This window comes from Streptomyces sp. NPDC059256, assembly GCF_042753785.1.
In the GTDB taxonomy this organism is placed as follows: Bacteria; Actinomycetota; Actinomycetes; order Streptomycetales; family Streptomycetaceae; genus Streptomyces.
Window position 1 is genome coordinate 289,580 of record NZ_JBHYZO010000003.1, and the last position, 57,671, is coordinate 347,250.

Annotated in this window: 45 protein-coding genes and 1 tRNA gene (1 of these 46 cut by a window edge); 20 read left to right on the top strand and 26 right to left on the bottom strand. The window is 68.2% G+C overall.

The window, feature by feature from the left end; translation table 11 throughout:
• Window positions 1-332 precede the first annotated feature (332 nt).
• The 4 genes from ACFXJL_RS09310 to ACFXJL_RS09325 all read right to left on the bottom strand — a co-directional run bounded on the left by ACFXJL_RS09310 (window position 333) and on the right by ACFXJL_RS09325 (window position 5,142).
• Window positions 333-1,427: a radical SAM protein gene (locus ACFXJL_RS09310; protein ID WP_358877539.1), complete on the bottom strand. Its 1,095-nt coding sequence runs from the start codon at window positions 1,425-1,427 to the stop codon at window positions 333-335.
• Between the two features lie 499 nt (window positions 1,428-1,926).
• The gene (locus tag ACFXJL_RS09315; protein WP_384632217.1) at window positions 1,927-2,775 is read right to left on the bottom strand and encodes a carbohydrate ABC transporter permease; all 849 of its coding nucleotides are present in this window, start codon (window positions 2,773-2,775) and stop codon (window positions 1,927-1,929) included.
• On the bottom strand, window positions 2,772-3,863 hold the full coding sequence (locus ACFXJL_RS09320; protein WP_384690719.1) for a carbohydrate ABC transporter permease: 1,092 nt from the start codon (window positions 3,861-3,863) through the stop codon (window positions 2,772-2,774). The genes ACFXJL_RS09315 and ACFXJL_RS09320 overlap by 4 nt, the downstream gene beginning before the upstream one ends.
• Window positions 3,853-5,142 carry an extracellular solute-binding protein gene (locus tag ACFXJL_RS09325; protein WP_329019107.1) on the bottom strand — a complete coding sequence of 430 codons (1,290 nt, stop codon included), beginning with the start codon at window positions 5,140-5,142 and terminating at the stop codon, window positions 3,853-3,855. Before ACFXJL_RS09325 ends, ACFXJL_RS09320 begins: the two co-directional genes overlap by 11 nt.
• 296 nt (window positions 5,143-5,438) lie before the next feature.
• Here ACFXJL_RS09325 and ACFXJL_RS09330 point away from each other — a divergent pair, with 296 nt between their 5' ends.
• Both ACFXJL_RS09330 and ACFXJL_RS09335 read left to right on the top strand, forming a co-directional pair.
• On the top strand, window positions 5,439-6,626 hold the full coding sequence (locus tag ACFXJL_RS09330) for a serine/threonine protein kinase (RefSeq protein WP_358877542.1): 1,188 nt from the start codon (window positions 5,439-5,441) through the stop codon (window positions 6,624-6,626).
• A gap of 322 nt (window positions 6,627-6,948) precedes the next feature.
• Window positions 6,949-7,692, top strand: coding sequence for an HAD family hydrolase (locus ACFXJL_RS09335; protein WP_384690722.1), 744 nt, complete (start codon window positions 6,949-6,951; stop codon window positions 7,690-7,692).
• On the opposite strand, the gene ACFXJL_RS09340 is transcribed toward ACFXJL_RS09335, so the two are convergent.
• Entirely contained in the window at window positions 7,640-9,085 is a 1,446-nt protein-coding gene (locus ACFXJL_RS09340) for a N,N-dimethylformamidase beta subunit family domain-containing protein (RefSeq protein ID WP_384690725.1), read from the bottom strand. The two genes, ACFXJL_RS09335 and ACFXJL_RS09340, sit on opposite strands and share 53 nt — an antisense overlap.
• A gap of 340 nt (window positions 9,086-9,425) precedes the next feature.
• Here ACFXJL_RS09340 and ACFXJL_RS09345 point away from each other — a divergent pair, with 340 nt between their 5' ends.
• Both ACFXJL_RS09345 and ACFXJL_RS09350 read left to right on the top strand, forming a co-directional pair.
• Window positions 9,426-10,271 carry a class I SAM-dependent methyltransferase gene (locus tag ACFXJL_RS09345; RefSeq protein WP_358877545.1) on the top strand — a complete coding sequence of 282 codons (846 nt, stop codon included), beginning with the start codon at window positions 9,426-9,428 and terminating at the stop codon, window positions 10,269-10,271.
• A 140-nt stretch (window positions 10,272-10,411) separates the two neighbouring features.
• Entirely contained in the window at window positions 10,412-11,185 is a 774-nt protein-coding gene (locus ACFXJL_RS09350; RefSeq protein ID WP_384632234.1) for an N-acetyltransferase, read from the top strand.
• Here the strand turns inward: ACFXJL_RS09350 and ACFXJL_RS09355 are convergent.
• Window positions 11,151-12,281, bottom strand: a complete 1,131-nt coding sequence (locus tag ACFXJL_RS09355) for a hypothetical protein (RefSeq protein ID WP_384690729.1) — start codon at window positions 12,279-12,281, stop codon at window positions 11,151-11,153. The two genes, ACFXJL_RS09350 and ACFXJL_RS09355, sit on opposite strands and share 35 nt — an antisense overlap.
• Window positions 12,282-12,562: 281 nt before the next feature.
• Complete coding sequence (locus ACFXJL_RS09360; RefSeq protein WP_384690732.1) at window positions 12,563-12,868, bottom strand: hypothetical protein; 306 nt, start codon at window positions 12,866-12,868, stop codon at window positions 12,563-12,565.
• A gap of 212 nt (window positions 12,869-13,080) precedes the next feature.
• Here ACFXJL_RS09360 and ACFXJL_RS09365 point away from each other — a divergent pair, with 212 nt between their 5' ends.
• Window positions 13,081-13,551 (top strand): DUF1772 domain-containing protein, encoded by a 471-nt coding sequence (locus ACFXJL_RS09365; protein WP_384690735.1) that lies wholly within the window; start codon window positions 13,081-13,083, stop codon window positions 13,549-13,551.
• Here the strand turns inward: ACFXJL_RS09365 and ACFXJL_RS09370 are convergent.
• Entirely contained in the window at window positions 13,540-14,361 is an 822-nt protein-coding gene (locus ACFXJL_RS09370) for a class I SAM-dependent methyltransferase family protein (protein ID WP_384690738.1), read from the bottom strand. The two genes, ACFXJL_RS09365 and ACFXJL_RS09370, sit on opposite strands and share 12 nt — an antisense overlap.
• Before the next feature lie 335 nt (window positions 14,362-14,696).
• A complete protein-coding gene (locus tag ACFXJL_RS09375) occupies window positions 14,697-15,344 on the bottom strand; it encodes a hypothetical protein (protein WP_384690741.1) in 648 nt (215 codons plus the stop codon).
• Between the two features lie 284 nt (window positions 15,345-15,628).
• Between ACFXJL_RS09375 and ACFXJL_RS09380 the strand changes: the two genes are divergently transcribed.
• The 6 genes from ACFXJL_RS09380 (at window position 15,629) to ACFXJL_RS09405 (ending at window position 22,142) form a co-directional block, all read left to right on the top strand.
• A complete protein-coding gene (locus tag ACFXJL_RS09380) occupies window positions 15,629-16,093 on the top strand; it encodes a hypothetical protein (RefSeq protein WP_358877552.1) in 465 nt (154 codons plus the stop codon).
• A 45-nt stretch (window positions 16,094-16,138) separates the two neighbouring features.
• Complete coding sequence (locus ACFXJL_RS09385; RefSeq protein WP_384632678.1) at window positions 16,139-17,602, top strand: sensor histidine kinase; 1,464 nt, start codon at window positions 16,139-16,141, stop codon at window positions 17,600-17,602.
• Window positions 17,505-18,164 carry a response regulator transcription factor gene (locus tag ACFXJL_RS09390; protein WP_329019078.1) on the top strand — a complete coding sequence of 220 codons (660 nt, stop codon included), beginning with the start codon at window positions 17,505-17,507 and terminating at the stop codon, window positions 18,162-18,164. Before ACFXJL_RS09385 ends, ACFXJL_RS09390 begins: the two co-directional genes overlap by 98 nt.
• A gap of 462 nt (window positions 18,165-18,626) precedes the next feature.
• Entirely contained in the window at window positions 18,627-19,229 is a 603-nt protein-coding gene (locus tag ACFXJL_RS09395) for a carbonic anhydrase (RefSeq protein WP_329019075.1), read from the top strand.
• Window positions 19,230-19,485: 256 nt separating this feature from the next.
• Window positions 19,486-21,627: a SulP family inorganic anion transporter gene (locus tag ACFXJL_RS09400; RefSeq protein WP_384632681.1), complete on the top strand. Its 2,142-nt coding sequence runs from the start codon at window positions 19,486-19,488 to the stop codon at window positions 21,625-21,627.
• Complete coding sequence (locus ACFXJL_RS09405; protein WP_329019066.1) at window positions 21,624-22,142, top strand: hypothetical protein; 519 nt, start codon at window positions 21,624-21,626, stop codon at window positions 22,140-22,142. Before ACFXJL_RS09400 ends, ACFXJL_RS09405 begins: the two co-directional genes overlap by 4 nt.
• Before the next feature lie 1,075 nt (window positions 22,143-23,217).
• On the opposite strand, the gene ACFXJL_RS09410 is transcribed toward ACFXJL_RS09405, so the two are convergent.
• Window positions 23,218-24,171: a polyphosphate polymerase domain-containing protein gene (locus tag ACFXJL_RS09410; RefSeq protein WP_384690746.1), complete on the bottom strand. Its 954-nt coding sequence runs from the start codon at window positions 24,169-24,171 to the stop codon at window positions 23,218-23,220.
• Window positions 24,168-24,818 (bottom strand): DUF4956 domain-containing protein, encoded by a 651-nt coding sequence (locus ACFXJL_RS09415; protein ID WP_358877555.1) that lies wholly within the window; start codon window positions 24,816-24,818, stop codon window positions 24,168-24,170. Before ACFXJL_RS09415 ends, ACFXJL_RS09410 begins: the two co-directional genes overlap by 4 nt.
• Before the next feature lie 862 nt (window positions 24,819-25,680).
• Here ACFXJL_RS09415 and ACFXJL_RS09420 point away from each other — a divergent pair.
• On the top strand, window positions 25,681-26,904 hold the full coding sequence (locus tag ACFXJL_RS09420) for a hypothetical protein (RefSeq protein ID WP_358877556.1): 1,224 nt from the start codon (window positions 25,681-25,683) through the stop codon (window positions 26,902-26,904).
• Between the two features lie 297 nt (window positions 26,905-27,201).
• Here the strand turns inward: ACFXJL_RS09420 and ACFXJL_RS09425 are convergent.
• Window positions 27,202-27,274, bottom strand: a tRNA-Arg gene (locus ACFXJL_RS09425).
• A gap of 309 nt (window positions 27,275-27,583) precedes the next feature.
• Here ACFXJL_RS09425 and ACFXJL_RS09430 point away from each other — a divergent pair.
• The 7 genes from ACFXJL_RS09430 to ACFXJL_RS09460 all read left to right on the top strand — a co-directional run bounded on the left by ACFXJL_RS09430 (window position 27,584) and on the right by ACFXJL_RS09460 (window position 37,727).
• Window positions 27,584-29,191, top strand: coding sequence for a dynamin family protein (locus ACFXJL_RS09430; RefSeq protein WP_384691354.1), 1,608 nt, complete (start codon window positions 27,584-27,586; stop codon window positions 29,189-29,191).
• Window positions 29,192-29,196: 5 nt separating this feature from the next.
• Complete coding sequence (locus tag ACFXJL_RS09435; protein ID WP_384690750.1) at window positions 29,197-31,140, top strand: GTPase; 1,944 nt, start codon at window positions 29,197-29,199, stop codon at window positions 31,138-31,140.
• A gap of 201 nt (window positions 31,141-31,341) precedes the next feature.
• Complete coding sequence (locus ACFXJL_RS09440; protein WP_384690753.1) at window positions 31,342-31,893, top strand: single-stranded DNA-binding protein; 552 nt, start codon at window positions 31,342-31,344, stop codon at window positions 31,891-31,893.
• 918 nt (window positions 31,894-32,811) lie between these two features.
• Window positions 32,812-34,344: a Cys-Gln thioester bond-forming surface protein gene (locus ACFXJL_RS09445; RefSeq protein WP_384690756.1), complete on the top strand. Its 1,533-nt coding sequence runs from the start codon at window positions 32,812-32,814 to the stop codon at window positions 34,342-34,344.
• Window positions 34,345-34,870: 526 nt separating this feature from the next.
• Complete coding sequence (gene ettA, locus ACFXJL_RS09450) at window positions 34,871-36,535, top strand: energy-dependent translational throttle protein EttA (protein WP_358880852.1); 1,665 nt, start codon at window positions 34,871-34,873, stop codon at window positions 36,533-36,535.
• Between the two features lie 11 nt (window positions 36,536-36,546).
• Window positions 36,547-37,053 (top strand): thioesterase family protein, encoded by a 507-nt coding sequence (locus ACFXJL_RS09455; protein WP_358880851.1) that lies wholly within the window; start codon window positions 36,547-36,549, stop codon window positions 37,051-37,053.
• Window positions 37,050-37,727, top strand: coding sequence for a hypothetical protein (locus tag ACFXJL_RS09460; RefSeq protein WP_358880850.1), 678 nt, complete (start codon window positions 37,050-37,052; stop codon window positions 37,725-37,727). Before ACFXJL_RS09455 ends, ACFXJL_RS09460 begins: the two co-directional genes overlap by 4 nt.
• A gap of 81 nt (window positions 37,728-37,808) precedes the next feature.
• Here ACFXJL_RS09460 and ACFXJL_RS09465 read toward each other — a convergent pair whose 3' ends face one another.
• Entirely contained in the window at window positions 37,809-38,213 is a 405-nt protein-coding gene (locus ACFXJL_RS09465; RefSeq protein ID WP_329019036.1) for a globin, read from the bottom strand.
• 228 nt (window positions 38,214-38,441) lie between these two features.
• Between ACFXJL_RS09465 and ACFXJL_RS09470 the strand changes: the two genes are divergently transcribed.
• On the top strand, window positions 38,442-39,431 hold the full coding sequence (locus tag ACFXJL_RS09470; RefSeq protein WP_384690760.1) for a methyltransferase domain-containing protein: 990 nt from the start codon (window positions 38,442-38,444) through the stop codon (window positions 39,429-39,431).
• Window positions 39,432-39,598: 167 nt separating this feature from the next.
• Here ACFXJL_RS09470 and ACFXJL_RS09475 read toward each other — a convergent pair whose 3' ends face one another.
• The 13 genes from ACFXJL_RS09475 to ACFXJL_RS09535 all read right to left on the bottom strand — a co-directional run.
• Window positions 39,599-40,789, bottom strand: a complete 1,191-nt coding sequence (locus tag ACFXJL_RS09475; RefSeq protein ID WP_358880848.1) for an FHA domain-containing protein — start codon at window positions 40,787-40,789, stop codon at window positions 39,599-39,601.
• A 91-nt stretch (window positions 40,790-40,880) separates the two neighbouring features.
• Complete coding sequence (locus ACFXJL_RS09480) at window positions 40,881-42,239, bottom strand: VWA domain-containing protein (protein ID WP_384690763.1); 1,359 nt, start codon at window positions 42,237-42,239, stop codon at window positions 40,881-40,883.
• Window positions 42,240-42,462: 223 nt separating this feature from the next.
• Complete coding sequence (locus tag ACFXJL_RS09485; RefSeq protein ID WP_384690766.1) at window positions 42,463-44,040, bottom strand: protein phosphatase 2C domain-containing protein; 1,578 nt, start codon at window positions 44,038-44,040, stop codon at window positions 42,463-42,465.
• A gap of 3 nt (window positions 44,041-44,043) precedes the next feature.
• Window positions 44,044-46,749, bottom strand: a complete 2,706-nt coding sequence (locus tag ACFXJL_RS09490) for a tetratricopeptide repeat protein (RefSeq protein WP_384690769.1) — start codon at window positions 46,747-46,749, stop codon at window positions 44,044-44,046.
• Window positions 46,750-46,768: 19 nt separating this feature from the next.
• On the bottom strand, window positions 46,769-48,106 hold the full coding sequence (locus ACFXJL_RS09495; protein WP_384632610.1) for a hypothetical protein: 1,338 nt from the start codon (window positions 48,104-48,106) through the stop codon (window positions 46,769-46,771).
• Window positions 48,107-48,339: 233 nt separating this feature from the next.
• Entirely contained in the window at window positions 48,340-49,296 is a 957-nt protein-coding gene (locus ACFXJL_RS09500; protein WP_358880863.1) for a glutamate ABC transporter substrate-binding protein, read from the bottom strand.
• Window positions 49,297-49,490: 194 nt separating this feature from the next.
• On the bottom strand, window positions 49,491-50,888 hold the full coding sequence (locus ACFXJL_RS09505; RefSeq protein WP_384632701.1) for a hypothetical protein: 1,398 nt from the start codon (window positions 50,886-50,888) through the stop codon (window positions 49,491-49,493).
• Window positions 50,889-51,472: 584 nt separating this feature from the next.
• On the bottom strand, window positions 51,473-52,480 hold the full coding sequence (locus tag ACFXJL_RS09510; RefSeq protein ID WP_384690772.1) for an N-acetylglucosamine kinase: 1,008 nt from the start codon (window positions 52,478-52,480) through the stop codon (window positions 51,473-51,475).
• A complete protein-coding gene (locus ACFXJL_RS09515) occupies window positions 52,471-53,736 on the bottom strand; it encodes a 6-phospho-beta-glucosidase (protein WP_384690775.1) in 1,266 nt (421 codons plus the stop codon). The genes ACFXJL_RS09510 and ACFXJL_RS09515 overlap by 10 nt, the downstream gene beginning before the upstream one ends.
• 7 nt (window positions 53,737-53,743) lie before the next feature.
• The gene (locus tag ACFXJL_RS09520; protein ID WP_384632616.1) at window positions 53,744-54,643 is read right to left on the bottom strand and encodes a carbohydrate ABC transporter permease; all 900 of its coding nucleotides are present in this window, start codon (window positions 54,641-54,643) and stop codon (window positions 53,744-53,746) included.
• 2 nt (window positions 54,644-54,645) lie between these two features.
• On the bottom strand, window positions 54,646-55,587 hold the full coding sequence (locus ACFXJL_RS09525) for a carbohydrate ABC transporter permease (protein WP_384632619.1): 942 nt from the start codon (window positions 55,585-55,587) through the stop codon (window positions 54,646-54,648).
• Between the two features lie 16 nt (window positions 55,588-55,603).
• Window positions 55,604-56,941: an ABC transporter substrate-binding protein gene (locus ACFXJL_RS09530; protein WP_358880839.1), complete on the bottom strand. Its 1,338-nt coding sequence runs from the start codon at window positions 56,939-56,941 to the stop codon at window positions 55,604-55,606.
• A gap of 178 nt (window positions 56,942-57,119) precedes the next feature.
• On the bottom strand, window positions 57,120-57,671 hold the 3' portion of the coding sequence (locus ACFXJL_RS09535; protein WP_358880838.1) for an ROK family transcriptional regulator. Its footprint extends 609 nt past the window's final position; only the last 552 of its 1,161 coding nucleotides appear in the window; its start codon lies beyond the right edge, outside the window; it ends in the stop codon at window positions 57,120-57,122.

A 57,671-nucleotide genomic window follows, 5' to 3' on the forward strand; every position in this document is an offset into this window, starting at 1 on the left:
TTGTGTGCGTCGCTTTATTTTGAACCCGAACCTGAACCCCCGGGGTCCGCGGCGGGGCCGGGGGGCGCCCCGCGGGCCGGGCCGCCCCCGGCGCCCTTCGGTGTGCGCGGGGCCCGCCCGCGCAGGTGGATCGCGCTTGCCTCCCCCGGCTCCTCTGCTCCTTCGTACCTCATGTACTGCCGGACCCTTGCCCGGCCCCGCACCCGTGCTGCCGGACCCGTGTCCCTTGAGCGACCCCGAGTGCCCCGGGGCGAGACCGCCCGCAACGCCCGACTGTCTTCGCTCAGCCGGATGAATGCACCGCCGCCTCGCCCCGCCCGTTCGAGGCCGACTCAGATGAAGGGGTCGTAGTCCGTCCCCAACTCCCTTCCTTCACCGCGCGCTATGCGCTCCATCTCCAGGTTGGAGAGGTGCCGTGCGCAGTGGAAGCGGCAGTCGCGTTCCGGGTCGATCATGCCGCGGTCGGACTTCTTCCAGATGTCGGCGAGGTCCTCGGTGACCGCGTCACCGATCCTGGCCATGGGATTGCCCCGGTGGTACGAGCACACGTAGACGCCCGACGGTGTGATGAGCGTCCGCAACTCGGCCACCTGGCAGCGGTGGTACTCCTTCGGCTGCACCGGCCCCACATGAGTGCGCAGGGCTGTCAGGGTCGAGGAGTTGATCAGTTGGAAGGTGTCGCTCTCCAGCCGGGCGGCCTTCTCCAACTGGCGGTCGACGGAGTCAAGGATGTCCTCCGGCACCTGGATGATGTGGTGGTCGTCGTCGAACATGGCCTTGGTCTCGAAGTAGTCACAACCGATGTCGTGGGCGAGTTCTGCGGCCTGGAGCACCTCGCCGTGGTTGCTGACCGTGGTGCCGTCCGACAGTCGTCGGGACATCACCAGGAACGAGTACCCGAGGGCCCCCTGTTTGGCTTCGGCGAGCAGCCGCATGTTCCCGACCACCTTGTCGAAGACGCTGCGCCCCTTGCGGTCCGGGCGGAAGATCCCGTACGTCTCCGGGGTGCCGGCGTCCATGGACACCCGTACCCAACTGGCGTACTCGGCCAGTTCATCGAGGTTCTGCGCGATCATGGTGCCGTTGGTGACCACGCCGATGGCCAGCCCGGCTTCGCCGAGGACCTTCAGCACATTTCGGGTGCCGCGATGGGCGAGCGGTTCGCCGCCGCCGATGAGGACCACGGCCCGCACCGAGAGGTCGACCAACTCCTGGGCGAGAGCCGCCAGCCGCTCCGGGGTGAAGCGGCCCTGGTTCAGTAACTTTCCGCTGATGCACTCGGGGCAGGCCAGATCGCAGAAGGTGGTCGGATCGAGGTCAACCACCAGAGGGGCGCTGGAGGAGCCTCCGGCGGCTGCTTCCACAACCCTCGGCCACCCCGAGGGTTGGTACAGCTTGGACACCAGGTCCAGGCGGTCTGACGTCACGATGAATCTCCTCGTGTTCGTGGAACGGTTGAACGGTGGTTCGATGGTGGGTGCCCTGCCGGTGGTCCCGGCGGGGCACGGGAGTCGAAGGGCGGCGGGTGGCGCGGAACGACCGGCCCCATCGAGTACGGGCATGGGACCGGAGCCGTGGGGCAGCCGTACCAGGGGAGGCGGTCGGGGATACGGCCGCGTTCCGGGGCGTGGCTCGCCTGCCATCGACCGGGTGATCGCACCCCGGCTCGGCGGCCGTTCACCGACCTCACCCACCTCGGCCCGGGCTCCGCACGACGTCGTCCGGCGCCCAACCGTGCCCATCTGCTCTCATTCAAGGGCGGGGCCCGAACCGGGACGGCGCCTTCGTGGGAAGGCCCGCCCCGGTCGATCGCACCCGGGGACACGGCGTGGGACAGGCCCGTCACGGTGGACGGCACCGAGCTCCACAACAGTGGTCACCGGTGGCTCGACGCCCCTGCCCACTCCACCGCCGCAGCGTGCCCGATCACCCCTTGATGGCGCCGACGGTCAACCCGGCGGCGATCTTGCGCTGCACGAACAGGAAGAAGACCACCACGGGCAGCGCAGTGAGCGTCGCCCCGGCCATCAGCCCGCCGTAGTCGGTGCCGAATCCGGTCTGGAAGGACACGAGCCAGATGCTGAGCGTCTGCTTCTCCGGGCTCGACAGCAGCACGTACACCAGGACGTACTCGTTCCACGCCTGGATCATGGCGAAGATCGAGGTGGCGACGAGGCCCGGCGCGAGCAGCGGCAGGATCACCCGCCGAAACGCACCGAGCCGCGTACACCCGTCGACCATCGCCGCCTCTTCCAACTCCACCGGAATGCCCGCGATGAACCCGCGCAGCAGCCAGACGGTGAACGGCAGCATGAAGACGAGGTACGTGAGGATCACACCGATCAGGGTGTCGGTCATCCCGGCGTCGTTGACCAGGAGGTAGACGGGAATGACCAGAGCCGCCAGCGGAATCATCTGGACGCCCAGGATCACCACGACGAACGCCTTGCGCCCGGCGAACCGGAACCTGGCCAGGGCAAAGGCGGCAAGGGTGCCGATCACCAGTGACACCAGGACCGTGCCCAGTCCGATGAGCACGCTGGAGCGGACGTTGGCCCAGAACGTCTCCGTCCCCATCGCCCGCGAGAAGTTGTCCAGGGTGAAGCCGTTGGGCCAGAACACGGGTGGGTTGCTGAGCACGTCGGTCGCCGGCCGGAACGCGGTCAGGACCATCCAGTAGACGGGGAAGCCCATCACCGCAGCCACCAACAACCCCAGGACGTTGTCCCGGCGCCTAGTGCGGCGTATCCCGGTTCTGCTCCGTGCGCGGCTCACTCGACCTCTCCCATGCGAAGCATCTGACGTAGGTAGACGACGGATCCGGCGAGGAGCAGCAGTACGGTCACCACGGCGATCGCCGCACCCGCGCTGTAGCGGTTGACCGCGAACGACTCGATGAAGGAATAGATGCCCAGCAGGTAGTACTCCCGCTCCGGCTGGCCGCCGCGCATCAGCCAGATCTGGTTGAAGACCCCGAAGTTCCAGATGGACATCAGGGTCGTGACCATGACGAAGGAGGGCTTGATGACGGGGAAGGTGATGTGCCGCAGCATCTGCGAGCCCTGCACCCCGTCGATCACCGCCGCCTCCTCCAACTCCTGCGGGATCTGCATGAGCGCCGCATGGAGGGTGATGGTGGCGAAGGGCACGGCTCCCCAGATCACCACGCCCGCGATGACGGCGAATCCCTGCCAGGGGTCGGTGAACCAGTTGTGCTTGCTGAAGTCCATCATCGGCAGTTGGCTCAGCAGCCAGTTGGCGACCCCGTAGTCCGCGTCGAACAGCCAGCGGAAGATGGAGGCGGCCACCATCACGGGCATGGCCCAGACCGCGATCAGCACCGAGGCGATGATCAGCCGGACCCAGGTGGACACCCGTCGCATCAGCAGGGCTACGGCGAGTGAGATTGCCATGGTGAGCGTGGTGCACACGACGGTGAAGGCGGCGGTCCTGGCGACGACCACCCAGAAGAAGCCGTCGCTGAGGATGTTGCGGAACTGCTCAAGTCCGACCCAGGGCGGCGACTCTCCGCTGAACAGTTCCTTGCGGGTCATGTCCTGGAACGACAGCAGGAGCATGTCCGCCAGCGGATAGCCGAGGACGACCACCAGGGACAGCAGCGCCGGCGCGATCAGCAGATAGGGCAGCAGTTGCGGACGTCTGCGGGGGACGCGCGTCCGACCTCCGTCCCCATTCCGGTCGGCGCTGCCGTTTTTGTTCGGTGTGTGTTCTTCGGGTCTTCGCTGCTGACCGGGCAGGTCCGGCCGATCGACCGGGGAGCTCGGGGTGTGCCTCTCGCCGTGCTGCCGCGCACCGTTCCCGGTCGGAGGGGGCGCGGCGGACGGAGTTGCATCAGCGCTCATTGATCACCGCGTTGATCCTGCGGTCCGCCTCCTTGGTGGCCTTCTCCACCGAGTCCTTGCCGGTGGCGATCCGCTCCAGCGTCTCGGGGAGGATGTTGGACTTCTCGACCGAGGTCCAACCCGGTGCCTGCGGGGTGATCCAACCGCGCTCGGCCGCCTTGGCCGCCGGTCCGTTGATGCCGTCAGCGGGCACGTCCTTCAGCTGGACCGTGTTGTTGGGCAGGGTGTTGGCGGCGATCAGCTGTCGCTGGGACTCCCGGTCGGTGAAGATCCGTATCCACTCCGCTGCCAGCTCCTGGTTGCGGGACTTGGCGGGGATGGCGAGGGTGGAGCCGCCGAGGAACGGCGGCAGTACCTCTCCCGACGGGCCGGGGAAGGTGAAGGTGGCGAGCTTGCCCTTCAGCGCCGGGTTGCCACCGGAGCGGCTGTCGGCTGAGGCTTGGGCCTCCCAGGTGTTGCCGTAGAAGACGCCGACCTTGCCCTGTCCGATGACGGCGGGCTGGTCGCCGTTGTCCTTGGACCGGTCTCCCACGTAGTAGGAGTCGATGAGCTTCTTCCACTGGGTCAGGCCCTGGATCGACTTGGGCGAGGACAGTGCGCCCTTCCAGGTGCCGTCGGTCTTCACGGCCATCTCGCCGCCGGCGTCCTTGAGGAAGGCCATCGCCGCCGACCAGTAGCGGCCGGGGAGGTAGAGGGCGGAGAAGTTGGGGTCCTTGCTGCCGTACTTCTGCTTCAACTTGTCCAGGGCCGAGATGAGTTCGGGGAATGTCTCCGGTGGGGCGGTGACTCCCGCCTGGCTGAAGTAGTCGGTGCGGTAGACGCCGATCCTGGCGCCCGCGTAGTACGGCACGCAGTAGGTCTTGCCTTCGGACTGACACGCCTCCGACAGCGCTTCGAGCCAGGTGTCGGACTGGTCGAACTTCTTGGCGTCAAGGGGGATGAAGGCGCCATTGAGGATGTAGTTGGCCGTTTCGCTGTTGCCCATCTCGACGACGTCGGGGGTGTCGCGTCCGGCGAGTACGGCGTCGAGCTTCTGGTTCTTGCTGGGCCACTGCTGGTACTGGATCTCGACGTCGACACCGGGGTGCTTCTTGTTGAAGCGCTCATTGGCCGACTTCACCATGCCGGGCCAACTCTCCCGGGCGTCGACGGCGAGCCAGACCGTGAGCTTGTCCCCGCCCGACGAGCCGTTCGAGTCGTCGGACGAACCGCAGGCCGCAGTCCCGAGTAACAGGAGAGTTCCCAGGTAAGCGGACCAGCGAAGCCTTCTCGGTGTCATGGTTTTCCTCCGTGGGGGGTGGCTTGCGACCGTCACTAACTACCCGGGAGAAACAGGCTTCTCCTCTTGCTCGTGTCTTTCGGCTCGAAGAGATCGGTTATCGGTCTGGTCCTCCGACGTGCGCAAACGTCATGATCCGTCGCTGATCTCGTGCAATGGCCGGAACTTTTGCTTCCGGTGGCCTATACCTTTGGCTCAAAGACTGCGCTGCGCAATCAAGTGCTTCTTGACGGTGATCCATTCGTGCCTCAGGTTTGCCTCTGCGTCTCCCGCGACCCCTATCGAAGGGTGAGTACGTGACCGAGCAGAGCGACTCCGCTACGGATCTCAACACCGGTTTGACCAGCACCGCCGACTCCAGACCCTTACGGGTCAACGCCTGGAACGGCTGGGACCCGCTGCGGCACGTCATCGTCGGACGGGCCGAAGGCACCGTGGTCCAGGCCCCCGAACACGCGGTGCGTCGGGACTACCCCGACGATGGATTCCCCCTGGGCACCTACGGCCCCATGCCGGCCGAAATGGTCGCCGAGGCGGACGAACAGCTCGACAACTTCGCCAAGCTCCTGTCGGACCGTGGCATCCGGGTGGACCGCCCCACCCCCATCGACTTCACCCAGCAGGTCTCCACCCCCGAGTGGAGCCATGACTCGATGTTCGGCTGCATGCCGCCGAGGGACCTCCTGCTGACCGTGGGCAACGAGGTCCTCGAAGCGACCATGTCGTACCGCAGCCGCTGGTTCGAGTACCTCTGCTACCGGCCGGTGCTCCAGAACCTGTTCGAAGGCGACAGCAACATGCGGTGGGAAGCGGCGCCCAAGCCGCGACTCACCGACGACTCCTTCAAGCCCGGATTCTGGGACGAGTTCAACGGGCAGAGCACCGAGGAGCAGTTGGCCCGGGTCCGCGACTACGACCTGGTGCTCACCGAGGCGGAACCCCTCTTCGACGCGGCCGATGTCGCCCGCTTCGGCAAGGACCTCTTCGTCCAGCTCTCCTTCGTCACCAACCGCAGCGGCTATGAGTGGCTCAAGCGCCACTTCCCCGACCACCGGGTCCATGCGGTGACCTCCACCAACACCCATCCGCTGCACATCGACTCCACATGGGTCCCGTTGCGGCCGGGCCTGGTCCTGCACTGCGGGGAGCGACTCGCTGACGCGGAGCTGATGGAGTTCTTCAAGCTCAACGACTGGGAGGTCATCGAGGCTGTCCAGCCGGCGAGTTGGGACCACCCGCCCAAGCTGTCGTTCTGTAGCCCATGGCTCGCAGCGAACATGCTCAACCTGGACCAGAACACGCTCTGTGTCGAAGAGAAGGAGGAACGCCTCTCCGAGCAGCTGTCCTCCTACGGATTCGAGATCGTGCCGGTCCCGTTCCGCGCGGTCGGTCCCTTCGGCGGTGGGCTGCACTGCTCCACGGTGGACATCGAGCGCGACGGCGCGTTGGAGGACTACTTCCCCCGCCGGTACGGACGGTTCTGACCCCTCGGCACCGACGGCACTGGCGGTACTGGTCTGTCCGTTGCGACAGGCTCGCGCCCGTTCCGCCCCGCGGATTCGGGCGCGGCGATGACACGGGATGACGCCCCTCCCCGGGCGCCGGGGCCATCGACCCGAACGGAGTCACATCCGATCGGGTACAGGCCGCCGTGATGGATGCGGCCGTAGGGAACCTTCCCCGCCCTGCCCCCCCTACGGCCGCATCCGGCCATGAGCGCCCCAGCCGCAGCAGCGGAGGCCACCACATCGGCAACATCGGGACCTCCAGACATCGGGACATCGGGACATCGAGACACGGAGAGAGATGACAGCGATCAGGGGAGTGGTCTTCGACTTCTACGGAACCCTGGTGCGGATGATCCCGCCGCTGCCGCCCGACCACCGCTCGATCTTCGCCCGTCGCGGGCTGGTGGAAGCGGGTCGTCGCTGGGGGGATCAATGGTCCGTGGGGCCGGGGGAGGGCGAGGAACACCGAGCCCACTCCGCCAGTGAACGGGCGTACACCGCCTGGGAGCGGGACCGGCTCAGAAGCCGGGCCCGGGCCTGTGGGGTGCCGGCTGATCAGTTGGAAGAACTGGTCGCCGAGGTCGACCGGGCGATGAAGGACCTTCATCTCGCCCTGTTCGACGATGTGCCGGGAGCGCTCGCCGAACTGCGCGACAGGGGAGTGCGGGTGGCTGTCTGCTCCAACTGGTACTGGCATCTGGACCGGTCCCTTGCGGACGTCGGCCTGTCGGATGTGATCGATGTGTCGGTCAGCTCCGCATGGGCCGGCGCCCGCAAGCCCCATCCACTGATCTATCGCACGGTGTTGGACCGGCTGGGGCTGACGCCCCAGGAGACCGTGTTCGTCGGCGATGTCTGGCGCCCGGATGTGGAGGGGCCGCTGGCGGCGGGGATGCGTGCGGTCCATCTATGGCGTGCCGATCGGGCGGTCGACGGACAAGCGCCACCACTCGTGCCGGGCGCCGCCCGGATCTCCGGACTCGCGGAGCTCAGCGATCTGCTGTGGTCCGCGTCCGCAACCGATCCAGTACGTTCCGGGTGACGCGCACCACCGCCGCGTCCGTCTCCCGTCCGCACACCACAGGCCAGTCGGTGGTACCGGCCGTGAACACCGTTCCGCCCGCTGTGTACACGCCCATCGTGGCGGCGCGCGGACTGGTGACTGCGGGTTCGCGTGCGACGCAGTTCCAATGGCCGAGCTTGAAGTGATGGAAATCGTCGTGCGTCGGATTCAGGAGATGGATGCCTAGAATGAGGAATGAATCCGGAGTGCCGTCCGAGCCATCGGCCCAGGCGATTCCTTCGGCATCGTAGGTGAATGCTGCGCCATCGCATTCATAGCCGATGAGTGGTGTTCCTGCGCCCAGATGGTCCTGAACTCCATCCGTGGATCCATCCCGTAGTCCGGTGCCCTCGTAGACCCAGTGGTCCGCGTGTTGTACGGAATACCCGGCGCGTGGCCGATCGCCCGGCCAAGTGCCGTCCGAGGTTGCCCACATCCCGCCGTTGCGAAAACTCACACCGGTCAGGGAATTCTCCGGCAGACCGACCCCGTTGGGTATCGGAGGCCACCATTGGTCGGTGGCCGGGAGATGTGGATAGCCCTCCCCCACCTGGTGATCCGTGTCAGATATGAATGCGCTGTTCTGGTCGACGGGGTGAATGCGCCACCAGCAGGTGTTTGCGCTGAAGAAGGCGACGTTCCCACGGGCGTTGATGAACTCCTCGACCTGGAGCCGCATGGCCTGGCTCCAGTACTCGTCATGGCCGACGCTGAGCAGGAGGTCGTATGCGGACAGCAGCTCCGGGTTCTCGTGCAGATCGAGGTCGGTGCAGTACTCCACCGGATAGCCGCTGCGTTCGAGCCAGGCGATGAAGGGGGCGTCCCAGTAGGCGAGGTCGATCACACCGCCCGGCCGATGCAGACTGATCTTGTGCCCACGGGGACCGCCGTCACTGCCGTCCAGGTAGACGGGGTTCTCATAGAGGCTGGCGGTCCGCTCCAGATCCCTGCGGTCCGACTTGTTGTACGCATGTCGGGTGAACGTCGACTTCTTGTAGAGGATGCGCGAGTGTTCGCCGGGCTTTCGCGGTCGGACGATGAAGAACTCCCGCTCGAAGCCCTCGATGGTCGAACCGTCGAGCAGTGGCGCGGAGTCCTCAGAACCGGGGCCGCCCTCGATGAACTGCACCAGATAGATCCCGGTCCGCCAGTCGGGCGGAATGGAGAATTCCGTGGCGGGCCAGCCCCAGTCCGTCGCAGGACACGCACCGGCCGGCGGACCTTGGGGATGCGGTGGAGCGGAATGCAGCGACCCCGGTTGCCACACCGATTCTCGTACCATCTCCAACTCTTGGCCGAGTCGATAGAAACGCACACGGTAGATGGGTGCGTCGGTGGAGACGTGGAGTGCAAGGAAATCGCCTGCCGTCACGCTTTCCCGGCCCACATAGCCCTCTATCACACCACTCCCAGGATTGATCGCAGAAAGACGGCGAGAAGTTCACGCCGTCGGTCGGACATGCTAGATAGGTGCACCCGGTCGCGACAATGGCCCGTCCTGAACCGGCCACTCGTGGCTGCGTTTTGGACACAAGGTCCGCTCATTGACTCTTTTCCCTTGAACCGGGGTAGTCCTGGCACTCGACACCCGCGCCGACAGCATCTGAATCGCACCAGGACAACACCCGGACAGCACGTGAAGGAATCCGGGTTCCATCACCCGGTGCACAACACATCGATAGCCCGCCCAAAGGGCGGCGAGGGGAATCCGAATGAGCAGTGAATTCCGTGTACGCGAACTGGTTCTGGGAATCCAGGGAATGGCGCTGCTACGGCATGCCATCGACGGCGACGAGGCGTTCCTCAAGCAGCGCGTGGACGACATACGACGCTTCGTCCTCAGCGACGAACAACTGCCCGGCAAGGGCGCGGACGTCGACGAACTCGACGCCGCCGACGGCTACGCCTCGTGGTCCGCCATCTACGACACCCTGCCCAGCTCCTACATCGAGGTGGAGGAGCCCATCGTCCACGAGATCCTCGACCGGCTCCCCGCCGGTGCCGCGCTCGACGCCGCGTGCGGCACCGGGCGGCAGACCCTCGCCCTGACGTCGCGCGGATTTCGCACCACGGGCGTCGACCAGTCACCGCAGATGCTGGACAAGGCCCGCGCGAACGCCCCCGAGGCCCAGTACCGGGTGGGACGGCTGGAGAGCCTGCCGCTGGACGATCAGTCCGTCGACGTCGCCGTCTGCTCCCTGGCGATGACCCACCTACCCGAACTGGACGCGAGCGTCGCGGAGCTGGCCCGCGTGGTCAAACCGGGCGGACGCATCATCATCACCGATATGCACCCCTTTGTGATCTCCCTCCAGGGCCAGTGCCTCTTCGTCCATGGATCCGAGCAACTCGCGTTCGTCCGCAATCACGTCCACTTCGCCAGCGACTATCTGAATGCCTTCGCCCGGGCCGGACTGACCGTGCGCGCCTGTCACGAACCCCTCTTCAACGGCCGCCTGGCACCCGGTGGGTACGAGGAGTACATCGCGGACGCCGCCCGCGCCGCCTGGGAGGGCATCCCGCTGATCATCGCCTGGGAGCTGTCCGTACCCGCCTGACCGGATGCCCCGGCCGCCCGTCCCCCGGCCGCCCGTCCCCCGGGGCCTGAGCTCCATGAGAGTGCCGCAACAGGCCCGCCGAAGACGACCGCCCGAGACGACCGCCCGCACGACCGCCGGAGAGAAGAGAGCAGATCAAAATGGCCATGGCCGTGGTGCGCTACTCGGAACGCCCCGCCCTGTGGGACCGCATTCCCGCGCAGTTCGCCGGAGTGGTGCCCGAGTACAACCTGCACGGAGACATCAACGGCGACTACTGGAATCGCCTGTTCGAGGACTTCCCGGACTACCAGTTCCTGCTGTACGACGAGGAGCAGGACGAGGTCCTGGGTGCCGGGCGCTCCCTTCCCCGCAGCTGGGACGGCACCCCCGAGGACCTCGGCCCCGGGCTCGACGACTCGATCGGACGGGCCTTCGCCGACCACGACGCCGGGCGGGCCCCCGGGGGCCTCTGCGCACTCGGCATCGAGGTCGCACAGCGGCACCAGGGCAAGGGGCTGTCGAAGGTGTTGCTCGACACCATGAGCGCCACGGCCCGCATCGCCGGCGTCGACACCGTCCTCGTGCCCATCCGACCCACCTGGAAGGACCGCTACCCGCTGGTGCCCATCGAGCGGTACGCCTCCTGGACCCGCGACGACGGCTCCCCCTTCGACCCCTGGATACGCACCCAGGTCAAGGCGGGAGGTGCCGTGACCGCTGCGTCCGCCCGCTCGTCCAGGATCACCGGCACCGTCGCCGAATGGGAGAGCTGGACGGGAATGGCCTTCCCCGAGGACGGGGACTACGTCTTCCCCGGCGGGCTGACCACCTTGTACGTCGATCACAGCAGTGATCTGGGCGCCTACTGGGAGCCGGCGGTGTGGATCACCCACCGGGTCACGACTTCCACAGACGCTCCCCGGCACGGATAGCGGTCCAGGCGAACTCGGTCATCAGCCGGGTCTGCTCCGGACCTGCCTCGGGACGGCGCTCCGGTGACAGACCAGCAGGCCCCACCGTCGAGACGGCGGCCTCCTTCAGCCGTCCGATCGCCTCCTCGTCCGGCGCCCCCATCGGTTCGGCCCCCTGCCGCAGGGCCTGCCGATGGGCGGCCCCGGCCGCCTGCCGGCCCAACATCAGACAGTGGATCCACAACTCCTCGGCGAAGTCGGGGCCAAACGACCGGGCGACCTCCGTCGCCAGCCCCAGGGGCATCTGTTCGGTCACCAGATCACGGACGCGTTCCTCGGTGAGCCGGGACGAAGCTCCTATCGCGGGCAGGGCGTCGCGCCAGCGGATGTGCCCCCGCCCGCCGTCGGCAGCGGTCTCCTGACCGGGCAGCCGGAGGTAGCCCTCGCCGTAGCGCATATAGGGGAGCCAATCGAGCTCCTCCAGCACCCATCCCCGCTGGAAGAGCCCGTCTGCGTCATCGGCACCGAGGGGGCAGACCGCCAGTCGGATGCCCTGCGCAGCATGGCCGTTGATGCTGCTGGTGCCGATGTGCTCCACCACATTGGGTACGGCGAGCAGTGCCATCCGCCCCTTGGTGCGGAAGAAGCCGGACAGGACTTCGTCGTCGTGGCGCTCGGCGCTGTCCCGGGCGAACTCGGTGAACTCAGCCGCCGTGTCCACCGGCAGACAGACCGCAAGGGAGGGGGTGAACTCCTCCGGGACGGCCCGTACCCAGGAAGCCCCCGCCAACGCGGCCAGTCGGGACGCCGAGCCATTGCGTGCATGCCAGTTGGTGTAGAAGACGAGTGCCTCGTCGGGGAAGCGCTGCACCGCTCGTCCCACCAGCGCCAACAGATCCTGTGGCGCCGACACATCGTCCTGCACCACGAGATGGTGCCCCGCTCCCGGTACCACGGCCGACCAGGCCACCAGCGCCGTACGCAGTGCGGACGGCGGATCGTGTGGTGCAGGGTCCAGGGCGAGTCCCCCCAACCCCAGGAGTCCGGCCAACTCACGGGCCTGTTCCTCCCGTACGGGGTGGGTCATGACGGCCGAGCTGATGGGTACCACGCTCACCACAGCGCTCCTAGGCATCCTGGACATCATGGCCGTGCCAGAGTCGCAGACCCTCCCACGATCGGCGGCGCCCCAGAGCAACATTGGCCTGATCTTGTGGGATCGTGACCAGCGGAAATGCCTAAGCCATGTCCACATGGTCCGGTCTGTCTGCCATGCCCTGGCACGCGGTGTCGCCGCGTCGTCGGCAGTCGCCGACACTCCGCATCGGCTCTCTCCTCCGCCCTGCGACGGCATGCGCCGAACCCCCGCTGCCGCGCTCCTCGGGTCGACGGCACGACCTAGAGGTGGTCCCTGGTGCTCCAGCGCGGTTTCGCCTGGCGGTGGGTGTCTGCCGTACATCGGACCGCGGGCTCCCGGCCGTCCGACTCCTGATCCCGGCTGTCCACGGGCGGTCGCGCCTCCCGTCCGGCCAGCCGCCGTGTCACCCCGTAGGCCGCGATGCTCAACCAACAGACCACCACCGCGACGTCCGCGTACAACCGTACGGCGAAGGGGGGCCGCGCCACCTGGTGGACCGCCAGCAAGGCCAGTGCCGTCAGCGCGATCGCGAGTGCGAGTAACAGATACAGCCAGACCCGTCCCATGGGGCAACCTCCGTGACGGCCCCCTCGCGACCCGTTGGATCGCAGGGTCCGGGGACCGTTCCTCTCCGGCTGTACCCAACGGCCGCCGCCGTACCCCACGGTGATCGCGTGATCACCTGACCGCCGGCGGAGAACTCCCGCCGCGCCGGCTGCGTTGTCCGCCCACCGCGTAGGGGCTGCGCGCCGGCCCGTGTCAGGTCATGATGTGCGCCATGGCTGCCGTTCTCCTCGCTCTCGCGATCATCTCCACGGGTCTGTACGCAGGCTTCATGCTGACCTTCCAGACCGGGATCATGCCGGCGTTCGCCCAACTCACCGACGAGCAGTTCCTGACGGCCATGCGCCGGATCAACGAGGTCGTGCCGCGTCCTCTCTTCCTGGCGACCTTCGTTTCCATCGTCCTCTTCCCATTGCTGTCCCTGTTCTTCCCCGTCGACGGCCGTACCGACTTCCAGCGCAACCTCCTGATCACCGGCCTGCTGTGCGCGGTCGCGAACCACGTGGTGACGGTGGTGGGGAACATTCCGCTGAACAATGCGCTGGAGGCCGCTGCGAAGGTCACCCACAGCGCTTCCGACGACCAGATACGCCTTGAGTTCGAACCCCGCTGGAACCAGTTCCACCTTCTGCGCACGATGCTGGCGATCGGGGCCTTCGTCCTGATGGTCAGCTCAGCCCTGTGACGACCGGTCCGCGACCCTCGCCCGGCCCGCGGTGGTGACCGTGAACAGTCCCACCTGCTCGCGCCTGCTGGTGACCGCGTCGAACCCCGCATCCCTGGCCCACTGCTCCGCCTTCTCCACCGGCCTGCACTTCATCTCCCACAGGACGCCATCGCGGTTGGGCAGTACCCGGGCGATGAACTCCAGTTGCGGATGGTGGGTCTGGGTGGTGAACACCAGCACCCCGCCGGGAGCGAGCAGGGAGCGCAGCCGTGCGATGGAGGCGGCGATGGCCTCGTCGTCCAGCAGTAGTTCGTACAGCCCGGAGATCACGATCACATCCGGCGCGCGGTCGGTCGGCCGTGGGTCCAGTGCGTCACCGTGGACGTACGAGATGCCCTGCAAGCCGTTCGACCGTGCCCGGTCCTCGCCCTGGGTGAGCCCCGCTCGATCCAGATCGCGGCACTCCACCCGCAGGTGTCCGGGCTCGTACTCCTCGACGAGGTCCTGGAGGTACCGCCCGGGCCCGGATGCCACGTCCAGCACGAACACCCCGTCGCCGCGTTCGGCGATCTCCTTGCGCAGCACGCCCTTCAGCAACTCGCGACGGGCGCGGATGGCCCGCCAGCCGATCGCGTTGAGGTAGTTGCGGTCGATGAGACGGCCGACTCCCCATGAACCCGATGCCTTGTTGACATAGACGTAGTCGAGCATCGAGCCGCTGTCGAAGCCGTGGCGGTAGCCGATCCTGATGCCTTCACTGAGCCGTCCCACGGTGTTCATCAGCAGTCGCATGGCGGCCCAACGCACGTTCCCCAGTCGCTTGTTCATGGCTCTAGCCTGCTGTTGGGGGCGTTCTCCGGACATCCGTTCGGCTACTCGGCTCCGGTCTGGGTGTCCCTGAGTACGGGGAGCGCAGACCGGAGCGGTGGTGCGGCGGTCATTCTCGCGTGAGGTCGTCGCCCCCGCTGGACCAGGCAATCTCAGGCGCGGGCGGGTAGGCGTGGTCCCTCAGGGTCCGTAGATCGTCTAGTGTCGTGTCCATGTCGACATCATGGGTTGGGCTCAGGGCGGGGGAGTCGCGCCGGACCGCCCCCTTCCGCCGGCGGCTCGCACCGCCACGTCCACCGGCCCGCAGGCGCCGACTCCGCGCCGTTGCGGCGCCCTTATGCCCCGCCGTCCGTGGGGGATTCGTCAGCGTCGATGTCGGAGCGCAGGGGAGCGATGCGCACCAGGATCACGTCGTAGTGGGAGTAGCTGTTGAGGTCGTCGGTGCGGTGCAGCTCCAACTGAACACCCGTGCAGTACCAGACCTCGCGGCGTTCGTCCATCTCGCCATCGAACGACTCGTCGGGCTCACCCAACTCGGCTCTCAGCAACGCCCCGATCCGGTCATACTCCCGATGGAAGTCCGCTCGGGTCGCCTCCGGGAAGCGTTCCCAGTCTGGACCGTAGTCCGCATCGAGGTCATCGCTCTCATCCGGTTCTGCGTCCTCCGGCTCTTCCCCGAACGCAGGCCAGAACAGCGCGCAGGGCAGCTGGACGAAGCCCGCGCCCCCCGCGGGCCCGTCGGGCGCCCCACCCAGTTCGAGTCGGCGTCCGCAGCCGTCGTCCGACGAATCCTCGCCAAAGAAGTGCGGCGCCGCCCCGCCACCGCCCCACTCGACGGCAGGCCCCGCCGCGCCGGCTTCGACGACCGCCCAGTTGTGGGCGACGAACGCGTCCTCCAAGGCCGCTCGCTCCCAGGGGAGATCGCTGAGGGCCACCATGCGCCGCACCTCGTCGGAACCACCCCGCAGTGATTTCAGAGACATGGATCGGACCGTATCCGACCGTACTGACACCGCTTGGGAGCGGCCGTTGAAGGGATCCGACGCCTCTGTTATTGATCTTTCCCAAGAACTGTTGAGTCTTTGACCGCGTGCCGCGCGTATCTGTCGTCGATCGGTCGTCGCACCCTCGTCGACCGGAGAGCGCAAGAGGGAGACAAAGGATGGCTTTCTGGTCTGCACGTGCAGCTGCACGCCCTGACCGGCCGAGACATGAGAATCCTCTCCTCTTTCATTCATCTGTTCGATCTAGGAAGCAGACTCTCCGCATGACACTCAGGAGAGCCAACATCGTGATAACGGCGGTCTGCGCACTGGCCGGTGCCGGGATGCTCGCCGGCAAGGTCTGGGCACAAGGACCCGAACCGTTGGATCTCGGACCCGCGATCGTTGTACAGCCCAGTGGGCTCCCCATGCCTGAGGCGACGGCGCGGAGCCAACCGCCGTCACCGATGACTCCTTCCTTACCCGAGAAGAAGCCCCCACCACCGACCAAGTCGGCACCTCTGCCTCAGACGTCCACACCGCAGCCCCAGTTCACCCCGCCTTCGCCCCAGCAGTCGGGAGGGCGCCCGGTGGAGATCGTCGATCCGCCCCGCAGCTCTGAGAGCGGCACCCCCCGGCCCGGAGGCCAGGAGGAGGAGGGCGACGACGACGAGGAGGAGGACGATGAGGACGGGGGCGGAGGCGGGAGCGGTTTCTCCGAGGACCGCGACGCTGAAGGAGACGACTAAGTGAGACGTCGTACAGCCAGCGCGCGATCGCGCATCGTCGGTTGGATGCTCCTCCTGGTGGGCGTGGCCATGGCCGCGCCCACCGTTGGCATCACGGTCGTCTGGCAGGCACAGCTGGACAACCAGGTCGATGCGCGGCTGCAACGGCGGGTCGACGACCTGCGGCAACACGCGACCAACGGGTCGTACAACAACAGCGCCGAGTTGGTGACCGAGTTCTTGAAGGTCACCCCGCCGGGCCGGGATGAGACGTTCTTCAGCGTTGTTGACGGCGTTGCCGACCGCCGCAGCCCGGCGGACACCCCGGGTCGGGTGCGCCTCGACCGGGATGCGTCCGTCGTCAGGATGCTGGGCACGGTCGCCACCCCCAAGTCCGGCTGGCTGGACTCCAAGGCGGGGAAGGTCCGCTACGGGGTCGTCAAGGTGGAGGTCGCAGGCGACCCCAGGGACGTACGGCTCGTCGTGCTGGAGTTCCGTGACCGCCAACTCCAGGAGGAGCGGCGCGTCGCCAAGATGCTGATGCTCACCGCCTTCGGTGCGCTGGTCTGCGCCGGACTGGCCAGTTGGCTGGTCGCGGGACGCATTCTCGCGCCGATCAGACTCGTGCGACAGACGGCGGCGCGCATCGGTGAGTCGGACCTCACCCAGCGGCTCGACGTCCGGGGTGACGACGATGTGGCCGCCCTCGCCCACACCTTCAACCACATGCTGGACCGGTTGGAGCGCGCCTTCACCACGCAGCGGCGGTTCCTCGACGAGGTGGGGCACGAGTTGCGCACGCCCATCACCGTCGTGCGCGGCCATCTGGAACTGATGGAGGACGGGCCGGACGAGACCCATATGACCCGGGCCCTCCTGGTCGACGAACTCGACCGGATGAGCCGCATCGTGGACGATCTGCTCCTCCTGGCGAAGGCCGAGAGGCCGGACTTCCTCACGGTCGGCGAGACCAATCTGACGGACCTCATCGTGGACGTGGTCGCCAAGGCCAGGGCGTTGGGGCACCGGCACTGGCGGGTGGCGGCGGTCTCCGAGGCGACCGTCCTGGTCGACGGTCAGCGGCTCACACAGGGGTTGATCCAACTCGCCGCCAACGCGGTGCGGCACACCCTCGACGGGGATCTCATCGAGATGGGCTCGGCCGTGCGCGAGGGCCGGGTCCTGCTCTGGGTACGGGATACCGGCCCCGGGGTCGGACCGGTGGACCGGGACCGGATCTTCGGCAGATTCGTCCAAGCAGGGCGGGTCGCCTCACCCGCGCAGGCGGGTACGGGCATCGGCCTCGGGCTCGCCATCGTGCGGGAGATCGCCGAGGCACACGGGGGTACGGCGTGGGTGGAGGACGCAGAGACCGGAGGCGCCCGATTCGTACTGGATTTGCCGGCGTATTTCCCCTGGCAGAGAGGACACCATGCACCGGATTCTGATAGCGGAGGACGAAGCCGGAATCGCCTCCTTCGTCGAAAAGGGCCTGCGAAGCAATGGGTTCGTCACCGCGGTCGTCGGTGACGGCCTTTCCGCTTATGAACATGCGCGGGCGGGCGACTGCGATCTTATGATTCTCGATCTAGGACTGCCCGCGGTGGACGGGCTAACCGTCCTGCGAAAACTCCGCGAACTACGGGTGACCCTTCCCGTGGTCATCCTCACGGCCCGGGACAGCGTTTCCGACGTTGTGGCCGGGCTGGAGACGGGGGCGGACGACTACATCTCCAAACCCTTTGCCTTTGAGGAGTTGCTCGCCCGGGTCCGCTTGCGACTGAGAGGTGAGGCCGGCCCGGAGGCATCAGTCCTTCGTGTCGGCGACATGGTGCTTGACCTGCGAACCCGTCGCGTCCATGTGGACGGGCGGGTCGCTGAACTGTCGGCGCGGGAATTTGCCCTCGCCGAGGTCTTTTTACGCAACCCGGACCAGGTGCTCACCCGTGAGCAGCTGCTGAGCAGGGTCTGGGGCTTCGACTACGACCCGGGATCGAACATCGTCGATGTGTATGTGCGCTATCTCCGCAGGAAGTTGGGTCCGGATCGGGTGGAGACGATCCGGGGTGTCGGCTACCGGCTGCGTGCCTGAGCAGCCGGTTCGCCGGGCCGTGGCGCCCGGTGGCGGGGCCCGGGACGGCCTGCTGGGGGTCCTGGGGCCCGGCTGCCGGCCGCCGATGACTCCCCGTCGCTCCACGGCCGCCAGGCGCCGCCCAGTGTCTCTTCGGTACCCGAAGTCGGTTACGGGAGCGGGGAACTGAGTTGTCCGTCTTATCGGAGTTATCGAACGAACAGCGAGTCCTCAATTACGGTGGCGAAGGGACCTTTCACACACAGTGAATAGGGTCTTGGGAATATGCCACTGGAAGGGGCAAAACCCTTGACGGATTCTTTCTTCGCTTGAATGACATCGTTGTCAGAGGCATGAGAACTCTCTCACGGTGATCTCACGGATGACTCATGACTTCAGCGCAGTATTCCGGGCCAAGACATTCACGTCGGATGTCTCTCCCCCCACCGGCTCCCCATAGCCGGAACTGCTAGGAGCGTGACCATGAAGCGACTGCTCGACAACGCGCGCAACTTCCGCCACCGCGTGGCCCCTGAGAGCGAGACCTTCCGGCGATTCGCGGCGGGCCAGACGCCCGGAACGCTGTTCGTGAGCTGTTCCGATTCACGCGTGATCCCCGCGCTCATCACCGGAGCGGTTCCCGGTGAGGTCTTCGAACTGCGCAACGCCGGCAACATCATCACGCCCTACGACGCGGACCACTCCTGCGCCGAGTCCGCCACCATCGAGTACGCGGTGGAGGTCCTCAAGGTCCGGGACATCGTGGTCTGCGGCCACTCCCACTGCGGAGCGGTCGGCGCGGTCGCCAACGACGCGGACCTCAGCTCGCTTCCCAGCGTCGCCCAGTGGGTCTCCGGCTGCCGCCCCGCGCTCGCCCCGATGCTCGGGTCGCCGGTGGAGGACCTGACCCTTGCCAAGTTCGTTCAGCGGCACGTCGTCGCCCAGCTGGAGAACCTGCGTACGTACCCCAAGGTGCGCGAGGCGATCGAAGCGGGGCGGCTGCAACTGCACGGCTGGTACTACCGCGTCGACACGGCCGAGGTGCTGGAGCTCGACGAGCTCAACGGAGTGTTCAACCGGAACTGAACCCCGGGCCCGTCAGGCCCTCTTACCCCCCACACGCAGCGGCCTGCCGCGCTAGAGCTCCCCCAGCTCATCGGCATCCGGCTGCGGCGAAAGGAACACTGTGTCGACTGATACGACTTCTCCTAACGCTGGAAAGCATGCGAAGAAGGGTGCCGCCACCCCTGCGAAGGGCACCGCCTCCCCATCGCTGACCAGCGCTCTCAGTACTGACTTCAGTGCGTCGATCGTCGTCTTCCTTGTTGCTCTTCCCCTGTGCATCGGTGTCGCTGCCGCATCTGGCGTCCCTGTCGCCCTAGGCATCATCTCCGGCATTGTCGGAGGCTTGATTGTGGGATTTCTGCCCGGCAGTAACCTCCAGGTCAGCGGCCCCGCCGCCGGCCTGGCGGTGCTGGTGCTGGAGTTCGTGACCGAACACGGCGTTGGAATGCTCGGTCCGGTCGTGTTCATCAGCGGAATCCTGCAGATGATCCTGGGAATGCTCAAGTTGGGCCGGATGTTCCAGTCCATCTCGCTCTCCGTGGTGCAGGGCATGCTGGCCGGTATCGGCGTGCCACTGATCCTGAGCCAGATGTACGCCCTGGTGGACTCCAAGCAGCTCGGTACGGCCCTGAAGAACTTGGCCGGCCTGCCCAACCTGGTCTCCGATGTACTCGGGGACCGGGACAAGGGCGCCGCTCTCATCCTGGGCGTCATGGCGCTGGTCATCTGCTTCATGTGGAAGAAGGTCCCCGCCCCGATCAGCAAGGTCCCCGCGCCTCTGGTCGCGGTGATCTTGGGGGCGATCATCGCCGCCTTCCCCGGTTTCGACGGGGTGAAGAAGGTCTCCTTCGGAAGCATGATCGATGCGGTCAACTTCATCGGGCCGTCCCAGCTTGGCCAACTGTTCGATCCGGCCATCCTGATGATGATCGTCACCTTCACGGTGATCGCGTCCGCTGAGAGCCTCTTCAGCGCCGCCGCCGTGGACAGGATGCACACCGGAGCTCCAACGAAGTACAACGCCGAACTCTTCTCCCAGGGAGTCGGCAACACCGTTTGTGGACTGCTCGGTGCGCTGCCCATGACCGCCGTCATCGTGCGCAGTGCCGCCAACGTCCAAGCAGGTGCGAAGACCAAGCTCTCCCGCATCCTGCACGGAGCCTGGCTCCTCGGTTTCGGTCTGCTCCTCCCGGGGCTGCTCGGACTGATCCCGATCACCGTGCTCGCCGGTGTCCTCCTCCAGGCCGGTTGGAAGCTGTTCAACCCTCCGGCCTTCCTTGCGATGTGGAAGAAGGATCGTGCCGAGGGCGCGATCATGTTCATCACCACCCTCGCCATCGTGGTCACGAACCTGCTCGATGGTGTGGTCGCCGGCCTCGCGGTCGCCATCATCCTCACGGCGATCCGCATGAGCCACATGACCATCCGCACCACCACTGACGGCGACATGGGACGGCTGGAGCTGAAGGGCAACGTCACCTTCCTGCGCCTTCCCAAGCTGATCGACGCCCTGGAGACCATCCAGGACAAGGAGCGCGTCTACATCGACGGCAGCGGCATCTCGCACCTGGACATGGCCTGCCGTGCCCAGATCGAGGAGTTCGCGGAGCAGCGCCGCAAGGCCGGTGCTGAGCACGTCGAGTGCATCCTGCCGGGTGATCCGACGGTCCAGAAGGTGGACGAGGTCGTCGTCCCCGACGAGCCCGTCACGGAGGAGTTCGACACTCCGGTCAAGGACACCCAGCAGCAGCCCGCACAGCCCACGCCGTACGCACCGGATCCCGCCCCCGCCCCCGCCTTCCAGCACACGGCGCACACGGCGGCTCCGAACTACGGTCACGCACACGTGGCTCACGGCAGCCCCTACGCGCGACAGCACCAGCACGCGCAGCAGCACCAGCACAACAACCAGCACCCCCATGCACCACAGCACCCCCAGCACACGCAGAACCAGCACCCCCAACATGTGCAGCACGCGCAGAACCAGCACGCGCACCCGCAGCACACGCAGTACCAGTACCCGCAGTACCCGCACCCAGAGCAGAACTACCCGCACGCACCTCAGCACCCCAACCACCAGTACGGCATGGGTGGGCAGGTGCCAGTACGACCGCTGCACCAGCAGCCCCAGTACAGCCAGCACTCCCAGGTGCACATCCCGAACCAGGCGCATGGCCCGCAGCACAACGGTGTGCACAACGGCCAACAGCCCGCTCCGCACGACGGCCAGCAGCAGATGCCGCCACAGGGATACGCACCACCTCCGGGATACGGCCCCCAAGAAACCCCCTACCAGGGCACTCCGATGGTTCAGGGATACGGACCGCAGGGGTACCAGCAGCCGCCGCAGGGTGGCTACTGGGGACCCAATGACGACTGGGCCGTTCAGCAGCAGCACGACGAAGGGACTCGACGATGAGGAAACCCTTGAAATCGGCGCTGGCCGACGCGCTCCACCTACGGGATCTCAAGGACCTGCGCCACCACCGGCATCAGCCGGGGCGGCCACGGCGGATCGACCGGCCCCGCGCCGATCGGGCCGACTGCGCCAGGACCGATTGCCCCCTGACCGACCGGCACGGGGCAGACCGCCCGCGGGCCGAGCGGCCGTGGAGCGGACGGGACTGGAGCGACCGCTCCTGGACCGAACGCCCGGTGACGGAACGCGAGGTCACCGAGCGGCACAGCACCGAGCGGAACGGCAGCGACCATGCGGTGTACGACCGTGTGAGCCATGACCGTGCCGCGTACGACCGCTCGGTCTACGACCGGCGGCAGCAGGCCAGGCCCAAGGAGGAGGACAAGTTGTTCGAGTTCCTCCGCTCCCTGCACAAGTACCTCCTCGCACCCCAGGACGCGGCCACCGCCGGTCTTGCGGAGCGTCCGGTCAGCACCGCGGACAAGCGCGACCTCCCGCCGACCGCGGCGAGCTGACAGGGCATAGAGACGTCGTCCACGGCACCGACATCCCGCAGGGTGTCGTGGGCGGCCCCAGGGCCTTGAGCGACAAGCGCTTCCCCCACTGGGCCCTGGTGAGCCCCCTCTACTGCCTCCCGCAGGGAGGGGGCTCCCCCTACTTCTGCCCCACCGACGGTCCGGCGCGCACGCCACGCGGACCGTCCCCGAAGACCCGCACCCGGGCGCCCCGACCCGCCCCGGGTGAGGTGATCAGGTCGGGCGACCCGGAAATGCGGCCGGGCCGCCCGGCCCTTTCATATGTCAGGCCCCTCGCCATCCCGCCCGCCCCATGGCGGAGTCCCGGTTGAGGCAGGGCCTCGGCAGCCGACCCTCGTTGATCGCGCTGTGTGTCGGCGCCATCGACCCCGGTGCTCCGCTCACAGTGGGGACACAGGACTCGTGTGCGGCTCTCCTACGGCCGGATGGACCAGGCCCGCGGCCGTGAAAGGCCCCCGGCCGGCGCGATCGGGGGGTCTCACCGATGCGCGGAAGGACCAAGGGGCAAAGTTCTCAGCGGAGTTGCCGACGCCGACCGGGAGTGCCCCGGTCGGCCAGATGCAGGTTCGGTCTCAGGGATCTTCCACCGTCAGATCTCCGCGGGGCGCCAAACGTGACGGTCTGGTGCACGCGCCCACCGGACGGGCGCCCGGCTCTGCGGCGGAGTGAGCGAGGAAGGGCTGGCCGAAGCCAGTGGTTCCGGCTGGTGGGGGTGGAGTTCACGACGGTTCCCGCGTCGACATGGACCGCACCCCACCACATCGCCCGTCGTCGTCGGTGCTCGAAGAGCCCTGGCAGCGGTGGAGTTCGCCTTCGTCGCCTGAACCAGGCCGCCGTCCCGGTATCTGCGGGGTGCGGTGGGCCGGGGGAGTACGGGCGGTGAAGCCGACCGGCCCGGAGGCGGGACCGGGGCCGGGCGGCTTCACCTCGTACGTCGGCGGGAACATCGGCTGGGGGTCGTGACCGACGTTCACACCGTCGTACGGTTCGGGGCCGGTGGGGCGAGTGGGGCGGTGCGGTGAACGCGATCCCTACTCCGGGCCCACCGGCCGGCCTAGGAGGCGTCGCCGGTGAAGGCGCGCCGTGCGGCCCGTCGCCAACGGCCCCCGGCCAGCCCCGGTCGGAGCGCGACGAGCGAACCGCAGTACTTCGTGAAGACCGCCGGCCGCACTCCCTGCGCGTGCAGGAAGAGATCGGCCTCGGTGAGATGACCCGTCGTCTTGGTTTCGACCAGTACCAGTCCGGGATCGCAGCGCACGGCACCGCCCTCCCGGACGTCGTCGCAGCGCAGCCGTGCGTCGCAGGTGATGCGTTCTCCGTCGGAGACCAGGGTGGCCCTCTGGTAGTCGGTGGTGACCGAGGGGGAGAGCGCGGTGGGCGCTTGGATGCCGTACGCGGTGAGCAGTGCATCGGCGAGGAAGTTCCGCGACGACGGGTCGAGCGGGGTGTCGTGCCCGGTGAGGGGGCGGCGGTGCTTGACGGTCTCGCCGCGCCCTCCCTTGAGTTTGATCTCGAACTGGCGCTCTCCGGAGTCCTGGTAGATCCGTTCGCGGATCTTGAACCGCAGTCGGCGGCCCTGTCGGTGTTCGTGGAAGCACCGCATGTCCGGAGTGTCGTAGTAGACGGAGTGGTAGCGGAACCAGCGGCGCCCGTCGATCGTGAGCGCCCGGAACGGTCCCTGTGGTCGACGGGGGTCGGTCAGATGCGCGGTCAGCGCGGCGAAGATCGGAGTGGGGACCAGGTACGCCTGGTCGAAGCGGGCCAGCAGTTCGGCGCGCTCCTTCACTTCCGCGAGGGAGATGGAACGGGCGTTCATGATCGGCCAGGCGATGTCGTCCATGCCCGGCAGGAACGGCTCCCGTTCGTCCTGAGGTGCGGGGTGCGGGGTGTGATCGGGTCCCTTCTGTTCGGGTGCGCCGTCGTGGAGCGCGGTCGTCGGCTCATCGGCGGAGTCCAGGGCCGCCGGTGTGCCGTGGTGACGGGGGCGAGGGGTCGCGACGGTGGTCACGCCGCCTCCAACGACGGCTCCGGGGTACGGGGATGCAGTGCGGTGGGTTCCGGTTCGGGTTGCTGCTCGTCGGCTGTCTTCTTGACTTCCAGTGGTACGCGGTACCGGACGTCCACCACGGTCAGATCGCGTACGTAGTCGACCTCCATGACGGTCCAGTTGAGGGGCTCTCCCAGACGACGGTGGAGATCGGCACGGAGTTCAGCGGTGTTGCCGTAGACCGCGTCCAGGGTGACGACCGTACGGCGGGCCCGGGCGAAGAGCCGTGGGTGGTCGGCCGCGTACACGACGGTCAGCAACAGCGCGGAGAGCGCGCCCGCCTGCCGGATGTCCAGTTGCGGCAGACCGCACAGGAGGCCCAGCACCAGGGTGGTGAAGTAGTAGGCGACCTCCTCGTGCTGGATGGAGTCGGAGCGGAGCCTGATGATCGAGAGCACGCCGAAGAGACCGAACCCCAGCGCCGCGCCGCCACTGCCGCCGACCTGCGCGAGTGCGGCGACGACGGTGAAGAGGGCCACGTTCAGCGCGAGGTAGGCCGGCAACAGATCACGGCGGCGGTGCCTCGGGTAGTACACGGCGAACGCCAGCAGGGACACGGTGACGAGATCGAGGACAAGGTGCGTGGCGAGTTGCCTCAGGGACTCCAAGGTTGCACACCTCCTAAGGGGAAAGAGTGAAGATTTGGGATTGCCGCGAATCCTAGGCGAATGCATTGCAAAGAAACGGGAAAGGGTATATCCGTTTATGTAAAAAGGGTTGCTGGGAGATTTTCGGCCACATAGCCCCCTGTGGATGGTGGTTGATGACGGCTCATGGTCTGAAATACCCGATCATGCCTAGGGGGGCCCTGGTTGGCTTATGGCGACGATTCGTTGAATCCTGTTCGGTCGCTTGAACGATGAAAAGCATTCCGATGTCGTCGCATGTCAGAAGCTGTAGGGGTGTGCACGTGAGACGGCGCTCATTTAAATCCTCCAGGGCGCTCGCAAGGTGAAGTTTGCTGGATCAACCATGTTTATGTATAGGTGTAAGGGCGGTCGATCGGAAACCTCGGGATCGCAGTTCCGGTTGCGCGAATTCCTGCGGAGGTGCAGAGGTTTCCGGAAACGTCGGTGCTGGTCATTCGGGCGATGGGCGCATCGGGCGATTCCTGCTGCGGGGGAGGTCGTGCGGATGGAGCCGTGCCGGCGGCGGATATCGATCCGGGGCCTCGCGCCCGCTGCCGCCCCGGGGTTTCTGACGGGTGGGCCTCGGGTCCTGACGGGTGGGCCTCGGGTCCTCGCACCCGCTCCGGGCGGGGGCCGTCCCGTGGCTCAGGGGGGCGAGTGTGTGCTCGGCGCAGGGGTGCCGGGTGGCGGTGACGCGGTGGTGTTGCGGGACGGATGCCTGTCGTAGTGTGAATGTATGAAAACCGACAGGGTGGAGTCTGTTTCACCCCGTTCATCATGTTCATTCCGTTTGTCCGGCTCCTGGATGTAAGGCCAGCAGAACCGACCTTGCGAGGAGTCGATGGCCCATCAGACGCAGAGCGATGCTCGCCCGACGACCGCCGCACTCCCCCCGCCCCGGTTCCGCTCCCGTCTGGGGGCGCCGCGCGGTCTGGCGTTGCCGTCGGCCGCAGGGTGGGGGCCGACCGTGGGCACGGTCCTCGCGGTCTACGCCACGAGCGTCGCCGCGCACCTGCTGATCCTCGCCGCGATGATCAGCCCGGGTGGGCCCGGCATCCGTGACCGACTGCTCTCCTGGGACGGTCAGCTCTACACCTCGATAGCCGCCGACGGATACCCCGATGGCTTCAGCTACGACGAGAACCGCGAACCGGCCGGCAACAACCTGGCCTTCTTCCCGCTCTACCCCCTCCTGGTCCGCGGCCTCCACCAACTGACGGGCATTGAAGCGGGTACGGCCGCCATCGCCGTGGCCCACCTCGCCCTCATCGCCGCACTCCTGGCGCTGCACGCTCTGATCACCCGGCTCCACGGCACGCGGACCGCGACGATCGCCATCGTCCTGGTGGCCGGTGCCCAACCCATGGCCCTGGCCTTCTTCATGGGGTACAGCGAGTCGCTGTTCCTCGCGCTGGCAGCGGCCACCCTCCTCGCGACCCATCGCCGCGCCTGGCTCACCGCGGGCACCCTGGCCCTGCTGACGGGCCTGACCCGCCCGGCCGCCGCAGCCCTGACCCTCGCCGTGGTACTCGCGGTGGTGCTGGAGATCCGCCGCGCCGGACGCCCCACCTGGCGCACGCTCGCCGCGGTCGCACTGGCCTGCGCCGGAACCCCTCTCTATCTGCTCTGGGTGGGCAATCGGGCCGGCCAGCTCAACGCCTGGTTCGTCATCCAGGAAGCGGGCTGGGGGACCCGCTGGGACAACGGGTCGTCCTTCTTCAGATTCCTGGGGGAGACGTTCCAACGCGGTGATGGCTGGGTGTCCGTGAGCACCGCGGTCCTGCTCGTCGCCGCCGTCTGCACCACCGTCATCGCCTGGCGCCGCGACGCGTGGCCCCCGCTGCTCGTCTACGGCACCACGGTCCTCGTACTGACCTTGGGCCAGAGCAACTACTACCACTCCAAGCTCCGCCTGCTGATCCCCGCGGTCCTCTTCCTCCTGCCACTGGCCAAGGCCCTGTCCACCGTGCGCCCCCGCACCCTGGTGATCACCCTGACCGCGGCCACCCTCTTCGGCTGTTGGTACGGCGCCCACATGGTCACGCTCTGGCACTACGCGATCTAGCGCCACGCGGGTGTCGCCGTCCGAGACCGTGTCGTGCTGTGCTGTGCTGTGTCGAGGTGTGGCGAGCGGCTTCGAGCTGTTTCCAAGACTCAGCGGCGCCGAGGCCGTCAGCAGACGCCCGGGGTGAGGACCGGCGCCGGGGGCGGGACGCGACCATGAACGTCCAAGGCTGTCCTGGAGTGCCCGCGAACCCGGTGCCCACGGTCGACGGGCAGCCAAGGCGCTTGGCCTAGAAGCGGGGTGCCGGAGGTAAACGCAAGAGCCTCACCGGCGACTGCGCTGGTGAGGCTGGGTGTGTGCCCCCGGCAGGACTCGAACCTGCGGCCAAGCGCTTAGAAGGCGCCTGCTCTATCCACTGAGCTACGGGGGCCGGTTGGTGGCCGCGGCTACCGGAGCCCTGGGGTCCGTGACCTTGCCGGGCACAAGGATAGGGCTCCTGTCGCCTTGACCCGGTTGCTTCACCTGCGTGGCACGTTGTGTAGGTTCGGTGAAGCGAACCGATAATCGCAGGCAGGTGCGATTCCTGCATCGCTTTTCACGCCTCGCGTCCTGGGTGTTGTGCACTCGTTATGCCTGCGCCCCACTCATCCCAAGTGTCCCAAGTGTCCGACCGGCGCGCAGACATTCCCATACGCTTCAAAAAGCTGCCAAAATTAGGCATTCTTCCCATGTGGTGACCTTGGATGCACGGCCCCAGCTGATCGACGCACTAACCGCCCTGCGCGACCGTGTCGCCGCCGTGCGTCTCCCTCTGACCCTTCCCGGCACACCCCGCGCACGTCAGGCACGTACCGAACTCCTCGCACAGCTCGACGACTACCTCGTCCCCCGCCTCAAGACCCCGGGCGCCCCACTGCTCGCCGTCGTCGGCGGATCCACCGGAGCCGGAAAGTCAACACTGGTCAACTCGCTCGTCGGACGACGCGTCAGCGCAGCCGGCGTGCTGCGGCCCACCACCCGCACCCCCGTTCTCGTCTGTCACCCCGACGACCACCACTGGTTCGCTGACCTGCGGGTATTCCCACAGCTCACCCGTGTGTGGCTCCCCCAGCAGGAAGACATCGAAGACCCCGACCACGAGAGCGCACCCGATGCGGTGCCCGACGGCGGGGCCCTGCGCATCGAGAAGGCGCCCTCCCTGCCACGTGGACTCGCGCTCCTCGACGCGCCCGACATCGACTCCCTCGTCGTCGAGAACCGGCTCCTCGCCGGCGAACTCATCTGCGCCGCCGACGTCTGGATCATGGTGACCACCGCCTCCCGGTACGCCGACGCCGTCCCCTGGCACCTCCTGCGTACCGCAAAGGAGTACGACGCGACCCTCGTCACCGTGCTCGATCGAGTGCCCCACCAGGTCATCGGTGACGTCTCACGGCAGTACGCAGCGCTGCTCACCAAGGCCGGACTCGGCGACGTCCCCCGATTCACCATCCCCGAACTCCCCGAATCCGCCGGCGGCGGCAGTGGACTACTCCCCACCACGGCCGTCGCCCCCCTGTTCGCCTGGCTCGCCCATCGGGTGCAGGACCCCGCCGCCCGGCAGCAGGCCATCGGACGGACCGCGACCGGCGTGATCAACTCGCTCAAGGCCCGCATGCCGGAACTGGCCGCGGCCGTCGCCGGGCAGTACGCCGCAGCCGTACGCCTCATGGGCGTCGTCGAAGAGGCGTACGGAAGGGAACGCGAGCGGCTCAACCGAGAGCTCAAAGCCGGCTCCGTACTCGCGGGAGACGCACGCACCCGCTGGCGCGGATTCCCCCGCGACAGCTCAGCCGCCGAACTGCTCGACGCCCTCGTCGGCAGCCTCTGCGCCCTGGTGCAGTGCGCGGTGGCCGCCGCGGACGAACACGTACAGGACGCCTGGCGCACCGAACCCGGTGCACAGAACGTCGTGCTCGAAGGCCGTCTGGACCTGGAGGCCGCCGAGCGCATCGGCATCGCCGTACGCCGCTGGCGCCGGGAGCTCGAAGAACACGCGGACGAAGAGGTACGGGGACTCGACCTCCCGTCCGCGCCCGACGCCGAGACCGTTGCCGCACTCGTCGCCACCGCCCTCCTGGGCGGCCGACGCGCCAAGGCCGCGGGCGAGCAGCTCGCCGAACGGATCGGGGCCCAAGGCGCATTGCGCCTGCGCGACAAGGGCGGCGAACTGCTGGCGACCTCCATCGACGAGGTGCTCAACAGCGAACGCGACCGACGCCTCGCCCCCCTCGACGCCCTCGATGTCTCCCCCGAACCGCAGGCCGAGCTGATCGCCGCCCTGTCCGTACTCCAGAAGGTGAGGTGACGGCGGTGACCGCCATCACGGGCGACGAGAACCCGACCGTCCAGGAACCCGTACCCGCGCCGCCGGACGCCGAGGGCACCCGCTGGGACGACGGGCTCATCGCCAGACGTGCCACCGACCGCAGCGACGAGCCCCGGGAGCGTACGGCCGTCGTCCAGGGCGCAGCCGCCGAGGAGGAGCTACCGATCGGCGGCAACTACGACGGCCCCCTGCGCGCCCGGCTGGACGCGCTGCGCGAACTCATCGGCCTCTCCCGCACCAGGCTCGACCAGGGCGCACTCACCGAGGCCGGACGGGTCCTCGACGAAGCGTCCGCCCGCCAACGGCTCTCCTCGCGCCACACCGTCGTCGCCATCGCCGGCGCGACGGGCAGCGGGAAGTCCACCCTCTTCAACACGCTCGCCCAGGTGCCGCTCTCCGAGACCGGGCTCCGCAGACCGACCACGGCGGCACCGATCGCCTGTAGCTGGTCAGAAGGTGCCGCCGGCCTCCTCGACCGGTTGGCCATCCCCTCCCGGCTGCGCCGCCGCCCATTGGCCGGGGGCGCCGACGAGCTGTCCGGCCTGGTGCTCATCGACCTCCCCGACCATGACTCGGCCCTGGTCAGACATCGCGACCAGGTCGATCGGGTCCTGGCCCTCGTCGATGCGGTGATCTGGGTCGTCGACCCCGAGAAGTACGCGGACGCAGCACTGCACGAAAGGTATCTGCGTCCGCTGGCAGGCCATGCCGAAGTCACCTTCGTGGTGCTTAACCAGATCGACCGGCTACCCGGCGACGCGGCCGACCAGATCCTTGACGACCTGCGCAGACTCCTCGACGACGACGGCATGGCGGTGGGCGAACACGGTGAACCCGGCGCCACCGTGCTCTCCCTGTCTGCGCTCACCGGCGAAGGCGTCGACGAACTGCGCGAGGTGATCGGCACCTTCGTCCAGGAGCGGTCCGCAGCCGCCCACCGGCTGGCCGCCGACGTCGACGTCGCCGCAGCCAAACTGCGTACGTCCTATGTGGCCGACGGCAGGACGGGACTCGACGAGCGGACGCGCGAGGACTTCGCCGCGCGCCTCGCCGAGGCGGTCGGAGCCAAGGCGGCCGGCGAGGCGGCCGAACGGGAATGGCGGCGGCACGCGGGGCGCGCCTGCGGTACGCCGTGGCTGCGGCTGTGGCGCTGGTACGAGCGGACGCGGACGCCCGGGGCCGCGCTCACCCCGGTCGCACCACCGGTGGAGGAGGAACTGACGGCCCGGCAGCGGGTCGAACAGGCGGTCCGTACGGTCGCCGACGAGGCAGCAGCCGGCTTGCCCACCCCCTGGGCGCAGGCGGTGCGCGAGGCCGCTGTCCGCGGCGCCGAAGGGCTGCCCGAGGCGCTGGACGAACTGGCCGTACGCGAGGCGACGACCACCGGTAAACGACCGTTGCGCCCCGCGTGGTGGCCGGCGGCGGTGATGGCCCAGGCAGGGATGACGCTGCTTCAGATCTATGGCGGGCTGTGGCTGGTGGGGCAGATCATCGGATTCATGGCGCCCGGCCTGATCGTTCCCGCCCTGCTGATGGCAGCCGGGATCGTGGGCGGCCCACTGGTGGAGTGGGCCTGCACGGCTGCCGTACGAGGGCCGGCCAGACGCTACGGACAGGACGCCGAGCGACGGCTGAGGGAAGCCGCGGCCGGCTGCGGCCGAGCGCGGGTGCTCGATCCGGTCGCGGGGGAGCTCATGCGGTACCGCGAGGTCCGCGAACAGTACGCGACGGTGGCGGGTAGGACCGGGGCGGTGACCGGAACCCGGGGTCGGGCTCCGCGCTCCATCCACGGGGGCGCTAGGGGAGGCTCCGGTGGCGCGGCCAAGCGTGCTGGCGGTGGCCCGACCGCGGACATCGATGGCCATGAAGTCCGTACGGGCGGCGGCACCCAGTTGGGAGTGACCGGGTTTTCCACAACCGGGCGGTAGTCCACAGGCCCGAGCGGCTTCTGTTCCGTGCGCTCAGGATGTTCTTCGTGGCCCCGGACCGAGGGCCACGAAGAACACCGGTACCCGCGGGGTGAGCCGGATCGGGCAGATCAAGGGACCACCGGACCCCTCGTGCTCGACTTCCAGCGTGCTCCTCTCCCCGCCCGGGTGCCGGATCAGCCGCAGAGGGAGGCGGGGACCATGAATGACACCTTGGTGACCGTGGTGGGCAATGCCGCCACACAGGTGGAGTACCGGGAGACGGCGGCGGGTGGGGGCATGGCGCGCTTCCGTATCGCCGTCACTCCCAGGCGTTGGGACAAACAGAGCGCTGCCTGGATCGACGGGCGCACCGGGTTCTACACCGTCTTCGCCTGGCGGTCCCTCGCCATCAACCTCGCCGGATCGGTGTCAGTCGGCGAACCTCTGGTGGTCCATGGCCGATTGCGGGTGCGTGAGGAGGAGCGCGACGGGCAGCGCAGGACGTCGGTCGACATCGAAGCCCTGGCGGTGGGACACGATCTGACGCGCGGTACGGCGGCCTTCCGACGCGGTGGCAGGACGGAGGCACGCACGGCGACCGAGGCGGCGGGCGGGACCGCTCTCAGCGGTTGGGACAGCCGTCGAGTCGGCGACCGCTCTGAAAGCGCATCACAGGAGAGGGGTGGGCACGAAGTGCAACTTGTTCTCTCCCATGCCGCGCAGGGTGCCGGTGCTCCTTCGGCGGAGTCCACATCGGAAGCACCCTTCTGAACCTCTGCTGACTTTCTGAGCTTCTGACCGTATGGCTGGCTGGGCTTCTGACGCCGTAGCTCTTGCTCTTGTGTCCACTGGTGTTCTGACGGCTTGGGATTGCCTGGGGGCTCGTACCCGGCTCCCAGGCACCCCCCGTGTGGACGCTCCCTCCCGAGCCGTCGTTGTTCCCGAGGCGGGAGGTACCCGGAAACGCGGGCCTTGCGTGCCGGGTTATCGATGAGGACGTAAGTGAGGAAGGAGGGTGGACAAGGAAGGGGACCGCGTGCAACAGGATATTGGGGAGGAACGACGGAAGGAGTGGCTGTTCTGGGTGGAAGGCTGTTCCCCGCGACAAGCACGGAATGTAGTCCCATCCTTACCCGAACGCCGAACGCCGAACGCCGAACGCCGAACGCCGAACGCCGAACGCCGAACGCCGAACGCCGAACGCCGAACGCCGAACGCCGGATTGCGGATTCGATTCGCCAAGTGGTCTGGGGTGCGCTGTGGCGGCGAGGGGTCGTCAAGGGCGTTGGCGAGGGGGCGGTCACCGGTGCGGGCGTGGTCAGAGCGTGCTGCGGGGGTGCTCGTTGTCTTCGGATCACCGTCCGTCGCATCCGGCCGCCATCTCCTCGGCCCCCTGGTTCACCCTCGTCTCCGAGGCTCTTGCTGACCGCCCAATCAGGAATCTCCCACTGCCTCGATGAGACTGCTGACCATGCTTTGTAAGCGAGTTGTAAATATCCGCTGAAGTGGAATGGAAGCCTCTGACCGAACCCCCGCCCGCCACGTGGAGCGCGATAACGATTCCGATTCGGAATGCTTATCTGACCCTTTGGCGGGGGACTGGGCGTCGGTGTCTCTCTAGGATTCCCCAGTACTCACGGGGCACTTGAGTTGCTGGCGAGGCACTTGCCCACGCGTCACCACGGGGCCATGTGCCACGCGCAACCGGCGCCTCGCTCGAAGGGGAATGCTGTGTTTGTGAAGTTCGCCGTGTCCGCTGTCGGCAGGGGGACCGTACGTCGTCTGGCAACGGCTGCTCTGGTGTCGGGATTCATCGCGACGGGGGCCATCGTCGGCGCGGATGCTGCGGTCGCCGACGACAGCACTCAGCACCAGGGCGGAGCCGTGGCCACGCTCAACGGTCTGACGACCTTCGACCGTGCCGTGCTGCGGGTCAACGGCAAGGGTCACTCCATCCCCGCAGGTGTCTTCGAGCTCACCGTCGACGGTGGTGGTCGGCTGAAGACGTACTGCATCGACATCCACCACCCGACCCAGGACCAGGCGAAGTACCTGGAGACCTCCTGGAGTGAGACTTCGCTGGGCGTCAACAAGAACGCCGGCAAGATCCGTTGGATACTTCAGCACTCCTACCCCCAGGTCGACGATCTGGCCGAGTTGGCGAAGGCGGCCAAGACCGGTCCGCTCACTCAGCAGGCGGCTGCGGCGGGCACCCAGGTGGCGATCTGGCGCTACTCGGACAACGCCGACGTCACAGCGGTCGACCCCGCGGCCGAGAAGCTGGCGGATTGGCTGCACAAGAAGGCCAAGAAGCTCAGCGAGCCGCAGGCTTCCCTCACCCTCGAACCCAGTGCCGTCTCCGGTAAGAGCGGTAGTCGCATCGGCCCGGTCACGGTCCGGACCGACGCGGACCGGGTCGCGATCGCACCACCCGCGGACTCGGCCGTCAGCGGTGTTCAGATAACGGATCTGGCCGGACAGCCCATCGCCTCCGCGGTCAACGGCAGCAAGGTCTACTTCGACGTCCCAGCCGGGACCCCCGATGGAACGGCCGAGCTGACCGCACAGGCGGCCACATCCGTACCCGTCGGCCGGGCGTTCGCGGCGTCGAGCAAGAGCCAGACGCAGATCCTCGCCGGTTCCAGCGAGTCCACGGTCTCGGCCACGGCCGTGGCGACCTGGGCGCAGACCGGTGCGATCCCTGCCGTCTCCGCGCGGAAGAACTGCGCCGAGGGGGGCATCGACGTCACCGTGAGCAACCGTGGGGACGCACCGCTCACCGTGGACGTGGCGGGCACCGCCCACACGGTCCCCGTCGGGGCATCGAAGACCGTCGCCGTCCCCGTGGCCGAAGACCAGCCCTATCAGTTCGCCGTCACGGGCCCCGGAGGCTTCTCGAAGACCTTCGCAGGGCTCCTGGACTGCAAGGTCAGCGGTGCGCCGGACATCGAGACGGCGGCGCAGGCCCCGGGCACGCAGACCGGGCCGCCCACCGCCGTCGGGTCTGTGACCGGTGGGCCCGCGACCGGAGGGTTGTCGACGGCCCTGGAAGGCGACCTCGCCGCGACGGGCGGTTCCGACTACACCCCGGTGATCGCAGGCACCGCGGTCGTCCTCGTGGTGATCGGCGGCGGCGCCGTCTTCTTCCTCCGCAAGAAGAAGACGCCCGAGCCCGGTGGCGGTCGCGCTGACCAGGCCGCCCGGCCAGGGACGGACGCATAGCCCCACCGGAGCCCGACACGGTCACAGCTCCGCATGCAGAGGAACACCGCAGGTCCCCTGTGCATGCGGGGCTCGCGCCTGTGCATGCGGGGCTGGCGATCTGTTGGACTCCAGGGGCCACCCGCACGGTGACCGTCCGACCGGGCATATGTTCCCGTGCCGGGCCGCACGAACCGATTGCAGCGCCTCCGGGGTCACATCCCCGGCCCGGGCCCGCTTGGCTGGAGTCGCATCCCCAGCCCGTGCCGCTTGGCCGGATGAGATGTCGGCACCTGGGCACGGGGCCAATCCAGCCCCTGTTGCCCGTCCGTAAGCCGCATTCATCCCACCCTGCCACCGGAAGCCGCGTGCATCGATGGCGGTCCCGACCGCCCACAGCGGCCGGGACCGGTCGGGAACGAGCGGACTCCCGGTTGATCGGCACCCCGAGCGCCCATGTCCCGCCGACTACTCGTTTTCATCCTCAGGTGGACGTACGGCAAGATGGGGTGTATCTGCCCATCCACTTCTTGCCGGACGGTTTCTCTTGGCTGAGTACATCTACACGATGCGCAAGACGCGCAAGGCGCACGGCGACAAGGTCATCCTCGATGACGTGACGCTGAGCTTCCTGCCCGGCGCGAAGATCGGTGTGGTCGGCCCAAACGGCGCCGGTAAGTCCACCGTCTTGAAGATCATGGCCGGTCTGGAGCAGCCCTCCAACGGTGATGCGTTCCTGTCCCCCGGCTACACGGTCGGCATCCTGCTCCAGGAACCGCCGTTGGACGAGTCGAAGACGGTCCTGGAGAACGTCCAGGGCGGTGTCGCCGAGGTCAAGGGCAAGCTGGACCGGTTCAACGAGATCGCCGAGCAGATGGCGACCGACTACTCGGACGCCCTGCTCGACGAGATGGGCAAGCTCCAGGAGGAGTTGGACCACGCCAACGCCTGGGACCTCGACGCCCAGCTGGAGCAGGCGATGGACGCCCTCGGCTGCCCGCCCGGGGACTGGGCCGTCACCAATCTCTCCGGTGGTGAGAAGCGCCGCGTCGCCCTGTGCAAGCTGCTGCTGGAAGCCCCCGACCTGCTGCTCCTCGACGAGCCCACCAACCACCTCGACGCCGAGTCCGTGCAGTGGCTTGAGGCCCACCTCGCCAAGTACGCGGGCACCGTCGTCGCCATCACCCACGACCGGTACTTCCTCGACAACGTCGCCGGCTGGATCCTCGAACTCGACCGCGGTCGCGCCATCGGCTACGAGGGCAACTACTCCACCTACCTGGAGTCCAAGCAGTCCCGGCTCAAGGTCGAGGGGCAGAAGGACGCCAAGCGCGCCAAGCGCCTCAAGGAGGAGTTGGAGTGGGTCCGCTCCAACGCCAAGGGGCGCCAGGCCAAGTCCAAGGCCCGTCTCGCTCGCTACGAGGAGATGGCGGCCGAGGCCGACAAGATGCGGAAGCTGGACTTCGAGGAGATCCAGATCCCGCCGGGCCCCCGGCTCGGCAGTGTCGTCGTCGAGGTGGAGAACCTCTCGAAGGGCTTCGGCGACAAGCTCCTCATCGACGACCTCAGCTTCACGCTGCCCCGTAACGGCATCGTCGGTGTCATCGGTCCGAACGGCGCCGGCAAGACCACCCTGTTCAAGATGATCCAGGGCCTCGAAGAGCCCGACTCCGGCGTGATCAAGGTCGGCGAGACGGTCAAGATCTCCTACGTCGACCAGAGCCGCGCCAACATCGACCCCAAGAAGTCGCTGTGGGCCGTGGTCTCCGACGAACTCGACTACATCAACGTCGGCCAGGTCGAGATGCCGTCCCGCGCCTATGTCTCCGCCTTCGGATTCAAGGGCCCGGACCAGCAGAAGCCCGCGGGCATCCTCTCGGGCGGTGAGCGCAACCGGCTGAACCTCGCGCTCACCCTGAAGCAGGGCGGCAACCTGCTGCTCCTCGACGAGCCCACCAACGACCTCGACGTCGAGACCCTGTCGTCCTTGGAGAACGCCCTGCTGGAGTTCCCCGGTGCGGCCGTGGTCGTCTCCCACGACCGTTGGTTCCTGGACCGAGTGGCGACGCACATCCTCGCGTACGAGGGTGAGTCGAAGTGGTTCTGGTTCGAGGGCAACTTCGAGTCGTACGAGAAGAACAAGATCGAGCGTCTCGGCCCGGACGCGGCCCGTCCGCACCGTGCCACGTACAAGAAGCTCACCCGAGGCTGAGGCGAGAACCCATGGCTCGGCATATCTACCGCTGTCCCCTCCGCTGGTCGGACATGGACGCCTTCGGGCACGTCAACAACGTCGTCTTCCTGCGGTATCTGGAAGAGGCGCGCATTGACTTCATGTTCCGACTGGCGCCGGGTGACGGTTCCCCCTCGTTCTCCGGGGGGTCCGTGGTCGCGCGGCACGAGATCGACTACATACGGCCGCTCGTCCATCGACATGAACCGGTGATCGTCGAGTCATGGGTGACGCGCATCGGCGCGGCTTCCCTCACCATCACGTACGAGGTCAAGGACGACGCTTCGGACGCACAGGTCCACGGCGGCGCCGGGGACGCTCCGCAGGTCTATGTGCGGGCCTCGACCGTTGTCGTGCCGTACGACCTGGCGGCGGGCCGACCGCGTCGGATCACTGCGGAGGAGAAGTCGTTCCTCCAGAAGTACCTTCCTGAGACGGAAGCCGGGACGGGCCCCGCAACGTCCGCCGCGGCAGACGAGGACGCCCTCGTCGGATGAGTGTCCCCGCGCGTGGTCTGTACTTCGTCGACGCGAGGGAGGCGGAGGACCTCACCGCCTTCCTCGCCCGCCTGATCCACTACGACCGCGCTGCGGCCGTCCGGCTCCAAGCCGGTGGTCCCGACGGTCCCCAACCCCATCTTGCCGTGTTCGGCCGTCCGCCCTCCTTTGAGGTGCTGGCGATACGGACCTCGCGGCTCCGGGCTCCCGCCCAGCTGGACGTCACCGTCTCCGCGGGCGAGCTGCTGGAAGGCATCTCGGACGCCGGCTTCATCGTGCCCGACGCGGTCACCGGTCCGCCGTGGGCGGGTGTACTGCCGCCGCGCGGGGGCTGGCGCAGGCTCGCGGGGCTTCCTCCGGTGGAGGCGATGAGGGAGGCGGTGGCTGCCGCCGTCGCCGAGTTCCGCCGCCGCGACGAGGAGTTGCCCGCCGAGCGCCGCAGCCGGTTGGAGCGTGATCAGATCGGCCGTGAGATCTGGTCCCGTACGGTCGGCGCCACCCCGCTCCCGCTGCGGGCCGTCCATGCCGCCCAGTCCTTGGGCTTCCTACGGCCGGGAGTCGCGGTAGCACTTCTCTCGGCGGGGTCCTGGCTCAGACTGGGTACGCCCTTCGGTACCGTCGCGGTTCGGACGGCCGGCCTGGGAGGGCTGAACGTCACCCCCACCAGAGGGTGACGCTCAAGGGGACACCGGGACACGCATCCTGCGGAGGCAGGGTCCCTCCCGGTCCAGCGCCCCGCCCCGCTGTGGAGAGCCCTAGCCGGGGGTGTTCAGCATGGAAGCCGCCGCGTAGGTCAAGTAGCTCCACAGCGTTTCTTCGTGCTCCGGCGCAAGGTCCAATTCGTCCACGGCGTCCCGCATGTGCCTGAGCCAGGCGTCGTGCGCTGCCTGGTCCACCTTGAACGGCGCGTGCCGCATCCGCAGTCGGGGATGGCCGCGGTTCTCGCTGTAGGTGCGCGGGCCGCCCCAGTACTGGATCAGGAAGAGCCTGAAGCGTTCCTCCGCGGGGCCGAGGTCCTCCTCCGGGTACATCGCCCGCAACTCGGGGTCCCCGGCGACGCCCTGGTAGAAGCGGTGCACCAGACGACGGAACGTCTCTTCGCCGCCGACCTGCTCGTAGAAGGTCTGCTCCTGAAGCGTGCCGCGCGGGATGTCGTTCACGTGGATGAGCCTCGCAATGTGTATCTGACCGGCCCCGGGGGGTGACTGTCCGGGGGCCCGGGGCGGGTTCCCCGGGCAAAGCCGCACACGTCCATCGTCTCAGACGGACCGGCCGAGGACCCGGGCCCTAGGACCTTCTCCCCTTGCACCGGAAGGCCCTCGACGCTACTGGCGGGTACGCGGGCGCGGGTGCTCGCACAGCCGCCCCCCTCGGTGGACAGTGGAGGCATGGGGACGGGACTGGAACCGTATGGCGAGCCCGCCGACGAGGCGCGGGCGGCTCTCGTGCGGCTGATTACGGACGGGGGCGGACTGACCGACCCCGCTTGGCGTCTCGCCTTTGAAGAGGTGCCGAGGCACCTCTTCGTGCCCTACTACTTCGTGAACCGCACGGGCAGATACGAGCGGTTCTGGGGCGAGGACCCCGACCCGGTGCGCAGGGAGCGCTGGTTGCGCGGGGCGTACTACGACGGTCCGCTGGCCACTCGGGTGCGGGACGGCGAACTGATCTCGTCCAGCAGTCAGCCGTCCCTCATGGCCGGGATGCTCGAAGCCCTTCAGGTGCGGCCAGGCCACTCGGTGCTGGAGATCGGGGCGGGCACCGGCTACAACGCCGCCCTGCTCTGCCATCGGCTCGGGGACTCCAAGGTCACCAGCATCGACATGGACACGGAGATCACCGAGTCCGCCCGGGCGCATCTCGCAGCGGCGGGCTACCGTCCCACTGTGGTCACCGGTGACGGAGCGCGGGGCTGCCCCGACCGGGCACCGTTCGACCGGATCATCGCGACCTGTACCTTGCCGTCCGTTCCTCCCGGTTGGTTGGCCCAGTGCAACCCGGACGCTCTCATCCTCGCCCCCCTGTCCACCGGGTTGATCTCCCTCAGGGTGCGCGACGACGTCGGCGGGCGCAGCGCCGAGGGGCACTTCCTGCGGACGTCCGCGTACTTCGTCGCACTACGCGGATCAGACGCGGTGCCGGAGCGACGCATGGGTGGACTTCCCCGTCGGCTGCTGGAGAACGATCTCTTCCGCTTCTTGCTGACCCTGACCGCCGGCGGCCTCGATCCACGGGAGGCGCTCTCGCTGTGGGAGCGCGAGGGCCGCCCGCTGCGCGACCGGTTCGGAGTGACGGTCACGGCCGATCACCAGTGGGCCTGGCTGGACGACCCGGACGGTCCCTATGCCTGGCCGCTCGGGCGTACGGCCACGGAGTAGCGCCAGCCTGCCCGATGCCATGGGGCGGGGGCTCTCCTGCACTCAGCCGTGAATCGGCCACCGCCGAGGAACGAACGGAATCGACGGCACCCCCGTACCGACGGCCGATGGGCCATGAGTACGGGGTGCCGCCGATCGGTGCGGCCGTAACCGCCGCGCCTGTGGATCTAGCCCCGGCGAAGGGTGATCGTCGTCCAGGCGCCGACGTGCACACGGTCGCCGTCGTTCAAGGGCACCGGCACATACGGCTGGATCGGCTCTTCACCGCCGTTGATCGTGGTGCCGTTGGTGGAGTTCTGGTCGACCACGGCCCACGAGCCGTCCTGCTGCTGCACCAGTACCGCGTGCTTGTGCGAGACGCCCGGGTCCTCCGGCGGCACCGACAGGTCGATGTCCGGGGCTTCCCCGGTCGACTGGCGGCGTCGGCCGATGGTGATCTGGCTGCCCGAGAGCGGTAGGTGCTGTTCCGGCGAGTACGCGGGGACGGTGAGCCCCGTCGCGTCCGGCCCGCTGCGCTGCATCATCGCCAGGAAGTACTCGCGGTCCGGCGCGATGACGGCGCTCCACCCTCCTTGAGGCTGGTAGGGCGGAGCGGACTGGTGCCGACCGGGGTCGCCCTGCTCATGGCCACCGGACTGCATCTGCCGACCCTGCTCGCCGTACTGCGATGGGGCGCTGCCGTGGCTGGAGGGGCCGGACTGCTGCTGGAAGAGCGAGAGACCGGCCTGCATGCCCTGGTTCTGCGCCCCGGGGGAACCCTGGCCCTGGGAGGGCGGAGGGATCATCCAGTCGTCGTTGCCGGGCTGGTGCGGCTGCTGGGGTATCGGGGGAGCGGGCTGCTGCTGGTACGAGGGCGGCGCCTGGTGCCCGGGCCCCTGGGGGAAACCGGGGGGCTGCGCATAGCCGGAGTGCTGGCGGCCGGACGGGTCGTTCAGCGGCTCGGCCGGCCGGTTGAGCTGTGACGGCCGCGAACCCTGGTAGTCGAAGGGGTCGTGCTGCTGTCCGTGGCCCTGCTGGGGCGACTGCTGGCGCGGGGGCGGCTGGCTGGTGAACCCCGAGGGCAGATTCAGCCCCGACTGCTGCTGCTGTGGCGGCGGCGCGAGGGGGGTGTAGGAGGTCGCCGTGTGCGTCAGGAAGTTGTACCGGCACTCCTCGCAGTACGGGGCCATCGCCTCGCGCGGGGTGCGGCACTGCGGACACAACTCGGCCACGGCGGTGGCGTTCGGGTCGCCCTGGCCGGGGTAGCCGTACGACGGCGGTGGTGCGGCTCCTGGAGGAGCGCCGGGGGCCATGCGGTGGCCGCAGACCTCGCACCAGTCATCGGAACCCGACTGGTGTCCGTTCGGGCAGGTCGGCATGTCGGCGCTTCCCCCTCTCCTTGTCCGGCCCGAGGGCCGTCCCACTTCATGACATCGCTGATCGTGTGTGCCGTGGACGCGAGCGCGCCGATCACTTCTTCACGCGCACCGTCTTTGTGGAGCGTGTTTCGAGAGTCATCTCGTCGGCGTCCGCGACCTTGGCCTTCAGTCGCACAGTACCTGTCGCGACGTCGACCACGTCCACCACCTTCGAAAGGAGTTTCGCAGTGTCTTCGTTCCCCGAGGCCGCGGCGAGCTGCACCGCACGCCCCAGCTTGGCCGTCGCATCATCGATATGACCGGACTTGCGAGCATCAAGCCCTTGTTGGATGACTTGTGCTAGTTCGGCCTGGCCTGTGTAGTGCGCCACCTGCGGGTTGATGGACGTCGACGCCGCCATGTCATCCGTCCAGACCGCTCGTATCAGCCCCTGGGAGAGCACCTGGGGCGCGCTCCCGTCCACGGACGGGATGATCAAGGAAGCGCGGGCCGCCAGCATTTCCTGTCCGATGCTGGCCTGGGGCACTTCCACGCACACGTGATAATCGCGGGACTCGTCGCCCCACGAGCCGGTCGGGTAGTCCCCGGCGCGCGGGCCGGCCTGGGTGCGCCGCGGGGTCAGGTCCTCGACCGTGGGAGCGACCTGCTTCACGAACTTGATCTCCACACCGACGGGTGTCCACAGGCGCAGGGCAACATCGGCGATCCCCTTGCCCATCGCCTTCTCCATCATCCCGGTGAAGTCCTCGGCGAGATGGGTCGGGTCCGCGACGATGTCAGCCGTGCCCAGCAGCGCGGACGCGATACCGGTGACCTCCTTGACCTCCCAGTCGGTCCCCACGCCCCGCGCGTCACAGGTGAAACGTCCGGTGGCGGCCCGCAGTGCCTTCTGCAACTCCTCCGGAGTCTCGTGCTCGTTGCGCCCGTCGGTCAGCAGGATTCCGTGCCGGATGGCGCTGTTGGCCGTGGCGAGCAGGGTGTCCGTCAGTCGTAGCCAGGTGCCGATGGCCGTACCGCCGCTCGCCGAGAGCCTGCGCAGCGAGTCCTTGGCCGCCGCCCGGCTGTCCGCGTCGGCGACCGCCAGTCGTCCATCGCCCGGATAGACCTCCGTGGCCCGGTGGGTACCCGCGACCACGGCGAACTCCACTCCGTCGCGCAGGGTGTCGATCGCGGCGGCGGTGGCATTACGGGCATTGCGCATCTTGGTCGGCGGATAGTCCATCGAACCCGAGCAGTCGACCATGATGACGACGGCCGCGCCCGAGGACGGCCCCGGTATCGCATCGGGCGTCGTCGAAGCGCTCGTGAGCTGGACTCCCCGGGTGGTACCCCCACCGGTCGAGGTGACCGTCACGATCGCGTTGACCTCCCGCCCGCCTTCGGGCAGGAACTCGTTCTGATAGACGTCGACGGAGAACTGCGGCACCTGGGACTTGGAGAAAACGGCCATCTGATGGGCTCCTTGAACACTCCACTCGGGAGGATCGGTCAGCGGGAGGACCCCGTGGGCTGCGGGGACCGAAGACGGGCTCGGTGGTGCGGATCGGCCGGCTCGGATCGGTCCGGGCGGCGCTCACCAACGGCTCCTCGGGGTGCGCTGCGGCTCGCCCGGACGGCCGGGCGGGAGCGCCGGACGTCGAAGTGCGCCGTCACCGGAAGGACTCGGGCCCTGCTCATGCCGGTCCGGATGGGGGCCAGACGGATTCGGAGCCGTGCGGTTCCACCGTGAACGGCACCACCGCGACGGTCACGTTGTCGTGGCCCCCGCCGTCCAGGGCGTGACCTACGAGGACTTGGGCGCTGTGGAGGGGACGGACGGAGGCATCGGGCGGAATGACCCTGGCCATGTCCTCGGCGGCCTCCGCGTAGTTCCACAGACCGTCGGTGCAGACCACCACCACGCCCGGGCGGTCCGGCTTGAAGGCCGCCGTGTGCGGGTCCAGTTCATAGGCGTCGGCACCCAACCACCCGGTGATGGCATGGGCACGCCGGTCTGCGTACGCCTCCTCCTCGCTCATCAATCCCGCGGCGACCATCTGGGCCGCCCAGGAGTCGTCCTCCGTCAGCCGGGCGGCGGGAGCGCTGCGGTCGTCGGGCACCCAGTACACCCGGCTGTCACCGACCCAGCCGACGACCAGGAGGCCCGCCGCACAGATCGCCCCGACGATCGTGCACGCGGGTGCGTTCAACTGGTTCGCGGGCGGCGGCTCCAGAGGATCGACCGGTGGGTTCCCATCGGCCAGGGCGTTGACCGCGTCAGCGGCGGCGACGATGGCGTCCCGCATGGCCTGTTGGGGATGCGTCCCGCGGGGCAGGCAGCCCGCCAGGAACGCATTGGCCGCCGAAGCTGCGGCCAGCGACGCCTCGTCCGGACGGACCGCGGACGAGACACCGTCGCAGACGATCGCCGTGATGGCGGGAGAGCCGTCGGGGAGCGCGGTCGTGGCGATGGCGAACGCGTCCTCGTTGCGGTGGTGGCGCAGCCCGCGGTCGCTCACCGCGGCGATTCCGACCAGTTCGAGCTCCATGTGGTCGCGCTCTCGGGGCTGCGCATGGCCGCAGTTCTCGCAGTACCCGTCGGTGTCCACCCGGCCGGCCCGACAGGCCACGCACACCTTGGCGATGTGCGGTGTCGCCGTCGGGTCGCCGGCGCCCTCCCCGGGTGCGGGCAAGGTGAAGTCCCCGTCAGCGCCCGGGACAGCGCCCGACGACGACCGGGGGTCGTCATGGCGCAGGGGTTGGGGCGATGGCCCACTCCCGGTGGCGGATGGCTCCCCGGTGGACCCGTCGGCCGCGTAGCCGAACGGCGCGGCACCACCTGCGGGGAAGGCCCCGGCCGGTGAGCCATGGGCGGGTGTGCCGGCCGTGGGGTGAGGGGCACTCCCGGTGCCGTACCCGCTGGCCGCGCTGCCGTACGACGGCCCGGCGCCGGCAGTGCCGTGGCCGTCCGCACCGGCGTGCCCCGGGGCGAAGGTGGGCAGTTGCACCCCGCGGGAGTCCATGCCGGGCAGCTCTCCGGGATGCTGCACCCGGGCGGGAGTCCCCGCGCTGTCGACGCCCGCGGCACGCGGCCAGGCGGCCGGGCCGACCGGCACGCCCAGGACGAGCGTCGGACGATCCCGTCCCACCTGTGCAGGGAAGGCGGAGAGGTCGAAGCCACACGCCCCGCAGTAGCGGTCACCCTCCTCCAGCGGTTCGGAGCAGCCGGGGCACGACGGCCCCGCGGCCGACTGATGCATCTGAGACGACATCGATCACACCCACGTCCGGGGGCGGAAGCGGTTGGCACGCTCCACCAGGTCCATCCGCTCCTCACCCCGCTGGGCGAGCCGGGCGAGCACCCGGAACGAGCGTTCCAGCCCGAAGCGCAGTCCGCGTTCGTCCAGTTCACTGCCGAGCAGTCGGGTCGGTGCCTGCCGCGCGGCGGTCGCGCTGCCGGGCTGTGACGTGCTCGACGGGTCCGGTACGGGCTGCGATGCTCCGGGACTACCGGAGAGTACCCAGTCCAGCGCCGTGCCGAGTACCTCTGTGGACAACTGTTCACGGCGAACGGCGTCGAGACCGAACGTTTTCAAGGCTTCCACCTGCGCCGCCGCCGCGGCCAGATCATCCATCAGGGGGTCGTGCGCGCCCCGCCGCCGCAACCGAGCCCTGACCGCTGCGACCCTGGCCGCCGTGTAGTGGATGGACGCTTCCGGCACCGATTCCAGGGTGCGGACCGCCCCGGCCCGGTCGCCGGAGGCGAGTTGTACGCGGGCAAGACCGAACGCGGCGCTGACATAGCTGGGGTCGGTCGTCCACACCAGGCGGTAGTACTCCGCCGCGTTGTCCAACTGACCGAGCACCTCGGCGCAGACGCCCAGAGCGAGCTTGGGCGCAGGTTCACCCGGGAACGCGTCGTACACGGCGTCGAAGGAGAGCGCAGCCGCTGCGTGGTCCCCGGTCACCAAGGAGGTCAGACCGCGGTACCAGACCACCCGCCAGTCGTCGGTGTGCTCGGTCTCCAACGTGCGCAGGGCGGTCACGGCGGAGTCGACGTCGCCCGTCTCCAACTGGGCGCGCAGCTCTCGCAGACGGATCTCCGGGGACGCGGTCGGGGTGCTGCGCAGGGCTGCGATCAACTCGGCGGGCGCCGAGGTCATCAACCCGGCCAGGAAGCCGGCGTGGGGGTCGTTCGGGTCCACCCGGGGGACGGGGAGGGCGAGCGAGAAGGCCCGGGTGTCCAGGGAGATGAGATGCGGTGTCAGCCGGGCCCCTGCCGCGCCCGTGGCGACGACGAGGGCCGCGCCCTCGCCGGCAGCGGCGGTCAGGGCGCCGTTCGGTGCACCGGGGGCTGCTTGCGGGTGCCCGACGGCCGCGGTACCGGCGGCGCTCTTCCCGAGGGATGCCGAAGCCGTCGCTCCACCGGTCCCGGGACCGGGCTGGCGCGGGATCGACGCCGGCGCGGCGGGCTTTCCTCCTCGGCGTGCGGTGCGGGCGCCGAGCTGCGACACGTCCTCGGTCAGCTCCGCGAACAGCTCCGAGTCCGTGACCCGCAGTTCCGGACCGAAGAGGGTGGACATCGAGGGGCGGGCGCGGCCCGTCTGGATCGACACGACCTCGCGCAGCACCCCCGTCAGCTGTTCGGCCATCTCCTGTGCGGAGGAGAACCGTCGGGCCGGGTCCGGATCGGTCGCCCGGACCAGGAGCCGGTAGAACGACTCGTAGGTACGGAAGACCTGGATGTGCTCCGGGTCGGGCAGGGAGTCCACGAAGACATTCGTGTAGCCCTGGAAGTCGAAGGTCAGCACAGCCAGCGTCCGGGCGACGGTGTAGAGGTCGGAGGCCACGGAAGGCCCGACGTCGGCGACCTCGGGGGCCTGGTAGCCGACGGTGCCGTAGATCGCCGATTCCTCGTCGTCCATCCGTCGGACCGCGCCCATGTCGATCAGTTTGAGCTGGTCCTGCTGCTGGATCGCATTGTCGACCTTGAAGTCGCAGTACAGCAGGTTTCTGCTGTGCAGATGGCCGAGCGCCTCCAGCGCCTCGATCCCATAGGCGCACGCCTGCTCCACGGGCAGCGGATCCCGCTTGCCCTCGGCGTCCCGACGGTCGTTCGCCAACTCCTTGAGCGACTTCCCGCCCACGTACTCCATGACGATGTAGCCGTCGAGCGAGCCGTTGCGCTGGTCCAGGTGCTCGACGAAGTTGTAGATGCGGACGATGTTGGAGTGTTCGATCTCGGCGAGGAACCTGCGCTCTGAGATCGCCGCGGCCATGGCGTCCTGGTCACCGGTGTCGAGGAGGCCCTTCAGAACCACCCAGCGGTCGGAGACGGCGCGGTCCACCGCCAGATAGACCCAGCCCAGGCCCCCGTGGGCCAGACAGCCGACCACCTCGTACTGCCCGCGCACGATGTCACCGGGCGCCAGTTTGGGTACGAAGGAGTACAGATGCCCACAGGCGGTGCAGAAGCCTTCCGTACGCCCCGGACGGTCGCCGCGCGAACGCCCCACGGGAGCACCGCACTCGGAGCGCGAGCAGAACCGCTTGCGTTCGGGCACCTCGGGATCGCTCATCACGGCCGCACGGGGATCCGGTCGCGGCACTTCCGGTACGACCACCAGGCCGGCGCCCAGCCGATTGCGGGCGGAGGAGCCGCTTGAGGTGCCAGAACTGCGCACCGAGACCGACCGCGATGACGCATTGGCCCCGGTCAACGACCGCGACAGCCGTCCCGAGACCGAGCGGCGCGAGGTCGACGAACGGGAAGAGGCCCGGGATGAGCGGGAACTGCTCCGGACGGACGCACTGTCGCGCCCGCCGCCCTCCGTACCGCTGCCGGCCCGGCGCCGGGTGGCGGAGCCGGTCGATGCGGCAACCGGCGCGAGCCCGCAGGTGTCGCAGTACAGCTCGCCGCCGCCCATGTCCTCGTAGTTGCCCTCGCAGTCGGTCCGCTGGCAACTCGTCGCCTCGTTCATGACTCCCCCCTGCGCACGCTCATCTCATGCCTCCGCGGTCAGCGGGGCCCGCTGGATCGGACTCCCGTTGGGTGAGTGCCTCCGCCGCGGCCTGCTGGTAGCGCAGGACCGCGTGCTCGGCCACCCGAAGATCGCACGGCGCGCTCCAAAGCATCCTGCGCGCCGCGTCGTACCGCTCGATGAGCAGCGGGTCCTCGGCGAAGCCGTTGCGGGCGACCTTCGCCTTGTAGGCGTCCAACCGGCCGCGCAGTTCCGCGCGGACGGCGAGCGGCGCGGTCACCGCGGTCAACGACTCCCGTGCCCGCAGCAGTTCGTCCTCCGCCTCCCGCTCCAGGGACTCCAACAGCGGGGAGAGCCGATGCCACTGCGAGTGCCGTCGGTACTCGGCGGCCGTGGCGAGCCGCTCCTGAAGGGTGAAGGGCGGTCCGCTCACCGCGGGCACCTCGGACGCGGCTATCTTCGCGAGCACCTCACCGCGGGCCGAACGGGCCTCGGTCAGGGTGCGGTCGGCCCGGGAGAGCAGGTCCCGCAGTCGGATCAGCCGCTCCTCGGAGTCCTGGCGGACCCGCAGCACCGCTTCGATCTCCCGCCGGATGTCCTCCAACGCCCGTGCCGCACGGTCGTAGCGCTGGGTGTCGGGTCGTCCGCCGCCGGGCGCCGACGAGCCGGGAGCAGGCCGCCAGAACGCCAGCGGGTCGGAGATGACCTGGGCGCGCAGGGTGGTCAGCTCATGGGTGATGGACTCCAGTTCATCACCCGACGGGTGCTCACCCGGTCGTACGCCGACGGAATGGGCGAGAGAACGGGTGCGCTGGAGCTCCGCCGAGAGCAGGTCGATCCGGGCAGGGAGCGCCGACCAGACGGCGTCCGCCGTGACGACCATGTCCAGGGAGCGGGCGTAGAGGTCGTTCATCCGGGCCACGAGTTCTTCGAGGCTGAAGCGCTCCGAGAGCTTGGCGGGGCCGGTGATCGACGAGGAGAGCTGCGGGGTCGCATTCGCGACGGTGACACTGGCGCCCCGCAACCGGTCGGTGAGCTCGACCAGGTCCTCACGGCTCGACCAGCGACGCCGGGCCCGTAGCTCCCGGGCTTCGGTCAGGGCGGAGCTGTACGCGTCGAAGTAGTTCCACAGCAGGGCGATGGACTGCTCGGTGCCAGCCCAACGGTCCTTGGTGACCCCGGTCAGCTCGGCGCCTTCGAGGAGTCGGCGCCCCGCATGGTCCTGGAGGGCGAGCAGCGAGGTCTCGATGGCCTCGTGCTCGGATCCGAGGCGTGCCAGTGCACGGTCCACCTCGTCCCGGTCCATCGGCGGCCCGGAAGCATTCCCGGAGCCGGCGAACGGTCCCGCGGCGCCCATCGATCACCTCTCTCGTCGGTCGTCCGTGCGTGTGCGCACGGTTCCAGCGCTGCCGCCCCGCCCTCGCGTCCCCTTGCAGGGGCGTGCGGCTAAGGGCGGGCCCTTCGTCCTTCTGTGCTCCACCGCCGTCGATTCCGTGGCGTGGTCGCGCGTCGCTCGACATCCACCTCGGATGCCGATGCCCCCGCCGATCGTGCCGCGCGGGCGCCCCGGAACCCGGGGCCTGCGCCGCGTCAGCCGCCCCGGTACTTGGGCGCGGGAGGCCCGGATATTCCAGGCAGGTCATCCGCCAACCACTCCTGGTACGCGGTCATCCAGGCGCTCTGCCGGTAGTTCTCCAGGACCTGGTTCACCCGGCGGACCACATCGTCCTTGCCGAGTTTCGTCGCCACTCCGTAGAACTCGGTGGTGAAGGGCTTCTTCCCCTTCAGCTCCACCGTGGGGTCCTGCGCGGCCTGCCCGGCGGCGAGTGCGTTGTCCGTGACGACCGCGTCGACCAGCCCCTCTTGCAGGCGCACCAGACAGTCCAACTGGTTGGAGACCGTCAGGAAGTCCTCGTCGGTGGGCTTGCCCTCGTTCTTGTCCTTGTAGATCGCTCCGAAGGAGTTCTTCTCCAGTGCTTCGAAGGCGGTCGAGCCCTCGGCGGAGCAGACCTTCTTGCCCTTCAACGATTCGTCGTACCCGGTGATGGGGGAGGACTTGGGCGCCAGGACCTGCTGGCCCGCCTGGAAGTAGGCGGTGGAGAAGGCAACCTGCTTGATCCGGGAACAGTTGATCGTCATCGTCCGCACGACGATGTCCACCGTCCCGTTGTTCAGAGCGGGGATGCGCTGGTTGGTCGGAATGGCACGGAAGATGACGGCATCCGGCTTGCCGAGGATGTCCACGGCGATGGCCCGTGCCAGATCGATGTCGAAGCCCTTCAGCGCGCCGGTCGCCGGATCGCGATAGCCCCAGCGGTAGCTGTTCTGGTCGACGCCGACGATCAGCTTGCCGCGCTTCTTGATCGCGAGGATGTTCGGCCCGTCCGCGGCCGACGGGGTCAGCGACGCCTCCGGATCGGTGCAGGTGTCGGCCTTGGCGCGCTCTGCCATGGAGATGTTGTGCCCCATGACCGGAAGGGCAGAGCCGGCGCCCTGGGAGAGCGGCAGCAGTGTCCCCACGGCCGTCAGTACACAGGCGGTGGCCATGGCCGCGACACCGCCCCACCCGCGCAGGCTGAACTTGCCCCGCGACCCCGCCCGGCCACCCGGCCTGGCGACGCCGACCCCCGGCTCCGGGAGGTGCATCGCCCCGCCGCTGCCGTGCTCCTGCGCGCCGGCTTCCGCCGCGGCTCGGGATCTGCTCTTGGACGCGGTCTCGTCGTCCGGCATCCCGCCCCCTCTCACCGGTACTCCGAAAGCCTGCGGTTGATGCCGATGACGGCGCCGGCAGCGCCCAGGGCCCCGAGTGCAGCGGCGCCGAGGGGCAGCCCGCTCAGGGCGTCCCGCCCATCACGTGCGGCGCTGGTGAACTCGTCCTGCTCGTGCGCCAGCGCCTTCGCGAGGGCCGCGTCCACCCGGTCGAACGACTCCCCGGTGGAGTCCTTCGCACCGATGACCTTGGCCAGCGCGCCGTCGTAGTCGCCCGACTTGTCGGTGGTGCTCGCCGCCCGGTGCCGGTCCTGCCACTGGGCGACGCTCGTCGTCGCGGCCTCGACCGGATCGCGCCCCTCGCTGTCATCGGCGAGGGACTTCGCCCGGCTCAGGCCGTCGTTGAGCTTGACCATTCCCGCGCCGTACTCGGACTCGTACTTGTCGCGCTTGCCGTCGTCGGTGAGGACCGCGCCCCGGGCGACCAGGGTGAGGTTCTCGTTGGCCCGGGCCTTGAGCGAGCTGATCCGTGCGTCGTTGAGGACCTTCAGGGAGCGCTGGCCGTGCTCGCGCGCCTCGTTCAACTGGGCGCGGGCCACCGAGTGCCCCACGGCGAGCCACAGCAGGACCACGGTGGCGGCGGCCGTCGCCGCCAGCAGTCCCTGGTTGAAGACGCGGTTGGTCCGGCGGTAGAGACGGTGCTGGGTCCAGGCGAGCGCGCCGAGGGCCAACAGCCCCAGGGAGACGGAGAGCACCGGCCAGAACCGGGCGTCCTCGTCGTCCCTGTCGAGGCGGGCGCTCTCGGCGTCGTACAACTTCTGCGCGGCGGGGAGCAGGACCTTGCTCATCTGCTCGTTTGCGAAGCGCAGATACGCACCGCCGAGGGGCAGCCCCTGCCGGTTGTAGGCGCGTGCCGTCTCCACTCGGCCGGTGTAGAGCGGAAGCTGTTCGTTCAGCGTGGCTATCTGTCGGCCGGACTCGCTGGTGCCGTCCGTGTGGGTGGCGGCCTTGATGAGGAGTCGGGAGGCGACCGCGATGTCCTTCTCGTACCGCTCGCGGACCCCGGCGGGCTCGGCGCCCGAGCCGGCGAGGAAGCCGCTCGACGCGGCAGTGTCCGCATCGGCCAGGGAGCGGTAGACGGATGCGGCGTCCGCGCTCAACGGCTGGCTGCGGCTGACGACATCATCAGCAGCCTCGGCGCGGTCCGTGATCTCGAAGGCCGTGACGGTGCCGAAGACGACCACCAGCGCCGCCAGGACGGCACCCATGATCCTCAGTCGTCCCGGTTCGGTGGTCGCCGCCGAACGCAGCCGATCCGCCGCGATGGCCACGGCGCCACGGGACGCCGGTGCACCACCGGTCGGAACCTGCCCCGCGGTGCTCCCGGGCGGCTGCGCGGGCGTCGACGCCGGAGCCGGCTGGACGGGCATGCGCTGCCCGGTCTGCGGCTGTGTCACCTGACCTCCCCCTCGGTCGCTGACATCGGCCCGCTCCCCAGCGGGTCGGAGAGTGCCCCCGGCCAGCAGTATGGCCGCGATGACGGACAATCACAGCTAGATTGACTGGATCTTGTGTATGTGGCAATGGATCGTGCCGTACCGACTCGGGGCCTCACCCTGAATACGCTCCTCGGCAGTGATCGGTTCCCTGTCGGCCGCTTGCATCGGGGACACGTGCCGCTCGCTCACCCCACCGAGCGACGGCCCGCACGTCGTCGCCCGTTCCCACTCCCGTGCGAGCTTCGCCCCGCCTGCCTCAACGCCCCCAGCGGTTACGGAGTCGCTGGCGGCTCACGAGGCGCACCGGCACGCGTGGCGCACCGGCCCACCGGCTGACCGCGATACGGGCCGCCGCCGCCATCGGATCGGCCCCCAACCGCGAAGGGCGAGCCCCTACCTTCGTTGACCTGCATGGATGTGGGGCACCGACATGAAGTCGGTCGGGTTCCCCGTCCACCATCGGACCGGGAACCCGACCTGACTCGACGTCGAACGCCAAGTGGATGGCTGTGTACTTACATGTAAGAGGCGCGCAGTTTCGTCCGTGCAGCCGCTGGTGCGCCCAACCGGTCCAGGCCGAAGAGGGCCGCTCCCAGTACCGGCGGTGCGGTCACCACGCGGATCACTGCCTTCGGCGCCTTCTCTGCCATCAGAGCGGCGATCTGACCGTCCAACTCCGGATGGCGGGCCGCGACCACGGATCCACCCAGCAGCACCGGCACCTCCTCCTCCAACAGTCCCAACTTGGCCAGGGCCACTGTCGACATGACAACGATCTCCTCCGCCTGTCTGCGCACCAGCGAGCGCGCCACGGGATCGCCGTCGGCGCTGGTTGCGAAGAGCACGGGTACGACCTCGTGCCGACGCGCCTCGGGGATGTTCTTCCGGTGCAGCGCCTCGATCAGTGCGTACATGGAGTCCAGCCCGAAGTGCGCCGGAAGGGTTCGGGCCAGGGCGGTCGGCTCACCGCGTCCGTCCTCGGCCCGGGCCGCGTGCCACATCGCCTCGTCCGACAGCCCCCCGCCCCCGCCCCAGTCACCGGAGATCTTCCCGATCGCGGGGAAGCGGACGGTCCGGCCGTCGGGCAGCATGCCGGCGCAGTTGATGCCCGCACCGCACACGACGGCCACACCGCGCGGCTCGTCCACCCCCGCCCGCAGTACCGCGAAGGTGTCGTTGCGCACCTCGGCAGTGGGGGCCCAGCCGCGCAGGAGGATGGCCGCGGCCAACTCCGCCTCCTCCACCGGCAGATCGGCGTTGGCCAGACATGCGGAGACGTGCTCGACGGGGCCGAGGTCCGCCCGTTGTGCACGGGCGGTGGCCAAGGCTTCGTCGACCGCGGAGCCCAGCACGTCGAGCGCCGCGTCGACACCCACCAGGGGCGGCTGGAACCCGCCTCCCCGCGCGGTCGCGAGGACGGAACCGTCCGCCGCGACCAGGGCGACGTCCGTCTTGCTGTTGCCCGCGTCGATCGCGAGGACCGGCCCGGTCCCGCTCGTCGACCGCGCAGTGATCACGCCCACGTCAGGTGCTCACGGTTGTGCGCGATGAGCTTGTCGGTGAGTGCCTCGGCGTACTCGTACTGCCCGATCAGGGGGTGTGACAACAGCGTCCTGAAGACGCGGTCGCGCCCGCCGTGCAGCGCGGCGTCCAGGGCCAGTTGTTCATAGGCCGTGACCTGAGCGATCAGTCCCGAGTACAGGGGGTCGAGCGGTGGCACGGGCAGCGGGGTGGCGCCCTGGGAGTCGACGGCGGCCTGTACCTCGATCACCGCGTCATCGGGCAGGAACGGCAGGGTGCCGTTGTTGAGGGTGTTCACCACCTGGTGCGGGCTGCCCCCGCCGCCGAGGAGGGCCGCGGCGAGATCGACGGCGGCCTCCGAGTAGAAGGCCCCGCCGCGCTTGGCGAGCAGTTCCGGCTTGGTGTCCAGTGCCGGGTCCGCGTACATCCGGAGGAGCTCGCTCTCCATGGCGGCGACCTCCGCGGCCCTGGAGGGCTTGGTCGCGAGTTCCCGGACGACCTCGTCATGGGCGTAGAAGTAGCGCAGGTAGTACGAGGGCACGACACCGAGGCGGTCGAGCAGGGGCCGCGGCAACTGGATGTTCCCCGCGATGGCCTCGCCGTGCTCGGCCAGCAGTTTGGGCAGGACGTCCTCGCCCCGGGGGCCGCCGATGCGCACCCCGGTCTCCCAGGTCAGATGGTTGAGGCCGACGTGGTCCAGATGGACGTTGGACGGGGTGGTGTCCAACATCGCCGCGAACTTCCGCTGGAAGCCGATCGCGACGTTGCACAGCCCCACCGCCTTGTGACCGGCTTGGAGGAGCGCACGGGTGACGATGCCGACCGGGTTGGTGAAGTCGATGATCCATGCGTTGGGGTTGGTGCGCCGCACGCGCTCGGCGATGTCCAGGACCACGGGAACGGTTCGCAGGGCCTTGGCGAGACCGCCGGCCCCGGTGGTCTCCTGGCCGATGCACCCGCATTCCAGCGGCCAGGTCTCGTCCTGTTGGCGGGCGACCTGTCCGCCGACGCGGAGCTGGAGCAGCACCGCATCGGCGTCGGCGACGCCCGCGTCCGTGTCGGTGGTCGTGACGATCCTGCCGTCGTGACCCTGGCGCGCGAAGATGCGCCGCGCGAGACCGCCGACGAGTTCAAGACGCTCGGCATCGGGGTCGATCAGTACGAGCTCGCTGACGGGCAGGGTGTCCCTCAGCCTGGCGAAGCCGTCAATCAACTCGGGGGTATAGGTGGACCCGCCACCAACGACTGCGAGCTTCATCAAATTTCTAGCCTTTCACTCCGGTCAATGTGACACCCTCGACGAACGCTTTCTGGGCGAAGAAGAACACGAGGATCACGGGGGCCATGACCATGACGGTCGCGGCCATCGTGAGATTCCAGTCGGTGTGGTGCGCTCCCTTGAACGACTCCAGACCGTAACTGAGGGTCCAGGCGCCCGGGTTCTCGGACGCGTAGATCTGCGGGCCGAAGTAGTCGTTCCAGGCGAAGAAGAACTGGAACAGGGCCACTGCGGCGATTCCGGGTTTGGCCATCGGCAGGATCACCTTGAGCAGGATGCGCAGTTCACCGCAGCCGTCCACCCGCGCCGCATCCAGATACTCGCTCGGAATGGTCAGCAGGAACTGGCGTAGCAGGAAGATGGCGAATGCATCCCCGAAGGCCATGGGGATGATCAGTGGCCACAGACTTCCCGCGAGGTCCAGTTCCTTCGCCCAGAACAGGTACATCGGGACGATGATCACCTGTGGTGGCAGCATCATCATCGAGATGACGAGCATCATGGCGAGCCGCTGTCCACGGAATCGGAACTTGGCGAGTGCATACGCCACGGGGATGGACGAGACAACCGTCAGGACGGTCCCCAGCCCCGCGTAGACCAGGGTGTTCCGCCACCAGGTCAAGAAGCCCGGTGTATCCAGCACCTTGGTGTAGTTCCCCCACTCCCAGGTGGTGGGGATGAGATCGCGGGTCAGCGTCTGTTGACTGCCCATCAGTGAGGTGAGCACGACGAAGACGAACGGGAGCACGAAGAACAGGGCGGCGGCCACCCCCAGCGAATGCACCGCTATCCAGTGCAGGAGCGCTTTGCGGCGGGCGGTGCGGTGCGCCGGTGTCAGTGGTGCTTTCGGGGGTGCGGGGGAGCGTTCCTTGAGCGGGACGGCCATGGTCAGTCACCCACCCGAATCAGTCCGCCCCGACTGCGCATCAAGAACGCGGTGAAGAGCATTGACAGTCCAAACAGTACGAGTGCGATCACGGCAGCCGCTCCGTAGTCGAAGCGCTGGAATCCGGCGTTGTAGATGATCTGCGGCAGGGTCAGCGTGGACTTGTCCGGATAGCCGGGCTCGAACTGCTGTCCGCTGCCCCCGATCACACCGGATGCGACCTTTCCGGCCACGAGCGGTTGGGTGTAGTACTGCATTGCCTGGATCACACCCGTGACGACTGCGAACAGGATGATGGGGGAGATGTTCGGCAGGGTGATGAACCGGAACTGCTGCCACGGTGAGGCTCCGTCCAGTTTCGACGCCTCGTACTGCTCCTTGGGCACGTCGAGCAGCGATGCCATGAAGATCACCATAAGATCGCCGATTCCCCAGACGGCGAGGATGGTGAGGGCGGGCTTTGACCAGGTGGGGTCGGTGAACCAGCCTGGGGCCGAAATCCCGAAGGACTCCAGAATGGAGTTCACGGGTCCGGTACCGGGGTTGAGCAGGAACACGAACGCCAGCGTGGCCGCGACAGGCGGGGCGAGATAGGGCAGGTAGTAGAGGGTGCGGAAGACTCCGGCACCCGTCTTTATCTTGGTGATCAGCAGTCCGATGCCGAGCCCGAAGGCGACGCGACAGGTGACTGCCACCAGGACGAGCCAGAGCGTGTTCTGTACGGCCGGCCAGAACAACGGATAGTCGTTGAAGACATAGGTCCAGTTGTCCAAGCCGTCATAGACGGGTGGACGGATGCCGTCGTACTTCATGAACGAGAAGTACACGGTCGAGATCAGCGGATAGGCGAAGAAGACGCTGAAGCCGATCAACCAGGGCGAGAGGAAGGCCGCGGTTCGAAGCGCCGCTCTGCGGCGCTTCGAACGCAGGGTGTACGTGGTCATCGCGGTGTCGTCCCGCTCACTTCAGCTTCGCGATGTCGGTGTCGATCTGCCGGGCCGCCTTTTCCAGACCGGCCTGGAGGTCCTTCACCTTCCCCGCCTCGTACTGGTAGGCCAGGTCCTGGAGGGTCGTGTGGTAGGCGCCGCCGTCGATGTTGGCCGGGCTCGTGTTGGACTTGGGGTGCTGGGCGATGTCGATGAACGTCTTGAATGCGGGGTCGAACTTCAGGTCAGGGGACTTCAGTGCATCGATCGTCGACGGCACATTGCGGATCCCATTGGAGAAGGCCACCACGGCGGCGGTGTCCGTGGTCATGTACTTCACCAGTTCCCACGCGGCGTTCTTCTTCTTGCTCGTGGACGCGATGCCGATGATCGTGCCCGCCAGATAGCCCTTGCCGTAGTCGGCCACCTGGTCATCGGCCACGGGGAGCGGTGCGGTGCCGATGTCGAACTTCACCCCGGAGTCCTTGGCCATGCCCAACCGCCATTCGCCGTCGAGCTGCATGGCGACCTGACCGGTGTGGAACGGGTGCTTGGCACCCCATTCATCGCCGAAGGTATTGCGGTACTTCTCCAGCTTCGCATAGCCGCCCAGCTTGTCGACGAGACCCTTCTGATAGGTCATCATCCGGGCGAATGCGGGGTCCTTTGCGACGTTCGACTTGCCGTTCGCGTCGAAGTAGGTCGGTGACCACTGCGAGAGGTAGTGCGAGTTGGTCGTCTCGTAACCGTGGTAGTTCGGCATGAAGCCGAGTTGTTGATAGCCGGCGCCCTTGGGCTTGGTCAGCTTCTGCGCGACCTTCTCGAACTCGCTCCAGGTCTTGGGGGGTGCGGTGATGCCGGCCGCCTTGAAGGCGTCCTTGTTGTAGTAGAGGCCGTAGGCGTCGCTCAGGAGGGGCAGCGAGCACTGATTGCCCTCGAACTGCGTGTAGTCGAGAAGCGGCTTGTAGAACACCTTCGCGGGGTCGATGTTCGACTTCTTGAGGTATTCGTTGAGATCGACGAACGCACCCGACGAGCAGAATTGGCCGACCGTGGTGGTGGAGAAGGAGGAGACGACGTCCGGGGCGCTGGAGCCGCCCGCGCGCAGCGCTTGGTTGATCTTGTCGTCGGTCATATTGCCGACGATCTTCACCTTGATGTTCTTGTGGGTCGCTTCGAAGCGCTTGACGTTCTCCTGGACCGCCTTGACTTCGCTGGGGGCCGACCAGCCGTGCCAGAAGGTGAGCGTGGTGTTGGCCTTGGGGTCGTCCTGGGCCTCGTTCTCGGACGATCCGGTGCAGGCCGAGGCCATGAGGGCGATCGCCGCGGTGGCGGCGAGTGCCGTTGCTGCTTTGCGCGTGCGTATGGACATGGCGTTGTCTCCCTGTGTGGGGTGAGGGACGAGTGGTGCCTGTCGGTGCTGACGGTCTTACCTGTGGGGCTCTTGGTGCTGGTGTGGTCGTGTTGAGGGCGCACTCGATGGGTGGGAGCCCATCGGTGTGGTGCAGCGTTGGTGTGTTGGGGGAGTTTTGAGCGGTGCTGTGCGGTCCTCAGCGGGAGGTGTCGAAGACCTCGTCCCGAGTGGTGGCCAGGGCGCTCTCCAGCGCCCCTCGCAACACCGGGCGTTCCCTGACCGCTCCCAGCACCAGCCGGGGCCTGGATGCGGCGAGTTCGGTCAGTTCCGCGTGCACCCGGGCGCGCAGTGGTTCTCCACCGGCGGCGATGGCCTCGCCGGAGAGCACGATGAGTTCGGGGTCGAACAGGGCGACCATGGAGGCGAGTCCGGTGGCGAGCGCCGTGGCGTAGGCGTCGAGGAAGCTCCGGTAGGGGCCCGAGCGGGCCTCGGCGGCCCGTGCCACCAGGGCGCTGGCGACCTCCGTGTAGCGGCCCTGCCCGATGCGCTTGACGCCGGCCTCACGGGCCAGTTTGGGCAACGCCTGGGCTCCGGCGAGCTCTTGGAAGCCGCCGCCGTTGGTCTTGGCGACCCGGCGCATCAGCGGCGTCCCGGGCACCGGGAGGAAGCCCACTTCGCCCGCCCCGCCGGTGAAGCCACGGTGGAGCCGCCCGTTGATGACGACCGCGCCCCCCAACCCCTCCTCGTT

What these genes read in the sequence shown, in the direction of transcription:
- ACFXJL_RS09320 (WP_384690719.1), bottom strand. Translation starts at nt 3,863, where the DNA reads ATGAGCGCTGATGCAACTCCGTCCGCCGCGCCCCCTCCGACCGGGAAC.
- ACFXJL_RS09325 (WP_329019107.1), bottom strand. Translation starts at nt 5,142, where the DNA reads ATGACACCGAGAAGGCTTCGCTGGTCCGCTTACCTGGGAACTCTCCTG.
- ACFXJL_RS09335 (WP_384690722.1), top strand. Translation starts at nt 6,949, where the DNA reads ATGACAGCGATCAGGGGAGTGGTCTTCGACTTCTACGGAACCCTGGTG.
- ACFXJL_RS09345 (WP_358877545.1), top strand. Translation starts at nt 9,426, where the DNA reads ATGAGCAGTGAATTCCGTGTACGCGAACTGGTTCTGGGAATCCAGGGA.
- ACFXJL_RS09350 (WP_384632234.1), top strand. Translation starts at nt 10,412, where the DNA reads ATGGCCATGGCCGTGGTGCGCTACTCGGAACGCCCCGCCCTGTGGGAC.
- ACFXJL_RS09360 (WP_384690732.1), bottom strand. Translation starts at nt 12,868, where the DNA reads ATGGGACGGGTCTGGCTGTATCTGTTACTCGCACTCGCGATCGCGCTG.
- ACFXJL_RS09365 (WP_384690735.1), top strand. Translation starts at nt 13,081, where the DNA reads ATGGCTGCCGTTCTCCTCGCTCTCGCGATCATCTCCACGGGTCTGTAC.
- ACFXJL_RS09370 (WP_384690738.1), bottom strand. Translation starts at nt 14,361, where the DNA reads ATGAACAAGCGACTGGGGAACGTGCGTTGGGCCGCCATGCGACTGCTG.
- ACFXJL_RS09375 (WP_384690741.1), bottom strand. Translation starts at nt 15,344, where the DNA reads ATGTCTCTGAAATCACTGCGGGGTGGTTCCGACGAGGTGCGGCGCATG.
- ACFXJL_RS09380 (WP_358877552.1), top strand. Translation starts at nt 15,629, where the DNA reads ATGACACTCAGGAGAGCCAACATCGTGATAACGGCGGTCTGCGCACTG.
- ACFXJL_RS09385 (WP_384632678.1), top strand. Translation starts at nt 16,139, where the DNA reads ATGCTCCTCCTGGTGGGCGTGGCCATGGCCGCGCCCACCGTTGGCATC.
- ACFXJL_RS09390 (WP_329019078.1), top strand. Translation starts at nt 17,505, where the DNA reads ATGCACCGGATTCTGATAGCGGAGGACGAAGCCGGAATCGCCTCCTTC.
- ACFXJL_RS09395 (WP_329019075.1), top strand. Translation starts at nt 18,627, where the DNA reads ATGAAGCGACTGCTCGACAACGCGCGCAACTTCCGCCACCGCGTGGCC.
- ACFXJL_RS09405 (WP_329019066.1), top strand. Translation starts at nt 21,624, where the DNA reads ATGAGGAAACCCTTGAAATCGGCGCTGGCCGACGCGCTCCACCTACGG.
- ACFXJL_RS09420 (WP_358877556.1), top strand. Translation starts at nt 25,681, where the DNA reads ATGGCCCATCAGACGCAGAGCGATGCTCGCCCGACGACCGCCGCACTC.
- ACFXJL_RS09440 (WP_384690753.1), top strand. Translation starts at nt 31,342, where the DNA reads ATGAATGACACCTTGGTGACCGTGGTGGGCAATGCCGCCACACAGGTG.
- ACFXJL_RS09445 (WP_384690756.1), top strand. Translation starts at nt 32,812, where the DNA reads ATGTGCCACGCGCAACCGGCGCCTCGCTCGAAGGGGAATGCTGTGTTT.
- ACFXJL_RS09455 (WP_358880851.1), top strand. Translation starts at nt 36,547, where the DNA reads ATGGCTCGGCATATCTACCGCTGTCCCCTCCGCTGGTCGGACATGGAC.
- ACFXJL_RS09460 (WP_358880850.1), top strand. Translation starts at nt 37,050, where the DNA reads ATGAGTGTCCCCGCGCGTGGTCTGTACTTCGTCGACGCGAGGGAGGCG.
- ACFXJL_RS09470 (WP_384690760.1), top strand. Translation starts at nt 38,442, where the DNA reads ATGGGGACGGGACTGGAACCGTATGGCGAGCCCGCCGACGAGGCGCGG.
- ACFXJL_RS09475 (WP_358880848.1), bottom strand. Translation starts at nt 40,789, where the DNA reads ATGCCGACCTGCCCGAACGGACACCAGTCGGGTTCCGATGACTGGTGC.
- ACFXJL_RS09480 (WP_384690763.1), bottom strand. Translation starts at nt 42,239, where the DNA reads ATGGCCGTTTTCTCCAAGTCCCAGGTGCCGCAGTTCTCCGTCGACGTC.
- ACFXJL_RS09485 (WP_384690766.1), bottom strand. Translation starts at nt 44,040, where the DNA reads ATGTCGTCTCAGATGCATCAGTCGGCCGCGGGGCCGTCGTGCCCCGGC.
- ACFXJL_RS09490 (WP_384690769.1), bottom strand. Translation starts at nt 46,749, where the DNA reads ATGAACGAGGCGACGAGTTGCCAGCGGACCGACTGCGAGGGCAACTAC.
- ACFXJL_RS09495 (WP_384632610.1), bottom strand. Translation starts at nt 48,106, where the DNA reads ATGGGCGCCGCGGGACCGTTCGCCGGCTCCGGGAATGCTTCCGGGCCG.
- ACFXJL_RS09500 (WP_358880863.1), bottom strand. Translation starts at nt 49,296, where the DNA reads ATGGCCACCGCCTGTGTACTGACGGCCGTGGGGACACTGCTGCCGCTC.
- ACFXJL_RS09505 (WP_384632701.1), bottom strand. Translation starts at nt 50,888, where the DNA reads ATGCCCGTCCAGCCGGCTCCGGCGTCGACGCCCGCGCAGCCGCCCGGG.
- ACFXJL_RS09515 (WP_384690775.1), bottom strand. Translation starts at nt 53,736, where the DNA reads ATGAAGCTCGCAGTCGTTGGTGGCGGGTCCACCTATACCCCCGAGTTG.
- ACFXJL_RS09520 (WP_384632616.1), bottom strand. Translation starts at nt 54,643, where the DNA reads ATGGCCGTCCCGCTCAAGGAACGCTCCCCCGCACCCCCGAAAGCACCA.
- ACFXJL_RS09525 (WP_384632619.1), bottom strand. Translation starts at nt 55,587, where the DNA reads ATGACCACGTACACCCTGCGTTCGAAGCGCCGCAGAGCGGCGCTTCGA.
- ACFXJL_RS09530 (WP_358880839.1), bottom strand. Translation starts at nt 56,941, where the DNA reads ATGTCCATACGCACGCGCAAAGCAGCAACGGCACTCGCCGCCACCGCG.